This window comes from Pararhodobacter zhoushanensis (genome assembly GCF_025949695.1).
Lineage (GTDB): Bacteria > Pseudomonadota > Alphaproteobacteria > Rhodobacterales > Rhodobacteraceae > Pararhodobacter > Pararhodobacter zhoushanensis_A.
In genome coordinates, this window is record NZ_JAPDFL010000001.1 from 850,001 (window position 1) to 907,134 (window position 57,134).

Sequence of the window (57,134 nt, forward strand, 5' to 3'; positions counted from 1 at the left end):
GGTTCCTGCTTAAAGCTAATCTGAGCAGGGTAAGCCGGCCCCTAAGGCGAGGCCGAAAGGCGTAGTCGATGGGAACCAGGTTAATATTCCTGGGCCGTGAGGTGGTGACGGATCTCGAAGGTTGTTCTTCCTTATCGGATTGGAAGGGCCGCTTAGAGGTTCCTGGAAATAGCCCCTCTATAAGACCGTACCCTAAACCGACACAGGTGGACTGGTAGAGAATACCAAGGCGCTTGAGAGAACCATGTTTAAGGAACTCGGCAAAATACCTCCGTAAGTTCGCGAGAAGGAGGCCCGGTTCGTACGCAAGTATGGGCCGGGGGCACAAACCAGGGGGTGGCGACTGTTTACTAAAAACACAGGGCTGTGCGAAGCCGTAAGGCGACGTATACAGTCTGACGCCTGCCCGGTGCTGGAAGGTTAAAAGGAGAGGTGCAAGCTTTGAATTGAAGCCCCAGTAAACGGCGGCCGTAACTATAACGGTCCTAAGGTAGCGAAATTCCTTGTCGGGTAAGTTCCGACCTGCACGAATGGCGTAACGACTTCCCCGCTGTCTCAAACATGGACTCAGCGAAATTGAATTGTGTGTCAAGATGCACACTACCCGCGGTTAGACGGAAAGACCCCATGCACCTTTACTCCAGCTTTGCACTGGCATCAGGATTGTGATGTGCAGGATAGGTGGTAGGCATCGATACCGGGACGCCAGTTCCGGTGGAGCCTCCCTTGAGATACCACCCTTCGCACTCTTGATGTCTAACCGCGGCCCGTCATCCGGGTCCGGGACCATGCATGGTGGGGAGTTTGACTGGGGCGGTCGCCTCCCAAACAGTAACGGAGGCGCGCGAAGGTTGGCTCAGACCGGTCGGAAATCGGTCGTTGAGTGCAATGGCATAAGCCAGCCTGACTGCAAGTCTGACACGACGAGCAGAGACGAAAGTCGGCCATAGTGATCCGGTGGTCCCACGTGGGTGGGCCATCGCTCAACGGATAAAAGGTACGCTGGGGATAACAGGCTGATGATGCCCAAGAGTCCATATCGACGGCATCGTTTGGCACCTCGATGTCGGCTCATCTCATCCTGGGGCTGAAGTCGGTCCCAAGGGTATGGCTGTTCGCCATTTAAAGAGGTACGTGAGCTGGGTTTAGAACGTCGTGAGACAGTTCGGTCCCTATCTGCCGTGGGTGTAGGAGACTTGAGAAGAGTTGCCCCTAGTACGAGAGGACCGGGGTGAACGGACCACTGGTGGACCAGTTATCGTGCCAACGGTAGTGCTGGGTAGCTATGTTCGGACAGGATAACCGCTGAAGGCATCTAAGCGGGAAGCCCCCTTCAAAACAAGGTCTCCCTTGAGAGCCGTGGTAGACCACCACGTCGATAGGCCGGAGATGTAAGTGCAGCAATGCATTCAGTTGACCGGTACTAATGGCTCGATTGGCTTGATCTGATCCAGTAAAAGCAAGACTGGATCAAAAGCTAAATAGACAAAAGACAGTTGCGTAAGCAGCCGATGGTTCTGTTTCTTCTCTGGTTTGGTGGCAATAGCGATGGCTAAACACCCGATCCCATCCCGAACTCGGCAGTTAAGGGTCGTCACGCCGATGGTACTGCGTCTTAAGACGTGGGAGAGTAGGTCACCGCCAAACCTGAAAAGAAACAGAAAAACAAAACTCTCATCAACGATACAATAAAACCACGAACAGACTTCCCCGGCGCGGGGTGGAGCAGCCCGGTAGCTCGTCAGGCTCATAACCTGAAGGTCGTAGGTTCAAATCCTACCCCCGCAACCAAAAACTTCCTTCAGTTACAGTTGGTTAAGCCCTGCGCTCTCGCGGGGCTTTCGCATGCACAAATCCAGGGGAAGCAAGGGGTCATCAAAACCGAGCTGGAACCAAGCGGCGCGGCGCATGCGCAACCACCAGGCGAACAATCCCCGAGCTCAAACCCAGCCATCCCCGGTCATCCCGTCACGGATGTCGCTGCGCGTGGCCGGTGCTGGCTGCCGGAGGGATACGATCCGGTGGCCGCAAGGCATTCACGAAATGTAAAATGTATTGACCCAAGATCTATCGGATCAACGAGGGACCCATGGACCGTGGACAGGCTCTTGAACACTCCGAACAGCTTTGTGCAGTCGGCTATGGATGGGGCGGCTTCGGGGTCCGTTGCGAACACCGAGGCTGGTGATATGCCGCCCGTGTTCCGGCATATCGTCGGGTGCGGCGACACCGGTGTTGCGTCATGACCGCCCGGCTGAAAATACGCGCGGCGGTGTTGATCTCTTTGGTCGTGGTCATGCTCGCCAGCCTGTATGTCCTGGAACTCAGGGGCAAAGTCGAAACCACGGAAACAGTCACCAGCGAAATCGCGGACGCCTTTCTGGGCCTTGAGCGTGCGATTGGTTATTCAGGGCTGATCCATTACTTCAAGAACGCAGTTCTGCGGCCGAATGAGCCTGTTTACCTTGATCTGGGGGCGCAAGCCTATGCCACCGCTATCGCCGAAATGGCGCGGGTGCAGACGCTTCTTCTACAGGCTGAGCTTACCCTTGATGCATCGGAAATTCGCACGACCATCGACGCCTATGGACACGCGCTTGATGCGATCCGTGCAGCGCATGCGGCCGGGACCGCGATCGCCGATGTTGATCGGCTGGTGCGCATCGATGACACGGGCGCGCAGTCAGCCCTGATCAGTCTGCACCGCGAGATCGACGGCCTTCTCCATCTGCGCCAACGCGCCGCCGCGCAGTTGCTGTCGATCGGACTGACTGCTCTCTTCCTGCTCATCTGTTCCCTGATTACAGCGATCATCTATCTGGGCTGGCAACGGGAACGAAAGCTTCTGCTTACCTACGAACGCCAACGCGTCGAATTGGCGCAAGAAAAGGCGCATGCGGAAGCGATTGGGACACTCTTGACCCGGCTCGAAACGGCGAACAAAGAGCAGGCAGAATTCACCTATGCGATGTCGCATGACCTGAAATCGCCCTCCAATACGATCAGAATGCTGATCGACGAGCTTGCCGAAATGGAAACCCTGACACCTGAGGGGCGGGAGATGCTGGCAGATATGCGGGCAACCAACCAGCGCATGTGCCGTCTGGTTGACGATGTCTTGAGATACTCGCAGATCGTGGATACGCCCATGACAGTGGAGACGGTCGATCTGACCGCCCTGATCAAAGAGGTCAAAGCCGATCTGGCCAGCGAGATTGCCCAGTCACGGGCAACGGTTTCGACCAGTGCGTTGCCAACCCTGATGGGCAACCAGATGCAACTGAGGATGCTGTTTCAGAACCTGATCTCCAACGCTGTCAAGTTTCGCGCGCCTGACCGACGACCGCTGATAGAGATCACATCAGAAAGGGCGCCAGACGGTCTGCAGATCGTCATCGCCGACAACGGTATCGGCATTCCCGAGACGTTTCGCGACCGGGTCTTCGGTCTGTTCCAGCGTCTGAATGCGCAGTCAGCCTATGACGGCACCGGTCTGGGTTTGACGATCTGCCAACGGGTTATGTCTAACCATCAGGGTCGGATCACCATTGGCCCGGGCATTGACGGTGGCACCGCCTTCGCCATGACCTTTCCGGAGACTTTGCTATGAGCGTTGTGATCAAACTTGCCCTTCTTGTCGATGATGAGGAAATCGATCAGCGGCAGTACAAAAGGGTGCTCACCCGGTCAGGTCTGATCGGTGAGATCATCAGCTTCACCTATGCTGATGACGCTCTGGCCTTTCTGAAAGAGAACCCGGACCTTGAGGTCGATGTGATTTTTCTGGACATCAACATGCCCCGCATGAACGGGTTTGAATTCATCGAAGCAGCGGTCAGCGGGATTGGCGAAAGGTTTGTCAAAGGGATTGTGGTGATGCTGACGACATCTCTGAACCCGGCTGACCGTGAGCGCGCTGCGACCTATGGCATCGTGAAGGATTTCATCACCAAACCGCTCACGATTGAGCACGTGCAGCGGGTCGCGCGGTTGATTGCAGACGGAAATTAGCGTTACCCGTCGGCTTATCCCCTGTGTGACTGTCCAAGGCGACGCGGATCTGAGGACCTGCCGCGGTGTTCCTGCCGCCACCCGGCTGGCGACGCTCGACCAGCACGGCGCGACGCCGAGGCGCATACGAAACGGCCCGACCTGGCTGGCATCAGTGGTGACCATGAGCGATCGCCCGTGGTCGCTGTCCCCGCCGCGATGGTTACGCCAGACGCAACCCTTGCAGGTCCATCGCGTCGGTCAGGTTGAACGCACCCATGCCGCCGTCGATGGCGATGTCGGCGCCTTTCAGCCAGTTGGCGGCAGGTGACAGCACAAAGGCGGCGATCTGGGCGATCTCTTCGGGCTTTCCGGCGCGGCCCGCGCGCTTGATGTTGCGATCCACCGCAGCGCCGAACGCACGCTGGAAATCGCCAAAGATGCCCGTCGCCGTGCCGCCCGGGCTGAGCGTGTTCATGCGCAGATCGCGTTGGATCATCGCTTCGGCCTCGGCCATCGTCCACAGGATGATCGCCTCTTTGGTCAGGTTGTAGCAGCGCGTCGCGTCGATCTGCTCGGCGGCGATGAAAGCAGCGAGCCCTTCGCACCCGCCCACCGCCGCAAGCCGTTTGACCTGCGCGACATTCTCGCGCCAGTGCGCGCCTGCTCGACTGGCCATGTTGACCACCGAACCACCGGCCCGCAACCGGGGTAGCAGGGCCTGCGTAAAGGCGCGGGTGCCGAGGAAATTCACCTGCAGGATCGTCTCTTCCAGCCCGGCGCGCGGGGGCAGACCGGCGTTGTTGCAAAGCCCGTCCAGCGGCTCGTCAACCTGCGCCGCAGCGGCGGTGATCGATGCCGCGTCATTCAGGTCCAGCGCGATGAAACGGTCCAGATTGGCCTGCGCTTCATGGATGTCGAACCCGATCACGCGGTGACCCTGTTCTTTAAGGATGCGCGCCAGTTCCGCGCCGATCCCGCTTGCCACGCCGGTAACGGCATACGTTCGCTGTGTCATGTCAACTCCTCCCGCAACAGGGGCGATCCATGGCGCAGGCTGGTGATCACGAACAGTCTTGAAAAAACGTGACGTATAAGTTCTGAGTATCACCATGAAGGTTCAGCACATACAGGTTCTTGTGGCCATCGCCGAGCATGGCAGCCTGCGCGCGGCGGCCAAAGCGCTGGGAAAATCGCAACCCGGTCTGACCCAGGCCCTGCGTCAGGCCGAGGATGAGCTGGGCCTGCCGATCTTCATGCGCACCTCGCGCGGGGTGGTGCTGACGCCGATTGGCGAGCGTGTGCTGCTGCGGGCGCGCACAATCACCTCGGAAATCAACCGGCTGGACGAAGAGGTCAGCCAGCTGCGCGGCGAGCTGACCGGCGCGGTGCATGTCTGCGTCTCGCCCTTCGCCGCCGCGCGGATCATGCCCCGCGCGCTGGCCGCGTTTCGCAAGACCCACCCGACTATCGACGTGCATCTGTCCAGCGGGCTGTTCCCCGGCGCGCTCAAACCCCTGCGCGAGGGCAGCACCGATATCGTCATCGGCCCCGCTCCGCCCGCCGATCTTGCGCGCGAGATCGCGGTGGAGTTCCTGATGGAGGGGCCGATCCACATCATCACCGCGTCGGAGTCGCCGTTGCTCAAGGCGCGTTCGCTGGGCGAGCTGGAGCAGGCGCAATGGATCATGATCGGCGCACCCGGCGGTCCGGGGGACATTTTCAGCAAGCCGTTTCTGGACCACGGCTTTACGCCGCCGCATGCCACGACTACGTCGGAATCCTATTACGGCGCGCTGTCGCTGGTCGAGAGTCTGGGCGCGGTCTGCACCTTTCCCGCGCTGCTGCTCGACGACGTGCAGAAGACATGGCGCATCGCGCCGATCCCGATCCGTGAGACCATCGAGCCGCTGCGCATCTCGCTGATGACCCGCGCCGGTCACCCGCTGACCCCCGCCGCCGACGCGCTGGCGATGTGTATCCGGCGCCGCGTGACCTCGCTGTAAGTGATACATCCTGCCTATCGCGATTTATAAAATAGCGCTGCTCATTATCGCGGCGCGGCGCTAGGAACGGCTCAGTAGCTTGGCTACCGGCCCGTGGGAGGACCTGATGACACTGAAAAAACCATTCGTGGCAACGCTGTTTGCCGCCGCCGCTTTTGCCTCGCCGGTGATCGCGGAAACCGATCTGACCTTTAACCTGTTCATTCCGCAAAACCATTTCGCCTGGCCTGTGTTCGAGGCCTGGGCGGCGGACATTGCCGCCGCAACCGATGGTGAGGTCCGCATCACCTTTCCACCGCAATCCGTCGCCCCGCCGCCGGGCATCGTCGATGCCGTGCGCAATGGTGTGGCCGACGGCGGATTCATCTTTAACGGCTTTCTCGCCCAATCCGCGCCGGGCACCATGCTGACGCAGATGCCCTTCATCGACCTTGGCAATTCCGAGGCGATGTCGGTGGCGTTCTGGGAGAGCTATCAGGAATTCTTCGCCGGGGTCGAACAGATCCGGGGCGTCGAGCTGGTCTCGGGCTTCCATCTGGGGCCGACGTACCTGTGCTCGACCACCGACACGCCGATCACCACGCTTGAGGATCTGCGCAGCCGCCGCATCTGGGCGCTGCCCGGCACGATTGCCGATACCTTCGCCGCGATGGATCTGGCGATCACCGCCTCGCCTGCGGTCAATCTGCAAGAGCTGGTCTCGCGCAATACGGTCGATGCGCATTACGGGCAGACGATGGAAACCACGATTGCTTTCGGGATCGGGCCTTACACCAAATCCTGCGTCGAGATGTCGCCGCATATGCTGTCGGCCAGTTTCTCGATCTTCTTCAACCAGCGCGTCTGGGACCGGCTGCCGGAAGACTACCGCGCAGTGATCACCGAGTACTCCGGCGCGGCGCTTGCCCGCCGTCTGGGCGCCGCGACTGACGTGGCCGATGACGAGGCCCGCGCGCAGCTTGAGGCGATGGGCGTGACCTTTGCGCCGGTCGATCCCGACCTGCTGGCCGCGATGCACGACGCCTCGGATGGGGTGGCCCAGCTTTGGGTCGACCAGATCGACGCGGCCTATGGTCTGGACGGCCGCGCGATCATCGACGCGACCCGCGCCCGCGTGGCGGCAGCCTCGCAGCCGTGACAGCGGACAGGGGCGGCGCGATGGCGCGCCGCCTCGACTGCCACCGGGAGGGACGCATGAGACCTATCCAGAAACTGACGATCCTGCTGGGCGGGGTCTGTCTGACCGCCATGGCGCTGATCACCTGCGCCGAAGTCGTGATGCGCTATGCCTTCAGCCATCCGATCTTTGGCTCGGCCGAGATGGTCCAGATGGTGCTGGGCATTCTGGTCTTTGCCGGGATGTTCACCGTGGCGCGCGAGCGGTCACATGTGACGGTTTCGTTGTTCGAGCCGTTCTTCCTGCGCCACATCCCGCGGCTTTATCGCTTCGTTTTCAACGCGATGAGCCTGCTCGGCGTCAGTGCGATTGCTGTCATTCTGGGCTGGCGCGTGTGGGATCTGCTGTCTTACCCCGAATCGACGGTCGTCCTGCGCCTGCCGATGCTGTGGATCGTCGGCGGCATGACGCTGCTGGCGGCCCTCGCGATCCTTGCCGCGCTGGCGGCGATGCGCGCGCCCCAAGAACCCCGGGAATAGAGCCATGACCCTGACCCTGATCGGTTTCGCGATCCTGCTGTTTCTGGCCTTTGTCGGCGTGCCGCTGGCCTTTGCCACGCTCGCCGTGGGGTTCTTTGGCCTGATGTATCTGCGCGGCTTCGACGCGGCCTTTGCCGCCTCGTCGCAGTGGATCGTGGACACCTCGACCAACTACAATTTCTCGATCATCCCGCTGTTTGTCTTCATGGGCGCGCTGATCCACCGATCCGGCATCAGCAACGACCTGTATGCCGCCTCCTACGCGTGGCTCGGGCGTTTTCGCGGCGGGCTGGCGCTGGCGGGCGTGCTGTCGTGCGCCGGGTTCGCGGCGGTCTGTGGCTCGTCGCTGGCCACGGCGGCCACGATGACCCGCGTAGCCGTGCCGTCGATGCGCAAGTTCAAGTATAATGAGGGCTTCTCGGCCGGGACCATCGCCGCCGGGGGCACGTTGGGGATCATGATCCCGCCCTCGGTTCCCTTGGCGATCTATGGCATCGTGGCGGGTGAAGACATCGGCCAGTTGTTCATCGCGGGCATTTTGCCGGGGCTGATGCTGGTTGTCCTGTTCATGGCGGCTGTGCTGATCGTCACCGCCATCCGCCCCGACTTCGGCCCCAAGGGCCGCGCGATGGGCCTGATCGAGACGCTGCGCGCCTCGTATTCCACATGGCCGGTGATCATCCTTTTTGGCATCGTGCTGCTCGGCATCTACGCGGGCATCTTCACCCCGACCGAGGCCGCCGGTGTCGGCTGCGCCGGGGCCTTCATCATGGGCGTGATGCGCGGGCATTTCAGGGACCGCGCCAGCATCTTCGGCGTGATCGAGGAAACCGTGAGCACCACGGCGATGATCTTCGCGATTGTCTTCGCCGCGCTGATCCTTGCGCAATTCGTCAACCTGACCGGCATGCCGTACGAGCTTCGCGCGCTGGTGCTGGACATGGGGTTGGGGCCGATCGGCCTGGTCCTGATGATCTGCGCGATCTGCGTGCTGCTGGGCACGGTGTTTGAATCCATCGGCATCCTGTTGCTGATCATCCCGGTCTTTCTGCCGTCGCTGGAATCGCTGGGCGTGAACCTGATCTGGTTCGGCATTCTGGTGATCATCGTGATCGAGCTGGGCCTGATCACGCCGCCCATCGGCATGAACGTCTTCACCGTCAAATCCGTCGCCCCCGAGATCCCGCTAAGCGCGATCTTCCTGGGCGTGACCCCCTATATCGTCGCCATGGTTTTGGGCGGCGTGCTGATCCTTCTCATCCCGCAGATCGCCACGCTTCTGCCGGACGCGATGCGCTAAGAAAGAGCCTGACCATGACCGACTGCATCGAAACCCATCTCTACATTGATGGGGCGGCTTGCCCTGCCTCGGATGGTGGCAGCTATGAGATCCATAACCCCGCGCGCCCCTCGGAACTGGTCGGTCGCGCCGCCGCTGGCACGGTTGCAGATGTCGACCGGGCAGTGCGTGCCGCGCATGCCGCCTTTCCGGCATGGGCCGCGCTGAGTTATGACGAGCGTGCCGTGATCCTGCGCAAGGTTGCCGCTGCGCTGACCGAAGACAGCGCCCTTGTCGATGCCCGCGCGCGTCTGTTCACCCGCGAGCACGGCAAGATCCTGCGCGAGACGCATCTGGAGATCAGCCGACTGGGCGAGCGTTTCGTGCAATCGGCGGACTATGCCGAACGGCTGGCACGCGACGAGATCATCCGCGCACCGCGCAACGACACCATCGTCACGCGCCAGCCGCGCGGCGTGGCGGCCCTGGTGGTGCCGTGGAACTGGCCGCTGGCCATTCTGGGCGCGAAGCTGCCGCAGGCGCTGATGGCGGGCAATACCGTGGTGGTCAAACCCTCGGCCAACTCCGCGCTGGCCCCGACGATCAGCCTGCACCGCATCGCCGAACTGCTGCCGCCGGGTGTGGTGAATATCGTGACCGGCTCAGCCGGGCGGATCGGCGACGCGCTGATCGGGCACCCGCTGGTGCGCTACGTGAACTTCACCGGCTCGGTCGATGTGGGCCGTCATGTGATGAAGGTCGCCGCCGAGAATATCACCCCCGTCACACTGGAACTGGGCGGAAATGACGCCGGGCTGATCCTGAGCGACGCGGCGCTGTCACGCGACACGTTCGACAGCCTCTACCGCGCCGCGTTCATGTCGACGGGCCAGATCTGCTATGCGCTCAAGCGGCTCTACGTCCACCGCTCGCGCTTTGACGAGGTGGTCGACGGGCTGCGCGCCGTCGTCGATGCGCAGGTCGTCGGCGACGGGCTGTTGCCCGAAACGACCATGGGTCCGATGAACAACGCCAAGCAGCTCAAGACCGTCACCGACATGATCGGCGAAGCGCGCGCGCGGGGTGCCCGCGTGCTGGAGCTGGGCCAGGTCCCTGACGCTGAGCTTTACGCGCAGGGCTATTTCCAGCGCCCGACGCTGGTGGTAGGGGCCGATCCGACCCTGTCAGTGGTGCGCGAAGAGCAATTCGGCCCGGTGCTGCCGATCCTGACGTTTGACAGTGAAGACGAAGCCGTGGCGCTGGCCAATGATGACCAGTTCGGGCTGGCCTCGTCTGTATGGTCCGCCGATACCGGGCGCGCCATTGCCATGGCCCGGCGGATCGAGGCTGGCTACACCTTCATCAACGCGCATGGCCCGTCGGCCAATGACGGCAACGCGCCCTTCGGCGGGTTCAAGAAATCCGGCATCGGGCGCAATTTCGGTTATGAGGGCGTCACCCAGTTTCAGGGCTTCCACTCGATTGCCGGAGCGTCGGGGTTGCTGGACTGATGCGCCGCCAAGACCACTGACACAGCGGCCCGGCGTGGTCGGGCCGCAAGCCGGTCAGGTCGGTTGCAGGATATCGCCAAAGGCCGCGTAATCGGCGGCGTAATAGGCGTTGAGGCGGTCGATCTGGGCCGGGGTCAGGTCTTTCTTGCGCAGCTTTGGTCCACCGGTCTGCAATCGCGGCAAGGGCACAGTGGTTTCGGTCAGCGCCTGCATATCGGCCTCAAGCTGCTTGAGTTCCGAAAAATCATAAACCCGGTTGAAGTAGCCCGGATCGGTTCCCAGAAACGTCACCATCGGCAGCGTGTGGTGGTCGATGACGGGCACCGTCCGCACGTAGTCTTCCAGCCGGTCAATGAACAGGCCAAGATCAGGATCGGGCGCCAGATCGGCCTTGGCCAGTTTGCCGCCGCATTTTTCCTTAGACAGTTCGCGGTGGTGAACCACGCGGTTGGAATAGGCCGACAGGAAGCGGGTGATCGGATCCCGGATGATGGTGATCTTGTGCAGCGGCGCCAGCTCTTCATGCGGCAGCTCGTCAAAGTGGATCGAGCTGTAAAGGTTGTGCACGAAGACGGTCTTGCCGTTCGGCCGGGTCCACGGCTTGAAAGGCTCGCCGGTCTTCATTTCGTGCAGCATGTTCTTGATCGACGTGCAGGCGACCTTGGGAACCGAGAAATAGGCCAGATTATTGCGGCGGATGATCAACGGCATGGTCGTTTTCCTGCTTTGCAAAGACGGATCGCGCGGGCGATCTGCGTAACCGGACCGACCCGCATGGCAGTCCGGGCGGCGATCATGCGTCGTCTTCTTTCAGATGCGTCAGTTCGCGGCTCATCACAGCGTCGACACGGTCAAGATCAAACGGCTCGCCAAGGAAATCATACATCGGCTTCAGCTTGGTGTGATCGCTGACGTAGTCATTGTAATGGATGTGCAGGCACCGTTCGGGGTGGCGCGTCCGGTATTGTGCAAAGGCAGCTTCGGCCTTGGCCAGCCGGGCCTTGACCTTGTCCGGGTCCATCGTGGCCCACCACCCCGAGCGCGCCACCTCGTCATGGTCGCGTGTGTTGAAGATAAAGCGGCTGTTCTTAAGGAAGCCGGCCAGGAAGTTCAGCGAAATGGGCAGCGGCGTGCCTTCGTTGGCCCAGCGGATTTCCTTGAACCCGGCGACACGGGTGCCCGGCGGCGGCGACAGGATTTCACGCGAAAAAACCTGAGCCAGCGACCGGCCATAGCGCGTCGCATTGATCTTTTCGCCGCCATACCACGGATGCTCGGGCGAGGTTTCGACGCCGTTGCGCGCGAGGTTGTTGAGGATGGTGTTGCCCTGCACTTCGTGCCACGAGCGCGCCATCAGACCCAGCGTGTTGTTGTTTTCGCCCCGGATGCAATAGCCGGGGATAGCGTTGAGCAGGTTCTGCACCAAGGTTGAGCCTGACCGGCCATAGGTGACAACAAAGACGTGCCCCTCGATCCCGGCCGGTTTCGGTTTGGACTCTGTCACGTCGTGGGAACCTTGATCTTTCTACACACTTCGTCACGAATAGCGTGCTACCCAGAAGGGGACAACCAATTCCTGCTCAGGCTCCGCTGTTGTGAAATGCCGCTGAGAGGGCTTTACAGTCGCGTCCGCGCGCGGGAACAAGATGCATGAATGGCACCGCTACTCCTCTGATTTCGGTCATCGTGCCGGTGTTCGACGTCGCGGCGCAGATCGGCGCGGCCATGGCCAGTCTGCTGGGCCAGACGCTGACCGATTTCGAAGTGATCGTGATTGACGACGGCTCGACCGACGGGTCGGGCGCGGTGGCCGAGGCCGCGGTGGCTGGCGATGCGCGGTTTCGCTTCATCCGTCAGGCCAATCGCGGGCTTTCCGGCGCGCGCAACGCCGGGCTGGCGCTGGCGCGTGGGGCGTTTGTCGCGTTTCTGGACGGTGACGACGCGTTTGAGCCGGGTTTTCTGGCCGACCTGCACGCCGCGATCGAGCGTGAGAGCACCGACTGGGCCGCCTGTGCCGTGTTGCTGACCTATCCCGACGAAAGCGAGAGCACGCATCCCGCGATCCACGCCAGCACCGGGCCGGAAGCGGCGCGGACCATCGCGCTGACCGATGCCCGAGAAGTTGCGCGGCAGTTTCCGTCGGCGTGGAACAAGCTCTATCGCCGGGCGCTGTTCGACGGGCTGGCCTATCCCGAGGGCAGCTGGTTCGAAGATCACGAGGTGTTCTGGGCGCTTGCCGCGCGGGCCCCGGCGCTGGCCTATGTGCCCGAGCCGCTGTACCGCCACCGTCGCGAGCGGGCAGGTCAGATCACCGGCGCCGACAGCGACCGGGTGTTCGAGCAACTCAGGGTGCTGGATCGCCTGTATCCGTTGATCATGGCCAGCGGCATGACCAACCCGCACGAGGGCTACGCAAGGCTGGCGACGCGGCTGGTGCATGAACGCGCGCTGGCGCTGCGCGACCGCCGGCGACGCGCGCAGTTTCTGACCGGCGTTGTGGCGTTGTTCGAGCGGCTGGGGGTGCTCTGGTCGCCAGACTGGGATCCTGAGATCAGCCGGGGTCTGGGATTGGCACTGGCCGGAGAGAGGCCGCTGTCGGTGGTCCTGTTGGGGGACGCGCAGGCCGCCCTGCCGGGCGTGCTGGCGCAGACAATGGCGGATTTCGAGCTTGTGGTGGTGGGTCGCACGCTGCCCGCCGGGCTGCCGCCGGACCTGCCGGTGCAGCATCTGCAAGCGCCGGTAACGCTGGCTGCGCTTGCCGACACGCTGCAAGGCCGTTGGGTGCTGCTGCTGGGCGCGGGCGAGACGCTGTTGCCGGACGGCGCGATGCGGCTGGTCAATCTTGGCGAGGCCAGCAAGGCTCGGCTGGCGATGGGCGGGTTTGAGCGCTCAACGCAGGGCTATCACGACGGCTGGACCGACAACACGCGGGCCGGGGCTGATCTGGATGCGCTGCCGGTACACGGCGGTCTGATCCCGATGGGCGCGCGCCCGGCGCTGTTCTTGTATCCGTTGCTGGCCAATCGCGTGATCCGGCGCGATCTTCTGGCCGGCATGCAACCGGATCTGAGTGTCCCGGCGGGCATTGCCGCCGTGCAGGCCGTGGTCCTGTCCAGCGCTCTGGCGGCGCACAAGGCGGGCTATACACGGCTGGCCGTCGCGGGTGCACCGGATCGCCCCGTCGCTGTGCCGGGCTTGCTGCGCGCCCGCCGCCAGATCGCCGCGTTCCCCGACGAGCCTGCGCTGCCGCGCGGCTGGCGGGCGGTGTTGTTTCTGCGGCTGGTGCGTTTGCGCCGGGGCTGGGGTGTCTTGCGCTGGCCGCTGGCGCTGGCCCTTGCCCTGTTCGCACGATGGCTATCCGCTGAGCAGGATGCCCGCGCCGACCCTGAAACGCCCCGCTGGGTGCACGCAGCTCTGCGGCTCTTTCGGCGCGCCCGGTGACGTGCCGTTGCAACGCCGGGGGTGACAGGCGATAAGCAGGCTTTGTGACTCCGATTTGAGCAAGGACTGTTATGTTCCCGTTCCGAACCGCTCAAGGTGCCCGGTTTCAGTGTTTCGCTGATTTTTCGATGGCCGCGGTCCTGAACCTCAACTTCTATGACGAACAGCGCCAGACGATTCCGTTTCACCTGTCGATCCGGGCCACGGAAAAGCTGATCGTGGTCAACCGCCGCGATGCGGCGGGGTGGCGGCGTGAGGTGGCGCTGCCGTGGCGGTTTGCCCCGCGACCCCTGAGCGTGGATCTGCATTTTTCGGCCGGGCGTGTCGAGGTCAAGGTCGACCACACACTGGTGGGCATTTTTGATGCGCTGCCCCGGCCTGACCGGACGGGGCGGCTGTTTTTGCGTCGGGGCTTTCCCGCGCTGAAGCAGATCGCGTGGGTGGAAACCGCTGGTGCGCTGGCCCAGGACAGTGTGCGCCTTGTCGAGCTCAAGCGCAGCGGCGATGCGCAGCCGGGCGTGCATCTGAGCGAGGCGTTCGAGGTTCTTCTGCGCGGCCTGCCCGCTACCCATGCTGCCGCCGGAACCCTGCGCGTTTCCGGTTTCCCCGAGGATATTCCCGCCGTCTTGCGCAGACTGCCCTTTCCGATGCGCAGCGGTCAGCCGGAATACGCGCTGGCGGCTGTCCTGCCCGGCCGCGTCTGGGACGGCGGGGCCGAGGCGCTGGATCTGGTCTTGAGCGATGCCACCGGGCGCGCGCTGGGTACGCTTGCGCTGGACCGCGCGCAGGTCGCCGCCCGGATCGAGGCACTGGCGCAGTCAGGCGGCTTTGCTCTGGACGACCGGGCGGCGTTGCAGGCGATCGAACACGCGCGCCACGCAGGGGTGCTGGCGCAGCTCACGCCAAGTGCGCGCGCGGCGTTGGGCGCTGCTGCGGACCTGTTCGGGCTGAGCCGCTATCTGGCCGAGGGGCGCGCCGAGGGCGCGGCGGAGACGGTGCTGATCCCACCGTCCGAGGAACCGGATGATCCGACGCCCTTGATCGCCGATCGCTTCGGCGCGCAGATGCGTGGCGCGCCTGACAGTGACCCGCTTGCCCTGCTGCGCACCGAGCTTGCGGCCCTGCCACACGCGGGCCCGCTGCGCACTGCGCTGATTACGCGGGTGACCGAATGGTTCTGCCTGCAGGGCCGCGTTCGCGATTTGATGGCCCTGCGCCGTGAACTGGCCGTGCCGCTGCCTACCCGTGCTGCTGACGGGGATTTGTGGACCCTGTCGATTCAGCTGCCGCTCGATTACGCCGAAGGGCAGTTTGACCGGGTGTCTAAAGCGTTATGGCAACTTGCGCCGGTCAAGCCCGCGTGGATCTCGACCCCCGCGATTGGCTGGGTTCTGGAACAGGCGGCCGTCTCGGCGCCCGATCTGGACGGCAACCTGCCGCTGGACGAGGCGCGCGACTACATCATCAGTGCAGCGCTGGATCTGATTGACAGCCGCGCGAGCGACTATTGGGACCGGACTGAGTGCCGGTGCCTGATGCGCGGCACGGTGGCGGTCTTGGTCGCCTTGGATAGCCTGCCCGACTGGCTGGCGGATCGGGCTGTTGCCGCCGCGGCGCGTGTCTATGGTCTTAGCCCGACGTTCTGGGCGCAGATTGCCGCTGCGCAGGCGCTGTCAGCCTGGGTGTTGCCGACCGAATTGCGCACGCTGCAGGACGCCTTCGCGCAGCTCAGTACCCTGATCGAGCAGGGGGCACAGACCAAACCCGAGGGTCGCCGCGCGCTGAGCCTCAGTCTCGCGCTGTTCCGGCAATTCGGCGCGCGCGATTTGGTGCGGTTTCGCCGGGACCTGTTCGGGCCGGGCGGCGTGTCCGGGGACGATCCGGCAGGTGTGCAGGCGGCGCTGGTCGAAGGATTGGATCCTGCCGAGTCTGCGCTGCGGGCGCTGGCCTTTCCCGGCGCTGTCCCGCCCGAAGACCCGGCGGTGCTGATCCACGCCCGAAAGGGGTTGCTGGCGGCCAATCCCGAGCTGGTGCGCGCACCCTTCGGGGCACAGCGTGCCGCGCTGCGTGCGGCAGCACGCCGGTTGCTTGCCGGACCTGCGCAGCCCGTAGTTCTGGCGCAGATCACGACCGGGCTGAGCGCACTGGGCGGGGTGAAGGGCGATTTTCTGGGTCTGACTCTGGGCTTGTCGCTGGCGCGTGGTCTGCTGGCGCAAGAGCGCACAGCCGAGGCGCAGGCGCTGCTTGAGAGGGTCGAGGCGCTGGCGGAAACGCTGGCCAGGCACGAGGAACGGGCGGCTCTGGCGACGCAGGCCGCGCCGCGACAGGCGCTGCAAAGCCTGCTGCACGCGCAGGGTGCGCACCCGGCCGTGGCGCGGATCGCCGCCGTGCTTGACCCACTGCTGGGGCCGGACCTGTCGGTCCCGCGCGACGACCGCACCGCCGATCTTTGGGCGCAGGCGGATCCGGTGCAGGATACGCTTTTGTGCCTGTATACCTGCCAGCCCAACCTGAGCACCCGCGTGCAGACAATCCGCGAAACGTGGTTGCCGCTGCTCGCCGGGATGGGCGTGCCGGCGCTGATCTTTGTCGGTGGCGGCGACGGGCGACGGGACGGGGACGTGGTCTTTCTGGATGCGCCCGACGATTACGAAGGCCTGCCGCAGAAGTCGCTGGCGATGGCGCGCTGGGTGCGTGACCACACGCGCTTTGCGCATCTGGTCAAGGTCGATGACGATTGCTTTCTGGACCCGGCAGCATGGTTCGGGGATCTGGCGCATCGGGGGGTGGACTATTATGGCCGCCGTCTGACGCGTGTGCGCGGTCAGATGGACCGCAGCTGGCACATGCCCAAGTCGCGCAGCGCGCGCGGGCGGCTTGAACTGGACAAGTCACCCGAACCGTCGGTCTATGCCGATGGCGGCTCGGGCTATGCCTTGTCACGGCGCGCCATGGATTGTCTGGTCTCCGCAGCGGCCAGCCCCGGGGGACAAGAGCTGATCCACCTGTCCTTTATGGAGGACAAGCTGGTCGGCGATCTGCTGGCCAAGAGCGATATCTGGGTCGATGGCACCGACTACCGGGTCAGCGTCTTGCGGCGAACGAAGCCGGGCGGGCCCTTGGTCGCGGCGTGGGAGAACGGCTTTCTGCCCTTCGCCGGCGGTGGGGTGAAGCTGGCGCATCTGGACGGGCACGAGCGCATGGCCGAGGTGCTGGCCGGGTTGTCCGACCCCTTGCCGCGACCGTCCAAGATCTGGCCCAGCTTTCAGCCGGTGCGGCTGGGCGGGCGGTCGAACACGCTGGATCTGATCTCGTCTGCTGCGCAGTTGCGCGCGGTGAACGCGGCCCCGGTCGCCGTTGTCGCCTGTCTGCGCAACGAGATGTTCATGTTGCCCCGGTTCTTCGACCACTACCGCGCGCTGGGTGTGCAAGGGTTCCTGATGGCCGACAACGGCTCGGATGACGGGACGTTTGAGTATCTGGCCGAGCAACCCGATGTGGCGCTGTTTTCGGTCGATACCCCCTACAACCAGTCGCATTACGGCGTGGCGTGGCAACAGGCGCTGATGGCCAACTTCCGTTCAGGCCGTTGGTCGCTGATGGCAGATGCCGATGAGTTGTTGCTGTGGAACGCCGATCTGACCGGCAGCCTGCCGGATCTGGTTGAAAGCGAGGATTTCGCCGGGGCCGATGCGGCGCGGATCTTCATGCTGGACATGTATCCCCAAGGCTCTCTGGCGCAGGCCGATTTCGTCAGCGACACGCCCTTTGCGCAGGCCGGTTTCGTGGACCGTGACCCGTTTCTGGCCGCGTCAGCCGCGCGCGGGCCATATTCGGATTCGCCGATCTGGACCAGTGCCCTGCGTCACCGGCTGATGCCCGGCTCTCGCGCCGAGCTGTTCGTTGCGCAAAAGATCGCGTTGCTGAAATACCGGCCGTGGATGCGGCTGTCGGCGGGGCTGCATTTTGTGGCGGACACAAAGCTGGCGCGGCGCGCGCTGATCTTTGCGCATTTCAAATACAACGCGGCGTTCCGCGCCAAGGCGCTGGCTGAAGTTGCCCGCCGCCAGCATTTCAACAACGCCGAGGAATACCGCAAGTATCTGGCGCTGGTGTCCGAAGGACGCGACGTGATCTATGATCCAGACGTCTCGGTGCCGTGGGATCAGGCCGAATTCGTGCGCCGCGTGTGTGCCGGGGGCGGGCTGTCGGGCGATTGACGCGGTCCGAACAGCGTTGCCAGTTCGGGAAAGTAGCGCTGGCGCAGCAGCTCGTTGCTCTCGGCATTCCGGGCGCGGATGCGGGCGCGCTGGGCCTCGCTCAGGCGCACACGTGTGCCGGGCTGCGGCAGGCGACGGCGCATCAGGCGGACCAGCAGAAAGAACAGCGGGTTCGCCGCGCCGTTGCGCAGCATCATCGGCACCCGGCGGTTCAGGTCGCGGTACAGCGCGATCTCTTCGACGCTCAGCGATTCATTCTTGCGCGGCGGGGTTTGAAGCGGCGCGCGGTTCACGCCGGTCTGGGCGCAGAAGTCATCAAGCAGGTCGCGGTTCGGCATCAGCGCCGGATCGAACAGACGCACCGTCAGGTTTTCGCGCCCGACAGCATCGCTCCACATCTGCACCCGGCGGTTGAAGTTCATCTTGCCGATCATGTCGTCGATATGCTCATCGAGCGTCAGCATCTCACCGCGGCGGATGTTCTCGGAATAGGTCGAGAGCATGAAATCTTCCTGACTGCGGTAATAGACGACATAGCGGACGTCGCCGAAAATGCCGCGCAGAAACGTGTGCAGCGCCGTGATCCGCGCCGGGTTATAGCACCACGCGTGGATCTGTTCGCTCGAGGCCAGAAAGGTATGCTCGGGCCATTCCGCAACGCCCGCACGCAGCCGCGCCTCAAGACGGTCGACAAAGGCAGTCTGACTTTCCCGGCCCCGCACCCCGATCGCGTAGCGCTTGCCCTTCACGTCCAATATGTCCCCGGCGCGCACGATGGCGGCAAGGCCCAGCTCCATCTGCGCGATGTTGCGCGGCGTGAACGGCTCGAACCGGATCCCCTGCGAGGACAGGGCGGACCGGTTCAGGTTCAGAAAAGACTGGATCGTGGTCGTGCCGGTCTTCTGCGTGCCGATGTGGATAATGGCTTTCATGGCGTCTCGCGGTAGATCTTGACCAGCGCCTCGATATGCTCGGGCAGGCTGACCGGTGCCATGGCATTGGCCCAGTACTGCGCCGGCAATGTGCTGCCGTCCAGAATTCGCTCAAGGACGTGACGGAACGAGTCGCTGTCATCGGCGCGGAACACCAGATCATTGCAGCGCCCCAGCTCCTGCGCGCCGCCCCGATCCGAGGTGATCAGCGGGATATGGCGGGCGTGCATTTCGATGGCGACCTGCGGCAGGTTATCTTCCCACACGGGTGGCACCACGCCCAGATCGACATCGGCCAGCAGCGTCGGCAGCGTGTCGTGGGTATAGCCGTTCTGATGGTGCACAGCGCCCAGATGACCGCGCAGGGCACTCAGCAGCGCCATGGCTTCGGCATCGCCGGATTTGGCGGCGACGGTCAGATGAACCCGCTTGGCCAGCGCCTCGGGCAGCGAGGCGAGCGCGCGCATCAGGAAATGATAGCCCTTGTCGCGCCGCATATAGCCCAGATAGGCCAGCCGGATCGTGCCATCGGTGCGCAGAAAGGCCGGGCGCGGTTTGCTGTAGTGCCATTCGCCCGCCTCGGCCGAGCCGATGTAGAGCGTGCTCAGCCGCGAGGTATGCACGCCGTGCTTCAGGGCGATCTGGCGCACCCGGTCAGACACCGCCAGCACCGAGTCGCAATGCGCGTTGATCAACGCCACCATCCGCGCGCGGCGGCGGGCAAAGGCCGCGGCCAAGGGGGCGGCGGCCGCAGGCGGCTGCGGGCGCGGTTCTGCGGGGGCGTGATGTGTCCCGGCAGCGGCGATCGGGGGCACATTGGCAGAGGCGGGCGACAGGGCGGCGGGTTCGGCCATTGTGACCAGTGCCGTCTCAAGCGCGGCATTGCGGCGCATATGGCGCGCGCGCAACACGCGGCGCAGGCCACGCCATGCTGCGCCCATCACCGGGCGAAAGAAGCGTTCATAAAAACCGGTTCCCGGCCCCAGCCGCCAGCGCGACAAGGACCAGGCCATGGCATAGGCGGCCCGGATCGAGCGCGGTTCGGGCTGGGCGGGCAGGCATCGGGTGCAATTGGTCCCGCCGTGAAAATCGGTGCAGGTCTCCCGCTCGGCGAACCACAGGTTCACTTGCGGACAGAACGGATAATAGTTGTGCAGCGACAGCACGAAGCGGGTGCCGGGCCAGCGCTTTTTCAGGCTGAGCACATTGGCGGGCAGCCCTTCGAGGTTGTTGAAATGGATCACATCCCACGGGCCGGTCCGCTCGACGAATTCGGCAAAGGCGGCCTCGGTTTCGGCATGGTCAAGCTGCGCCGCGCCCGCGAAATCGGCGTGCGAGGGCGCGACCAGACCCGAATTTACCAGCGCATAGCGCGGGCTTTCCCCGCGCGCCAGCGTGATGACATGCGGCTTTCGCCGCAGCAGCGTGTGCGCCAGACCCGATGACAGGAACGCGGTTTCCACGCCGTCGACCTTGGACAAGCCCTTGATGATGTTGCGCTGATAGACGCTGACGCCGCCGCCGCGCTGCTCTGGGTCGCGGTGATCGGCCCAGTTGTAAAAAAGAACTCTCACGCCTCGTCGTCCGGCTTCGCAGGGGCACCGGTGCCGGCGGCCTCTGCCTTGTCCAAGCGCTTTTCCAGCAGGTTGAGTCGCAACGCCTGCCGCAACTGGATTGTCCGCATCTGCGCCAGTTCGAAGCTCAGCACAGCGACCGTCTGTTCCAGCTGGCGTTCCGTTGCGTCCTGCGGTGCGGGCAGGGCGGCGCGCAGCGCCTGCGTATCCAACCCTTCCGCCCCCGGCAGGGCGGCCAGCGCATCAATAGCGGCCTCGGCGCGCTGGCGGATGCTGTCGAAACCGGGCGCATCGGTCAGGGCGTCGGTCGCGGCCTCGGCGTCCAGACTGGCTTGGGCGCGGTCAATCACCTGCCGGGCCATGTCCGCCGACAGGCCGGAGCGGTTGAGCGCCCGGCGAATGCCCAGAAGGCGGTCATCCATGCGCGGATTGGGATCGCGAGAGCCAGTAACCGCCGCCAGCGGCAGGCCATGACCCAGACCGGCGAGGAAATCCTCAAACAGCCCGTCGCCGACGCGCAGCGATGTCTCGAAGCTTCGCAGCACAATGGCCTCGGGGCCGAAGATCTCGATCCACGGTTTGAGCGCCAGTGCGTAATCCCAGTGCACCGCCTCCATCCGCGCGCGCACGGCGGCGTCAAAGCTGCCGACATCGACGCCCATCTTGACCAGTTGGTTGTACCAGCTTTTCAGGTGCTCTTGCGGGGGGCGAAGATAGACGACAACCCGAAAGCGCAGATCGCGCGCGGTGTCGATCTGTGCACGCAACAGCGCGGTAGCGGCCGGATGGGCGCCCAGACGGATGAATTCTTCCGAGGAGACCAGCATCGACGCGCCTTCGGGCAGGGCACGGGTGGCAGTGAACAGCTCTTGCCACAACTCCTGCGCCGAGTGCTTGTTGCGGAAGTCATGCATCAGCTCGGTAACGCCCGCCGCCCGCAGCAATGAAAACGCCAGCGCCGAATGCTTGGAAAACTTGACCGGCGCTTCGGCGTAGTTCAGCCCCTGCTGCGCCAGCAGCACACGGTTGCTTTCCAGAAAAATCTGCAGCGCCGTGGTCCCGGTCTTGTAGTGGCCGATATGCAGGATCAGTTCGCGTGCGGTGCTCATCGGTCCCGTTGCTTTGCTCCGGTCAGGCATTGTTCAAGGGTGCGGCCATGTTCCGCTTGTGATGCTCTATCGCCTCGTCGAGGTCGGTAAAATAGGCAAGCGAGCCGTTCTCAAGCACGATGGCGGCATCGCAGAACGAGCGCAGCTCTTCGAGGTTGTGGTTCACCAATATAGCACTGGATCGCTTCATCCGGTCGCGAAACAGCGCCTGACTTTTGCTGCGGAACCGTTGGTCGCCGACGGCGGTCACTTCGTCGACAAGATAGGTGTCGAACGGGATGCCCATCGAGATGCCAAAGGTCAGGCGCGATCGCATGCCCGAGGAATACGTGCGCAGCGGCATGTGAAAGTGTCGCCCGATTTCAGCGAAATCCTGCACAAAGTCCATCAGCTCGTCGGTGTCAACGCCATACACCCGGGCCAGAAACCGGGTGTTCTGTGCGCCGGTCAGGTCGCGGTGAAAGCTGCCGCCAAAGCCGACCGGCCACGAGATGCTGCCGTCGCTCCAGACATCGCCACGGTCGGGCTGCATGGTGCCGGCGATCAGCTCGAGCAAGGTGGACTTGCCCGCGCCGTTGCCGCCCAGCAGCGCCAGCGACTTGCCGGTCGGCAATGTCAGGTTGAGGTTTCGGATCACGGGCGAATACTCGCCGCGGACCCAAAATCCCTTTGTCAGGTGGTCGAACTGGATCATCGGGACGCCGCCTCGTTAACCCCGGTCGCGAAGGCTGTAGTAGATCAGCGCCAGGGCCGACCAGATCAGCCCGGCAAAGATCAGGGTCAGCAACACCAGCAGCGACCGCTGCGGATACTCTGCCCGTTGCGCCAGCGTCGGTTGCACATAGGTTGCCAGATACAGGCTCTGGCGCTGGGCGGTCGACCGTGCGGCATCAAGCGCGGTCAGAGCGGCGGTATAGGTACGCTCGGCGAATTCCTGATTGACCGTCAGGCTTTCAAACTGGGCGATCAGACGCGGATAATCGGTATCAAAGACAGTCACGTCCTGTGTGGCAAAGTTGCGCCGTTCTTCGCCGATGCGCTGGCGGATCACTTCGATGCGGCGCTCGGCCTGACGCACGCGCGGGTCGCTTTCGGCGGTGGTCTGCAACAGCAGGTCATAGTCAACGAGCGCCGTCGCCAGCGACTCCTGCAGCCCGTTGATCACGCCCATCCGTCCAGCGATATCGGCCTGCGGGTCGACAATCTGCGTGCGGGCGCGAAAACTGGCGATGTCTTCACGCGCGCTGCGCAGGCGCGCCAGCGCGGCCTCAAGATCGGCCTCGGCGTTGGACATCGCGTCCGAGCGCGCCTGTTCGTTCAGCGCGTTGATCATCTGTTCGCTCTCGCTGACGATGATCCGCGCGATACGCTGCGCCATTTCGGCGGTATGCGCTTTGACCTGAACATCCATCAGGCCCGAGTTCATGTCATACGAGATGACAACCATCCGTTGCCAGAACCACAGCAGATCCTCGATCGTGGCATCGGGCCACAGGGAAAACAGCGGGTCCGAGTCCCAGTTTTGCGAATAGAGCGACCGAATATCGACCTGTTCCTGCACGCGTTCGACCAGTTGCTGGCTCTGGATATAGGCGTACAGGACATGGGTATTCGACGACGAGCCGCCGCCGACGATCGCGCTCAATCCCCCCAGCATTTCCGTTGCCGACGCGGATTCGTCGCTGCGCACGGTAAAGCCGGTGGTCGAGGCGTATTGGTCCTGCGCCAGAACGTACAGATAGGCCGTTGCCAGCGTGACCGGCAGCACGACCATCATGACGAACGACAAAAAGAGCCCCCGATGGCGCCGCCGGATCCGAGCGGGCGCGGCGACGGGGCGCACCCGTATTTCGCCGGTGGGCTCGCTCTGGTCCGTGTCATTGTCCCCCGACAGCGCCGAGGCAGCGCGGGCCTTGCGCGCCGCCTGTCGTTCCGCTTGTCGCGCCTGCTGGGGGGTGCCGGGGTTCAGTTGCCGCTTGCCCCTTGCGGGTGTGTCGTCGTTCACGCGGCTCTCCAAAGGTTATTTGCCTTGTCGGCGTGATTTCTACATAGTCCCCGCGCCAAAGGCCAGAAAAAGGACGTACAGGTGGCGAGCGACATTTCAGGGCCACGTCTGCCAACCGGGCGCATTCCGGACGTGGCGTTGTCACGCAATTTCCGGTCGGTGCGCACGATTACGGCGCTGGTCCTGCGCGAGATGACGACGCGCTTTGGTCGCACACCCGGTGGCTTTGCGTGGGCCATCATGCAGCCGCTGGCGACGATCATCATTCTGGGTATGGCGTTTTCCCTGATCGCCCGGTCGCCTTCCCTGGGGACCAGCTTCATCTTCTTCAAGGCGACGGGGATCATGCCCTTCACCATGTTCAGGAGCAACTCAGGCATGATCGCGAAGAGCCTGAGCTATTCCAAGGCCTTGCTCTCTTATCCCGGTGTGACGTGGATGGATGCCGTGCTGGCGCGCCTGATCCTGAACACGCTGGTTACCGTTGCGGTTACGGTTCTGATCCTGACCGGCATCATCCTCTATGAAGGCCTGACGCTGATCATTGACTGGCCGATGGCCATCCTGTCGATGGCGCTGTCAGCGCTGCTTGGGTTCGGCATCGGTGTGCTGAACTGCTACCTGTTCGAACGCGTCGTGATCTGGTCGAATATCTGGGGCATCATGTCAGCGCCCCTGATGATCATTTCGGGCGTCATTCTGCTGTACGAGGATCTGCCCAGCGAAGCGCAGACCTATATGTGGTACAATCCGCTCATTCACATCACCGGCATGATGCGCGAGGCGTTCTATTCCACGTATCAGCCCAACTACATTTCGGTCACCTATGTGGTGCTCTTTTCGCTGATTCCGCTGGTCGTGGGTCTGCTGCTGCTGCGCAAGCATCACCTCTATCTGCTCAACCGCTGACGCGGCTCTCAGCGCCGGCCCTCGGCGATCCGCAAGACCTCGGCCCGCGCGCGGTCGGTGCGGCGGCGCAGGCCGTCGATCAGTGCCAGCCCGAACAGCCGCAGGAAGCGCCCGCGTTCGCCCCGGTGGTGGCGCAGGCGCAGCAGCCAACGGGGCAGGTACAGGCACAGCACCGGCACAAAGAAGAGGCCGGTGGCGATGCGGTACAGGATCAGCAGATTGCGGTGGTAGTAATACACCTTCCACAGCGGCTTGATCCGGGGGTCGGCGGCGGAATAGGTGCTGCTGTCATGCTCGAACCGCACCGAGGGGTCAAAGCCCAGCCGGTGCCCGGCCTTGGTCAGCCCCATCGTATAAATCGCGTCGTCGCCATATAAAAACAGCGCGGGGTCAGGATAGCCGCGCCTTTGCACGGCGGCTGCGCGCACGAAAAATCCCACAAAGGACGCGCCGTCGATCGCGCGCAGGCCGGGGGTGGCGAAATCCTCGGGCCCCAGATGGAACGCGCCACGCCCGCCGCCCAGCAGGGTGCGCAGCAAAATGCCTTTGTGCCAGAACGGGTTATAGGTCGGGCGGTTCATCTCACACAGCGCACCGTTCGGGTGCCGCACGGCGGCGGCGAAACCATCATAGCCGCTCAGATCGAGTGCCTGAAACGCGGCCATCGCGCCCGGTTCGGGCCGCGCGTCATCGTCCATCACCACGATCCAGTCGGGCGACAGATCGCGCATCGCGCGGCGCATGCCCGCGTCAAACCCACCCGCGCCGCCGCGGTTCTCATCGAGACGCAGCACGCTCAGGCGGGGATCGGATTGCGCTGCCAGCCACTCAGGCGTGCCGTCGTCCGACGCGTTATCGACCACCAGCACGGCTGCCAGCGCCTGCGGGTCACTGGCCAGCAGGGCGGGCAGCGTGACGCGCAGCTGGGCCAGCCGCTGATGGGTCACAACCACCGCCACGACCCGCCCGTTTCCGGCCCCTGTTGAGTTGTGCATCCTGTTCCCCTTCGCCGCAGCCCAGCTAGGCCGCCGGGCTGATGCTGTCAAATCCTGCCGTACAGGCTGCGCAAAGTCCCGGCGCAAATCGAGTCGAATGCAAGGTGAACGCCATGATTTCGCCATAATCTCGGGCGCCGGGCGCCATGCGGTTGCGGCAGACTGGTCCCTGGTGGATTAAGGGTGTCATCATGCGGCTACAGTTGCAGGGCGTGATCGGGTCAGGGACGGAAATGCTCGATGCGGGCATCACCGATCTCGAAGCGGTGCTCGTTGGCGGGCAGGTGCATCTGTATTCCAGCACAGGCCGCAACGGCGGACTGGTCGATTACGTCATCGGCAGCGACGGTCAGGCGCATCTGAATACGCAGGTGATCTTTCCCGACAATATCACCGGCACCGTCAACGACGAAATCATCCTTGCCGAAACCGGCGGCGGTTTCACGCTGTTGATTGGCACCCGCGCGCAGGGCTTGATCGGTTACGACCTGCGCGCCGATGGCAGCATCGGTGGACAGACAACGACCGGCTGGTGGCATGCGGATAATGCCGCCGAACACGGCAGCACGGGTCATCTTGAAGCCCTGCTCACCATGACCAACGGCACCAGCGCACTGTTCCCGCAAAGCTTTGACGGGGCGCAGTTGGTGGACCTTGTCGGCGTCACGGTCGGGGGCCACAGCTATGTGCTGACGGCGCTGGGCGGGGATACGGACGGGGTTACGGCCTTCCGGGTCGATCAATCCAATGGCCGGATGACCGAAACCGGCACCATCGGCGTCGAGCAGGGTCTTGGCATCGACGCACCGACCGCGATGGAGGTCGTGCAGATCGGCGGGATGACCTATGTCATCCTCGCCTGCGCCGGAACCTCGTCGCTGTCGGTGATGCAACTGACCGAAAGCGGCGCTCTGGTACCGGTCGACCATGTTGTCGACACCGGCAACACCCGGTTCGAGGGTGTGCAGGCGATGGATGTGCTGCAGGTGGGCGACCATGTCTTTGTCGTCGCGGGCGGTGCGGATAACGGGGTGACGCTGTTCCAGATGCTGCCGGACGGCTCGCTGGTGGCGATCCAGACCGTCGGCGACACCAGCGATACCTCGATGCACAAGGTCAGCGCGATCTCGATGGCGGTCGAAGGATCGACGCTGCACATCTTCGTCGGCGCGCAGAATGAAAGCGGCGTGACGCAGTTCACGTTGGACCTGTCGTCGCTGGGCACAGTGCAGGGCGGCACGGCCGCCGCCGAAAGGCTGACGGGCACCGGCGGCGACGATATTCTGATGGCGCTGGGCGGGAACGACACGCTGGTGGGCGGTGCGGGATCGGATATTCTGGTTAGCGGCGACAGCGGGACGAAGATGTCGGGCGGCGGCGGACAGGATGTGTTCGTGATCCGCAATGGCAGTGGCACGACCGAAATCACCGATTTTCAGCGCGGTATGGACCGGCTGGACCTGTCCGATCTGCCGATGCTGCGCGATCCGTCGCAACTGACGGTGACCACGACGTCGCATGGCATGATCCTGGAGTATCGCGGTCATTTCATCGTGCTGACGGCCGCGGACGGGCGGCCGCTGTCGCTTCGCGATCTGTTCCCCGAAGGCTTCGATTGGGGCGATCATTTCGCCTATGTCGAGCCTGAGGAACCCCAGGAAGTCCCACCGCCCAATGACGGTGTGCATCTGATCGGCGGCGATTTGCGCGATGTGCTGACGGGCACCGAGCGCGACGACACCATCGAGGGTGGCCATGGCAATGACAGTCTGTCGGGCGGCGACGGCAATGACCAGATCGACGGCGGGGGCGGCAAGGATTCGATCCAGGTCACCGGTGGTAATAATACGCTGACCGGCGGCGGCGGCAAAGACACCATCCTTGGCGGCGTGGGCAATGACTGGATCGACGGCGGGGATGGCAAGGATCTCGATCGAGGTCAGCGATGGCGAGAACACGCTGATCGGCGGCGGCGGCAAAGACACCGTCCTTGGCGGCGTGGGCAATGACTGGATCGACGGCGGGGGTGGCAAGGATTTGCTCATGGCCGGGGCCGGGAATGACACCATCTTCGGGGGCGGCGGGGCCGATACCCTGGGGGGGGCCGATGGCGACGACTATCTTTCCGACACAGGCGGACGCAACTGGATGTTCGGCGGCAACGGCGATGACACCGCGATGGGGGGCGTCGACACCGACCTTATCTTTGGCGGCTGGGGGAATGACCTGATTGATGCCGAGGACGGCGATGATGCCGCCGGCGGCGGCCGGGGCGACGACACCGTCCGCGGCGGGGGCGGCAATGACGTGCTTTTTGGCGCCGGTGGCAATGATGTTCTGGATGGCGGCACCGGTCGCGACACCCTCTGGGGCGGAGTTGGTGACGATACACTGCTGGGCGGCGACGGTGACGATCAGATCATGGCGGGCAAAGGCGACGATCTGGTCGCTGGCGACGACGGGAACGACCTGCTGTATGGCAAGGAAGGTAACGACAGTATTGATGCGGGCAGTGGCAATGATCGCGTCTGGGGGGATGAGGGTAACGACACGATCCAGGGCGGTGCGGGCGATGACTGGCTTGTGGGTGGTGAGGGCGACGACGAGATCAGTGGCGGCGCCGGTAACGACACGGTGCGCGGTGGGTCGGGCTATGACGTGTTTTGGGGCGGGGCCGGGGCGGATGTGTTCGAGTTTTTCCGCGATCACGACACCGGCAGGCTGATGGACTTCAACCCCGATGAGGGCGATCTGATCCGTCTGGATGACTGGATCTGGTTCCCGCTTGGCGATCTGACGGCAGAACAGGTCGTCGAGCGGTTCGGCTCGCTGGATGATCAGGGCAATGTGGTGCTCGATTTCAGCGATGTCGGGGGCAATGTGGTCATCCTGAACGGGTTCGCTGACCTGGACAACCTGCCCGACTACATCGAAATCATGTAAGGATGGCCGCGGTCACAGGTCGCCGGTGGCAACGCCGGGGGCGGTGTTGGCGACCAGATCCCGCTTGACCCAACGCATCATTTCCTCGACCGCGGCATTCGCGTCGCCTTTGTCCACCGCGCTGCGCAGCCCTTGCAGGGCGCGCGCAATCTCGAATTCGGACAAGGCAACCTCGCGCGCACGCGACAGTTTCGGATGGGCTGTGGGGGCCAGTTTTTGATGAATCGACAGCTCTTCGTGCAGCTTTTCGCCGTCGCGCAGGCCCGTGGTGATGATTTCGATATCCCCGTCAGGGTTGCTTGCATTTCGAACGGAATAGCCCGAGCCTTCGATGACCTGACGCGCCAGTTCGACGATGCGGACCGGTTTGCCCATATCCAGCACAAAGATTTCACCGCTGCCCTGCGCCAGAGTTCCGGCCCACAGCACAAGGCGACAGGCTTCCTGGATGGTCATGAAATATCGCGTGACGTCGGGATCGGTGACGGTGACTGGCCCGCCCCGGCTGACCTGCTCGTAAAAGATCGGCACGACCGAGCCAGAAGAACCCAGCACATTGCCAAACCGCACCATGGCAAAGATCGTCGTGCTGTTGCGCCGCGCCAGATCGCCGACGACGATTTCCGACAGACGCTTGGTCGCGCCCATCACGCCAATCGGGCGCACGGCCTTGTCGGTCGAGACCAGAACGAAACGCTCGATCTCATTGTCGGCAGCCGCCTGCGCCATGGTCAGCGTGCCAAAGATGTTGTTGCTGATCCCGGCGATGGGATTGCGTTCGACCATCGGCACATGTTTATAGGCCGCTGCGTGCAGGATGACGTTGACGCCATGCGTGCGGATCGTCGCAGTCACCGCGCGGGCATCGCAGACCGAGGCCAGCACGGGGACAATCTGGCACAGGGTCTCTTCGGCCAGTGCGCGCAGTTCGCGCTCGATCGAGAACAGCGTGAATTCGGTGACTTCCAGCAAAACCAGCTTGGTGGGATTGCAGTGCAGGATCTGGCGGCACAGCTCGGACCCGATTGAGCCCCCAGCGCCTGAGATCATCACCACGCGCCCCTCATACGCCCCGCAGCCGCCGTCCAGCGCATCCGCGAAATGTTCGCGCCCCAGCACCGACTGCGGCAAGACCGGCGCCAGTTTGTCGACGATGGCTTCTTCACCGATCAGCTGCGCAAAGGACGGCAGGGTCTGCACTTCGACCTTCAGTCTGGACACGCGGCGGGCGATCTGCGCCAGACGCGGCTGACTGAGAGAGGGCATCGCCAGCAAGACCTTGTCGATCTTGTGCGCCTCAAGCAGCATTTCGATGCGCTGTGCGGGGTAAACCGTCTGCCCGGCAACGGTCATCCCATGCAGGACCGTGTTGTCATCCAGAAAGCCCAGCAACCGCACATCCTGCGAGGATTTCAGCGCCATCGCCAGCTGAACCCCGGTCAGGCCCGCGCCATAGATCATCACGCGGGTTTCGGCCCCGGTCTGACGATAGACCGAGATCAGGATCTGCAGCAAAAACAGCCGCGACGCTGCGCTGAATACCGTGTAGATCAGCGCCAGAACCACGGGCGCGCCGACTTCGACAGCGGACAGCCCGGCCATCACCATGATGCCCAGAATCCCGGCCAGCACAGCCGCCAATGCGGCCGAGCGCCCCAGTGCCGAAAGCTCATACGATTTCAGCTGAACGCGCGGCAGACCCAACGCGATCGACAAAAACGCCGAGGCCGTGGTGAGCAGGATCAGCGCAGGAACCTCTGCGGCGATGGCCGCCGCGCTCGGCAGATAGCCCGACAAGATCGCCATCGACACCAACAGCGACGCCGGAACCAGGACAATATCCAGGATCAACAGAATCGTCTGTTTGGCCGACCGCGAAAGTGTGGTGAGGCGTTCGAGCATGCGTGTACCAATGCAACTGCAGTATTCAATCAAGACGATCAAATGGAGCCGTGGGATTCAAATGAACATCCCCAAGCCCAGAATGGGCGATTTTCCGCCAAATAGCACCAAGATTTACCGCTAAAATCGTCTGAATGGCGGTTTGCTGCCAGTCTTTGCCCGTTCGAGTGGCAGCGCGTCCGGCGCTGCAGCTTTATGCTGCAGTGCCGCAAATCAGGTCGGCTGACTGAAAAATGCGGGAATCTTCGTGTCTTGGCTGAGGCATGTCAGCACACCGCGCGCCGCGTCCAGCGCTTCGCGGATGGTCACATCCATGTCGAGATAGCGATACGTGCCCAGCCGCCCCATGAAGGTAACTCCGCGTTCAGCGCGCGCGCGCGCCGTATACTGGCCCAGCAAGGCTTTCTCTTCGACCATCCGAATCGGGTAGAACGGCGTGTCCCCCGGCTCGGCGGCGCGGGAAAATTCGCGGTACAGGACCGAGCCTTCATGCGTCTCCCACGGCGCGAAATGCTTGTGCTCAGTGATCCGCGTCCACGGCACATCCGCATCGCAATAGTTCATCACGGCACAGCCCTGCCAGTCGCCCGGCGCGGTGAAACGCTCGAAATCCAGCGTGCGGTAGCCCAGCCGCCCGATGTCATAGCCGAACCAGCCGTCCAGCGGGCCGGACCAGAAGACATGGTCGACCGTGTCGGCCATCGCCGGATCATAGGGCGTGTTAAGCGCCACGGTGATCCCCGGATGGTCCAGCATGCGCGCGACCATGGCGGTGTAGCCGGCTTCGGGGATGCCCTGAAACCGGTGGGCGAAATAGTCGTCGTTGTAGTTGAAGCGAACCGGCAGGCGCTTGAGGATCGAGGCGGGCAGTTCGCGCGGGTGGCAGCCCCATTGCTTTTGCGTGTAGCCCTTGAAGAAGGCCTCATACAGCGCCGGTCCGACAAAGCGCAGCGCCTGATCTTCAAAGCTTTGCGGATCGGTAATGCTGAGATCCGCCTGCGTTTCGATAAAGGCGCGGGCGTCGTCGGGGCGCAGGGTCTTGCCGAAGAACTGGTTGATGGTCAGCAGGTTCATCGGCAGCGAGAACACCCGCCCGCCGGTCTGCGCCTTGACGCGGTTCTTGTAGGGGCGGAACTGCTCGAACCGCGACACGTATTCCCACACCTCGGTATCGTTGGTGTGAAAGATATGCGGGCCATAGACATGGACCAGAACGCCGGTTTCGGCATCGCGTTCGGTATGGCAATTTCCGGCGATGTGGTTGCGGGCCTCGACGATGCGCACCCGGTGCCCGGCCTCTGCCAGCTCGCGGCCCAGAACCGCGCCTGAAAGCCCCGCTCCGACAACAAGATACTCACGCTGTTGAGCCAATCCGCGCCCCATCATCTTGTCTGAAATACTCTGGCGGCCAAAGAGAGGGGCAACGCCCCCCGTTACCCGTTATTCCATGCCCATCCGGTGCAGGTAGTCTTCGATCAACGGCACGTCCGAGGGGTTGTTCAGCTCCCAGAAGGATGCGCCCGGCGCGCTGACTTCGACGGCGGCGATCTTGTGGCCGTGCTCGATGAAACGCAGCTGCTCCAGCCCTTCGAGCTGTTCCAGCTCACCGGGCGTCAGGCTGGCATAGAGCCGCAGCGCTTGCGGCGTATAGGCGTAAAGGCCGACATGGTGGAACACCGGGATCGGACCGTCAGCCTTCAGCGTGCCGGTGAAGGGGATCACCTCTTTCGAGAAATAGATCGCGTTGCCCTGCAGGTCGCGCACCACCGTGGTGGCGCCGACGCGGTCGAGCCGCCGGTCGTTGCGGAAATTGTCCAGCGACTCGCGGTCGCAGCGCAGAACGGGCGTTGCGACCATGCGCGTCTCGTCCTCGCGCATGGCGTTGATCAGGGTCGAGACGAAATGCGGCGGGGTCAGCGGCGCATCGCCCTGCAGGTTGACGATGATCGGCTGGCCCAGTCCGGCGCGCTCGACGGCTTGTGCGACGCGCTCGGTGCCATTGGCGCAGGCGGGGTCGGTCATGATGACATCGGCACCCACGCGCTTGGCCTCGGCCGCGATGCGCTCGTCGTCAGTCGCGACGAACAGGCCGGTCACGCCGCGTGTGGACACGGCGGCGGCGCGGGCGGCCATCACCGAGCGTTCCAGCAACGTGCGCTCGATGCCCGAAACGCCTTTGAGCGTGGCCAGCGGTTTCGCGGGATAGCGGGTCGACGCATAGCGCGCCGGGATAACGATCACAGCATCACGCATCGAAGTTCTCCTTGGTCAGCGCGTCATAGGCGCGCAACCGGCCGATCAGGGCCTCCATCTGGTCCAGCGGCACCATGTTGGGGCCGTCCGAGGGGGCGTTGTCGGGGTCTTCATGCGTCTCGATGAACAGCGCCGAGATGCCCACGGCGCAGGCGGCACGGGCCAGCACCGGCACGAATTCGCGCTGCCCGCCCGAAGTTGCGCCCTGTCCGCCGGGCTGCTGCACCGAATGGGTGGCGTCAAACACCACCGGATAGCCGGTCTGCGCCATGGTCGGCAGGCCCCGGAAATCCGTCACCAGCGTGTTGTACCCGAACGAGGTGCCCCGGTCGCACAGCATGATGTTGCGGTTGCCGGTGCTTTCGATCTTGGCGGCGACGTGGCGCATGTCCCAGGGGGCCAGAAACTGACCCTTCTTGACGTTGATCGCCTTGCCCGTCTCACCGGCGGCCAGCAACAGGTCGGTCTGACGGCACAGGAAGGCGGGGATTTGCAGCACGTCGACGGCCTGCGCGGCTTTCTCGCACTGCCAGGGCTCATGCACGTCGGTGACAACCGGCACGCCGAATTCGTCGCGGATCTTGGCCAGAATTTCCAGCCCCGCGTCCATCCCCAGCCCGCGCTCGGTGCCGATGGACGAGCGGTTCGCCTTGTCGTAGCTGGCCTTGAAGATCAGCTTGGTGCCACTGGGGGCGCAGGCTTCAAGGATGCCCGCGCACATCGCCCGCGCGTGATCCAGACTTTGCAATTGGCAGGGTCCGGCGAGCAGCGCGAAAGGGTTCGATCCGCCGATGGCGATGTCGCCGATGGTGACGATATGGGACATGGATTTCCTCTGTTCAGCGCAGGGTCAGACGGTGCCTTGATGCAGCGCGGACCTGCTGAGGGCCAATCGGTCAGAACCATGACAACGCAGGCAGCGGGTCGGCATGGTCGTATATGTGCGGTGCATAGGCTTTGGCGGGTCTCAGGTCAACTCGGCGGCGAGGGGGGCAGGGCGGCCCAGTCTCTTGCGCGCCAGTGTGACACCCTCTTGTACGGTGCCCGCAATCTCGACCATGGGCGGCTGCAACCCGTGTGCGGCGAATTGTGTCAGGGTTTCCTGCGACGCCCCGGTCAGGATCACGGCGACGTTGCGGCGGCTGGCGGTGGTGACCAGCCCCTCGACCGTGTGCAGCGCGGTGGAATCCACCAGCGCCGCGTCGGCAAAGTCGATGATCATCACCCGGTGCGTATCGGCGATCCGCTCCAGCACCGCCCCGACCGAAGCCGCCGCGCCAAAGAAGAACGCGCCGCGGATGCGGTAGATCAGGATTTCATCGCTGCGGGTGACGTCGGGGGCTTCGTCGTCGGTGTCGTCGTCCGGCATCAGGGTCGAGACTTCGGCCGCCTTGGACATGCGGTGGATAAACAGCACCGCGCCCAGCGAAAAACCGACGACAATCGCTTCGGTCAGATCACGGAAGATGGTCAGCAGCAGCGTGACCAGCACCACCGCCGCATCCCCGCGCGACGAGCGGAACAGCGTGGCGATGGCGTGACGCTCGATCATGTTCCACGCAACGGTTGCCAGCACCCCGGCCAGCGCGGCCAGCGGCACCATGCCGACCAAGGGGGCGGCAACCATCATGAAGAGCAGGATGAACGCCGCATGCAGCATCCCGGCCACCGGGCTATGGGCATTCGCGCGCACGTTCGTGGCGGTGCGGGCGATGGTGCCCGTGGCGACCATCCCACCCATGATCGCCGAGGCGATATTGGCCACGCCCTGCGCCAGCAGTTCCATGTTGGAATTGTGCCGTTTGCCGCTCATCCCGTCGGCGACGACGGCGGACAGCAGCGCCTCGATCGAGCCAAGCAGCGTGAACCCGATGGCATTGGGCAGCACGGCCAGCGCCAGGGCGGTGTCGAAGGGCGGCAGGCTGGGCAGCGGCAGCATCGCGGGCACGGCACCGAAGGTCGATACAATGGTCGGCGTGTTCAGCCCCAGCGCCCAGACGGCAACCGTCGTTCCGGCGACGGCGATCAACAGGTTGGGCAGACGCGGCGCAAACCGCTTGAGCCCGACAATCAGCGCAATCGTCACCGCTGCCAGCGCAATCGTCTCAGGGTTGGCGCTGGGCAGGCTGTCCCAGATCACCGGCAGCTTTTCCAACAGCGGTCCGGGTTCTGGCCCGGTCAGGGTCAGGCCCAGCAGATCTTTGATCTGGCTGGAGAAAATGATCACAGCGATGCCGCTGGTGAAGCCCACGGTCACCGGATAGGGAATGAACCGGATGTACGAGCCAAGCCGGAACAACCCCAGCGCCCCCATCATCACACCCGCCATCATCGTGGCCAGCATCATGCCCGCGATGCCGTAATCATGCACCGTCGCGGCGACCAGCACGATGAACGCCCCCGCCGGGCCACCGATCTGGAACCGGCTGCCACCAAGGGCCGAGATGAAAAATCCGCCGACGATCGCCGTATAAAGCCCCATTGCGGGCGTCCCGCCCGAGGCAATGGCAATCGCCATTGACAAGGGAAGCGCGACAATCGCGACCGTCAGCCCAGCGAGGGCGTCGCGCTTGAGGTGATTGAACGTGTAGCCCTCACGCAGAACGCGCGCCAAGGCGGGAACCAGCCGGTCGGACGATGGCATGAAAGGACCCTGCTCACAGTGAATGGCGCGACCCTAGCGCGCCATTCTTCACAGGTGCAACGCCTTTCGCCGGGCCCTTGTGTCGGCCGGGTCAGGCTACCGGTTCGAAACGGTCGGTATCCGAATCATAAACCGACAATCCGCCTTCGCCAATATCGTGCCACAATCCGTGCAAAGTCAGGCGCTCGGCTTCGACCGCTTCCTTGATGAACGGGAAGGTCATCAGGTTCGAAAGCGAGATGCGCACGGCTTCCAGCTCCATCGCTTTGATGCGGGCTTCCGCGTCGGCAATGTCGGCGGTGCGTTCATAGCCGGGGCGCAGGATTTCCATCCAGTTGCCAACAAAGCTGGAGCCCGAGCTGAGTTCGGGCGCCTTGCCCGCACACATGTCGTGACAGCCCCGGACACCCCCGCAGTTGGAATGCCCGACCACCAGCAAATGCGCGACTTTCAACGCGGTTACGGCGTATTCCACCGCTGCCGAGGTGCCGTGATGGTCGCCATCGGGTGTGTAGGGCGGCACCAGATTGGCGATGTTGCGGTGAATGAAGAACTCACCCTGATCGGCGTTGAAGATCGCCGTCACATGGACGCGAGAGTCACAACAGGCGATCAGCATCGACCGCGGATGCTGTCCTTCCTGTGCCAGATGGCGGAACCAGCTCTTGTTTTCGGTGTAGTGCGTGGCGCGCCAGCCACGAAATCGATTTATCAGGTAGCCTGGAAGCTTTCGTGCGTAGGTCATCGCTAATTTGCCTTAATTCGGACCAAACTCAGTGCTAGTCTGAATTTATCGAAAAATCGAGCGTGAACCCGCGCCCGGGGCAACACTTTGTTAGCCCGGATCCAACATCCTGATGACGGGTGCAAGGGTTTCCATGTGAGGCAGAAAAGGGTGCTGGTATGTCACGGGTTCTTGAGATCAGACCCAGTGAGCGGATCGTTATCGATACCGCAACACTGGATGCGCTGTTTCAGCGTTTAGGGTATCGCGGGGCTGAGGCCCATGTGATGCAAACAGTCGAAGCGATTTCCGATTGTCTCGTTGAAGTGGACGCGCGCGTTCGCAAGGGACAGATGACCGGCGTCGCACCCCATCTGCAACGCGTGTCGCGGCTGAGTGCCGAAATCGGGCTGTCATCGCTCGCTCGGGTCTCACGCGATATGGGTGTCACCGCGCAACGCAAGGACGTGGTCGCCTATCGCGCGGTCTGGGAACGTCTGGTCCGCATTGGCGACCGCTCGTTGGCGCAGGTCTGGGAAGTGCCTGAGCTGTCACTCTGACTTCAGGGCGGCGGTGTCCGGCGCGCAAACAGTGCGTTGAGCGGTAAACAGCGGCAACCCCCTTCCGTTTTCGGCGCGATGCGCTTTAGGGTGGGGCGACCCAGCCGTGAGATTGACCATGCGCCAAAGCCATGCCGCCTTCGCCGCGCCCGACAGCGCCTCGATACCCCTTCATGTCGTCGGCAGTGAGGGGCTGACAGCCTGGCTCGATACCCAACCCGAACGGGTGCGCACCTGGCTGGAAGCCGTCGGCTTTGCCGCCAAAACCGGACAGACGGTCTGCGTGCCTGACGCGGCGGGCGGCCTGGCGCTGGCGGTCTTTGGTCTGGGCGATGCGCAGGCGCGCGTCCGTGGGCGGATGGCGTTGGGTGCCGCGCGCGGCAAACTGCCACGCGGGATCTACCATCTGGCCTCGGGGTTCGAGGATGACGAACTGCCCGAACAGTTGCTTGGCTGGCTGCTGGCTGGGTATCGCTTTGACCGCTTCCGCCACCGCACCGGCGGTGATGCCGATATCCCGGCGCTCAAGGCCCCACCCCGGGCCGAGGCGCGCCGCATCGAGGTGCTTGCCGCCGCCGAATGGCTGACCCGCGACCTGATCAACACCCCAGCCTCGCAGATGGGGCCGGAAGAGCTGGAAACCAGCGTGCTGGCGCTGGCCGATGAATTCGACGCGCAGGTCTCGGTCACCTATGGCGACGATCTGCTGCATGAAAACCTGCCCCTGATCCACGCGGTTGGCCGCGCCTCGGACCGGATCCCGCGCCTGCTGGATCTGCGCTGGGGCCACGAAGGCCCGCGCATCACGCTGGTCGGCAAGGGCGTGTGTTTTGACACCGGCGGGCTGAACATCAAGCCCGGCGCGTCGATGGGCCTGATGAAAAAGGACATGGGCGGCGCGGCCACGGTGATCGGGCTGGCGATGATGATCATGGCGCTGGACTGGAAGGTCCGGCTGCGCGTGCTGATCCCGGCGGTTGAGAATTCGATTTCCGGCAGCGCCATGCGCCCCGGCGACATCCTGACCGCGCGCAACGGGTTGACGGTCGAGGTGAACAACACCGACGCCGAGGGGCGTCTGGTTCTGGCCGACGCGCTGGCTCTGGCGGATGAGGAAAACCCGGACGCGCTGATCTGCATGGCCACGTTGACGGGGGCGGCGCGCGTCGCGCTGGGCCCCGATCTGCCGCCGTTCTACACCGACGACGAAGACCTTGCGCTGGCCCTGTCTGATGGCGCCATGGTCGAGGCTGACCCGCTCTGGCGTCTGCCCTTCCACGCGCCCTATGAGCCGCTGATCGAGCCGGGTATCGCCGATCTGGACAACGCGCCATCAGGCGGGATGGCCGGGTCTATCACCGCCGCCTTGTTCCTGCGCCGGTTCGTGCAGAAAACCCGCCGCTTCGCGCATTTCGACATCTATGGCTGGCAGCCGAGCGCCATGCCCGGCCGCCCCAAGGGCGGGCAGGGGCAGGGCGCGCGCGCCGTGCTCTGGGCGCTGCCCGAAGTGCTGGGGCCCGACATCGAGAATCGCGAATGACCGACCGCCGCTATCTGCGCGCCGCCGGGGGCGTGGCGCATGAAAGCCTGCGCGGCGCGCTGGACGGGGTGCTGTTTGTGCCCGGCCGCTGGTACCGCGTGACGGATGCGCTGGCGGATCTTTGCGCCACGCCGGGCGGCGCGCGCGACCGGCAGATGCTGATGGGCACGCGGTTCTCTGTGATCACCGAATGCGATGGCTACGCCTTTGGCTTCGACGAGGATGAGGGGTATTGCGGCTGGATCCTTGAGAGTGCGCTGGGCGACGATACCGCCGTCACCCATTGGGTGACAGCACCGGCCACGCATCTCTACGCCGCACCCGACATCAAGCAACGCGAGCGCGCCGCGCTGTCGATGGGCGCGCGACTGTGCGTCACGGGCGAGGTCGGGCGCTTCGCCGTGACACCTGCAGGCTATATTCCGGCCCGTCACATGCGCCTGTTGGGCGACTGGAGCGCCGATCCGGTCAGCGTCGCCCGCAGCTATCTGGGCACGCCCTATCTGTGGGGCGGCAACTCCAGAGCAGGGATCGACTGTTCGGGGCTGGTGCAGGCGGTGTTGCGCGCGCAGGGCCGCGACTGCCCGGGCGACAGCGATCTGCAAAGCACGATGGCCGGGGTCGAGGTGGTGCCGGGCAACGAGGCTGCCGGCGATCTGATTTTCTGGGGCGGGCATGTGGGGCTGATCACTGGGCCGGGCCGTCTGATTCACGCCAATGCGCATCATATGGCGGTGACCGAAGAAGATCTGGCCATTGTGGAAGCGCGCGCGGCGGAGCCGGTGATCCGGCGGCTGCGTCCGGCAAGCTGACGGCGGGTGGCGAGGGGCTGCGCGCCCCTCGCGCTCCCTCGCCCAAGGGGGAAGCACGCTCCCCCTTGGGGAACCCCCGTGGATACTTTCAGACAGAAAATGAAACAGGGTTAACGAAACCTTATCATCTGTCCTTAAATATCCTGGGGGGTGAATTGGCCGTCAGGCCAAGAGGGGGCAAGGCCCCCCTGGCTTGCGTCCCGAGCTCAGTTCGACGCGCCGTGCGACATGGCGTGGCCGCCCGTCTGCATCTGGCCCTGCATCGGCGTCCGTTCGTTGTCGGCCACCACGGTGACCGGCAGTTCCGAGCCATCCGCGAAGATCAGCGTAACCTCGACGTTGTCGCCTTGCTCGGGCACATGGGTGAGCCCCATGAACATCACATGATCCGCGCCGCGCTCGAGCGCGTGGCTGCTGTGGGCCGGGATGAGAAAGCCCTCTTCGACTTCGCGCATCTGCATGATGCCATCACCGATCTGGATATGCGTGTGCAGTTCCAGCCGTGACGAGAGGTCCGAGCGCGCCCCGACCAGCTGGCAGTCGCTGTCGCCGGCATTGTTGAGCACCATAAAGGCAGCGCCGCTGCGGGCCATGGCGCCCGAGGTGCGGAAGTATGCGTCGGAAACGGTGACCCCCTCGCAGGCGAGGGCGGGCATGGCGAAGAGTGCTGCGGCGGCAGCAAGAGAGAGAGTGCGGAACATAGGGTATCCTGTCTGTGAAAGGTCTGAAAAATGATTGGCTTTCAGGCCGTGACAGGGGGCGCCCGTGACCAGCTGTGCACGGGGGCCGGGGGCGGCGGGGCCGCGATCTCACGCGATGCAAAGCGGATCGGGTTCAGCGTTCCGGCGCGCTCGGCGATGGGCAAAGCAGGGTCAGTCAGCGCGGCAAAGGCCGGGACGCAATCGGGGCACAGGATGCGTGGACCGGTCGGGTTGCCCTCTGCATCGACACTGATCGAGGTCAGGCCGTAGCCCGAGCAGATCACCACCTCACCCACCGTGCGCAGCTGGTGGCGCGCCGTGGCCATCGCCACCGAGCCGGTGACAAGCACCAGCACCAGTCCGAACAGGGTCAGGGCGCGCGAGAGGTTCATGACGGTCAATCTAGGGCCTGGCCGCGTCGGGCGCTAGTGCGACCAATCGCGCGGGATGAGCGCCTTGATCCGTCCCGCATGCCCGGCAGGTGCCGCGCAAGCATCTGCGGTCAGGGTGCGGGCGTCTTCGAGCAGGGTCTCGGGAGCGGACAGGCGGTCGATCAGGCCCCAGTTCAGCGCCTCGGTCGCCTCGATCTTGGCCCCGCCCATCAGGATCATCCGGGCGCGTCCGGGTCCGATCAGCGCCGCCATCCGGGCCGAGTCCGAGGGTTGCGGCAGAAAGCCCAGCTTCATCACCGGGTAGAAGAACTTGGCCCCCGGCACCCCCAGCCGGATGTCGCAGGCCAATGCCATTCCGAACGCGCCACCCGCCAGCGTGCCGTTGAGCGCGGCAATCGTCAGGCAGGGCAGCGCGGCGAGGGTGCCGCTCAATTCTTCCCAGATGCCATCGGTGGCGAGGCCCGCGCGGGCCTCGTCCAGATCCGCGCCCGCCGAGAACACCGTGCCCGCGCCCGTCAGGATCACCGCCTGCTGCCGCGTGCCTGCGTCCTTCAGTTCGGCCACCAGCTGCCCCATCATCGCACGGGTGAGCGCGTTGGCCTTGTCCGGGCGGTCCAGCGTCAGAAGGGTCAGCGGGCCGACATCCTCACGGCGGATCATGCGATCAGGCCCAGCCGTCTGCGGATACCCTCGTCGCGCAGCGATACCTCGGCCCCGCGATAGGTGTCGGAATCGCTGGTGCACATCCACAGCAGCGCCTCGGCGGGCCATTCGGCCGGGATATGCGCCTCCCAGTCCAACTGGCTGACAGCATTGACGCCCGAGGTCTTGATCGCGCGCTGCATGTCGGTGGCCACGGTGCCGGGCGACAGCGACAGCACGCGCACCTTCGCCCCCGCCTCCAGATGCGCCGCCTTGGTCAGCATGATCGCCCCGGCCTTGGACGCGCAATAGCCGCTCCAGCCTTCCAGCGCGTTATAGGCAGCCCCCGACCCGACAGTCAGGATCGTCCCGCCGCCCTGCTTTTGCATCACCGGCAGGGCGGCGTGCAGGCCATAGAACACGCCCTTGAGGTTCACGTCGATCTGGCGGCCCCAGGCGTCGGGGTCGGCTTGGGCAATAAGCGCGATCGGGTCGATCAGGCCGGCGTTGTTGATCAGCACATCCAGACGACCGTGCGCCGTGACCATCGCCTGAACGGCAGAGGAAACCTGCGCGGCGTCGGCGACATCGCAGGGAATCAGCGTAGCACCCGTTTCATCCGCGACCGCCTGCAACTCGGCCGACGGGCGTCCGGCCAGACCCAGTTTGGCCCCGGCGGCGGCGAAGCGGCGGGCGGTGGCGGCGCCGATGCCGCGGCTGGCACCGGTGATGAGCACGGATTTGCCACGCACGGCGGCATCGCGGTCGGTTTTGCTGGTCATGCGGATCTCCTGATTTTGCCACTTTGGTAGCGCGCTGATTTCCGCGTGACCATCCCTGAATCGGGCCCTGAATCGAGAGCTGGATCGGGCCCTGAATCGGACGGCGTGTCTGTGACCCGGCGTGCGCCCCGGCCATGTTACACCCGGGTAACGCGCTGTTTTACGCAAGAGCCCGCCGAGCCACGGCTTTTCACTTGACGGTTGCGGGCACACCGCCAGAATCCAGCCCTGTTTTGCCGCGAGGCTCAAAGGGAGTTTTCATCATGCTCGATTACACTGGCCGCCCCCGGGTCGCCGCAACCGCCATTCTGCTGGCGCTGACCGTAACCGCCCCGGCTGGCGCCCAGACCATGTCCGCAGCCGAGGCCTGGGCCGGGTTGAACTCGCTGGCGTTGGGGGCCGGGCTGTCGATTACCTCGGGCTCGGTCGCCAACAACGGCAACGCTGTGACCGCATCGGGTGTGCGGATTTTCCCGACCAATGACCCCAACGGTGTGGTCGTCAGCATGGACACGCTGACGTTGCAGCCGCGTGGCGAACTGATGGCGCTGATCCCCTCGCCGATGTTTCAGGTGACCACCCAGACCGGTCGTAACCAGACCCGCACCGTCGAGATCACGCATGACGGCGAGATTCTGGGCATGCTGACCGAGCAGAACGCCGCGCTGGATCTGAACTTTCCCACGTTGACGGCGCATCTGGTGCCGTCGGCAGCGCCGCCGGCGACCATCAAGGGCACGCCGCAGGCCTCGGCCGACCCCATGCGGGTTGATGTGACGATCAACGCGCTGGACGCGTCGCTGCGTGCCGCGCGCGAGGGTACGGCAGAGCTGACGATTGATGCGGCAAGCGTGAGCTATGATCTGGTCTACCCCGATCCGGCCAACGAGACCGGCGGCATGATCACGCAATCGGGCGTGCAGACCGCGCCGCATCTGGCCTTCAGCGGGACCGAGCTGGATATGCTGTCGGGCGATGACGGCATGCTGCGCGCGGCCTTTGACGCGGGCATGGCGATGTCGCTGAACTTTACCGTGCAGGCGTCGCGGCAAACGTCGAGCCAGTCGATGGGGACCACCCCGCTGGCGATGAACACCGAAGGCGGCGCCAGCGACTTCACCATCACCGTGGCCGACGGACGCGCGGACATCACCGGCTCGGCGGGTGCGTTTGCGCTGTCGGGCAACTTTGGCCCGATGCAGGGCGCGGCGCAGCTGGCCGGGATGACCATGGCCTTTGGCGCGCCGCTGGTGGTGACCTCCGACGACCAGCTGTTCCGTTACATGGTTTCGCTGGACGGCTTGCAACCCTCGCCTGAGCTGCTGGCGATGGTGGGTGCAAGCCAGTTTGCCGGGGATGCGGTGACGATGACGGTGGATGTCACCGCAGACGGCCATCTGACCCGCGAAATCGGCCCCGATTTCGGCGAGGGTGACACGCCGCCGCTGGATATCTCGCGCGTGCGTCTGGACGATCTGCGGCTTGCTGTCGGGGATTCCGAATTCACCGGCGGCGGTGCGGTGACGCTGCTGGGCGGGTTGATGGGTCAGATCGGTCGCGACCGCCCCAATGCCGAGGGTGATTTCACCTTCGATCTGGTTGGTGGCGAGCGCCTGCTGAACCGCTTGCAGTCGATGGGTCTGGTGCCCGCCGATCAGCTGTTCTTTGTTCGGATGATGATCAACGGTCTGGGCCGCTCGATCGGCGAGGATCACCTGCAATCCGAAGTGGCGATCCGTCCGGGCGGCGCGATCACCGTGAACGGCGCACCGCTGCCGTTCTGAGCGAAAACAGGGCCATGGCGGGGCACCCCGCCGTGGCCGCGCTTATTCTGGCTGATCCCAGCCTTCGATGGCGGCGCGCATCGTCGGTGAAATTTCATCGACGATGTCGCTGGCTAATAGCTCTGCCCGCTGAAGCTGGTACATCGGCTGCCGATCCTTTTTCAACATCGGTGCGTGCAGTTTGCCCAGCAAGACCAGCGGATGCGCAATGAGGAAGTACTTCCCCATTTTTTCCTGATCAATCAGTCCCAGGATTGTGTCACGCCAGCCCGGAGCATCAGGGTCGGCGTCGCGATAGCGACCGAGCCGGGCGCTGTTCTTGGTATCGACCTGCATCTGATAGGCCACTACCTGCTTCAGTTCAGCGTTCGATAGGGATTTCAGCGCAGTCTTGAGGTCGGCGATGTCATGGCAATAGCCGATGCTGTGGCCCTTGGCCTGAAATGCTGCGGTCAGGCGCATCTCACCGCGCCGGATCACCAGGTTCTTGTTGCTGGTGACAAAGAGTTTCCGCCAATACTCGGCAAAATCCGTGTGGCTCACGAGCCGTGGTCCGAAGCAATAGAAGTAACTTTGCAGATGGGCGCGCTGATCAACCTCCGATTGCTTGTTGTAGTAATAGCCAAAGAGATCCTTGTCGGCAGCCCGTGCGTGGTCCAGGAGCGTGCAGTCATTGCTCAACGGGAACCAGATGCTGTCGTTGATCACCACCAGAAACCGCATCGGGATCTTTTGCTCGAGCAGATGCAGGATCGCATCGCGGTAGCCGCCAAAATCGTAGCCATAATTCGGGCGCTGCATGACCAGGTACGCGTGATCCTTGAGCCGGTTCAGGTCCTGAGACGTGATCGGCGCATTCGACACGACCAGTGGCGCAAATCCCTTGGCATAGAGATGGTCCAGCATGTGCAGCGTCGACTCTTGCAGCCCGCGCGGCTGGAAGATGAGGACCACCGCGACATCTTTCTGCAAGGCGCGCATCCCTTGCGTCAGCGTGAGGGTCTTGTGCTTTCGCGCGTCATGAGCGCTGCGCAGGGGGGCTGCGACGAAGAACCAGGGGAATTGGATAGCTTGCATCCAGAGGCGCCGGAGCTCTCGTTTGATTTTCCATAGGGGAAGCATGAGGACTAAGGGCTCTTGGTAATGGGCGGAAAAAATGCACGTGAGACGACGTGCATGCGTAGGTCATCAGGGCGATTCACTCAACCCAGAGGTTTGTCGTGAGTCGTAAAGCAGAGGCCCCGGAAACTGCTGCCGGGGCCTCGTGTCCGATCAGACGTAACCAATCACTCGGCGCTGTCGCCTTTGGTCTCGGCGACTTCTTCGCCGGTTTCCTGGTCGATCATCTTCATCGCCAGACGGACCTTGCCGCGATCGTCGAAGCCCAAGAGCTTGACCTTCACTTCCTGGCCTTCCTTGAGCAGGTCGGACGGGTGGTTCAGGCGCTTGTTGGCGATCTGCGACACGTGGACGAGGCCGTCACGCTTGCCGAAGAAGTTCACGAAGGCGCCGAAATCAACGATCTTCACCACGGTGCCGGTGTAGATCTTGCCGATTTCCGGCTCTGCCACGATCGAATAGATCATGTCGTAAGCCTTCTTGATCGCATCCGCGTCCGAGGACGCGATCTTGATCACGCCGTCGTCGTTGATGTCGACCTTGGCACCCGAGACTTCGACGATCTCGCGGATGACCTTGCCGCCCGAGCCGATCACTTCACGGATCTTGTCGGTGGGGATGGTCATGGTTTCGATCTTCGGCGCGTACTGGCTGAAGCCCTGCGGCGCGGTCAGCGCCTTGGACATTTCACCCAGGATGTGCAGGCGGCCGTCCTTGGCTTGCGCCAGGGCTTTCTCCATGATTTCGAAGGTGATCCCCGAAATCTTGATGTCCATCTGCAGCGAGGTGATGCCGTTCTCGGTACCCGCGACCTTGAAGTCCATGTCGCCGAGGTGATCCTCGTCGCCCAGAATGTCGGTCAGAACGGCGAATTTGCCGCCCTCTTCCAGGATCAGGCCCATGGCCACACCGGCGACCGGTGCTTTCAGCGGAACGCCCGCATCCATCATCGACAGCGAGCTGCCGCAGACGGTGGCCATCGAGGACGAGCCGTTCGACTCGGTGATCTCGGACACGATGCGGATGGTGTAGGGGAAGTCGGTCGCGGCGGGCAAAACGGCCTGCAGGGCGCGCCATGCCAGTTTGCCATGACCGATTTCGCGACGACCCGGCGAACCCATACGGCCCACTTCACCGACCGAATACGGCGGGAAGTTGTAGTGCAGCATGAAGTTGGCTTTGTAGGTGCCGGTCAGCGCGTCGACGAACTGCTCGTCATCGCCGGTGCCCAGGGTTGCCACGCAGAGCGACTGCGTTTCACCACGGGTGAACAGCGCCGAACCGTGGGTCCGCGGCAGCACCGAGGTCTCGGTGAAGATCGGGCGCACGGTGGTGGTGTCACGGCCATCGATGCGCGGGGCACCGTTGATCACGTCGCCACGCAGGATCGAGGCTTCGAGCTTTTTCATCGCCGAATCCAGCGTCGGATCGGCCAGCTCGGCTTCGTTCAGCTGCGCTTTGATACCAGCGCGGGCTTCCGAGATCGCGTTGACGCGGGTCTGTTTGTCCTTGATGGCAAACGCGGCGCGCATCTGGGTCTCGCCCAGTTCCTTGATCCGGGCCAGAATCGGGCCGTAGTTCGGAGCGGCGAAATCGAACGGCTCTTTGGCGCATTCTTCGGCGAAGTCGATGATCAGGTCGATGACCGGCTGATAGCTTTCGTGGGCGAATTTCACCGCACCCAGCATCTCGGCCTCGGTCAGCTCATAGGCTTCCGATTCGACCATCATCACGGCGTCGGCGGTGCCGGCCACGACCAGATCGAGGCGCTGCTCGGCGTTGTCGCGCAGCTTGACCATATCGTCGCATTCGGGGTTCAGAACGTAGTCACCGTTCACAAAGCCCACACGCGCGGCGGCGATCGGACCCATGAAGGGCACGCCCGAGATGGTCAGCGCAGCCGAAGCGGCGATCATCGCGACGACGTCGGGCTCGTTCACCAGATCATGCGACAGCACGGTGGTGACAACCAGCACTTCGTGCTTGAAGCCTTCGACGAACAGCGGGCGGATCGGACGGTCGATCAGGCGCGAGGTCAGCGTTTCTTTTTCGCTGGGACGACCTTCGCGTTTGAAGAAGCCACCGGGGATCTTGCCTGCGGAATAGGTGCGTTCCTGATAGTGGACGGTCAGCGGGAAGAAATCCTGACCCGGCTTGGGCGACTTGGCGAACGTCACGTTGGCCATGACCGAGGTCTCGCCCAGCGTGGCGATGACCGAGCCGTCAGCCTGACGGGCCACTCGGCCCGATTCCAGCGTGAGGGTTTCCTGGCCCCACTGGATCGACTTCTTAGAAATATTGAACATTCAGTTTCCTCAAGGGAGCACTCCCGGCCCTCCGGGTCTCCCGTTCTATGGCGGCCCCATTGCCGCCGACCCCTATCCTTCGCATCACGCCGGGGTCGAAGCGTCACGTCTCAGATGGCCGGGCCATACAGGAAAATCAGGCTTGTGGGAAGGGGGCGTATCAAAGGCCCCTTGCCGCGTGCTCAGCGTTGCAGCGTAGCCAGCGGGATCTGGATCGTGCGCGCCAGCGTGCCCTCGGTCCAGACGGTGTTCAGCTTGCCACCCAGTTGCCCTTCGACGGTCAGCCCCAGCAGGCGCGACCCAAAGCCGCTGCCGGTCTCGCCCTCTGAGCTGTGGTGCAGGCCGCTTTCTTCCCACTGGATCGTCAGGCGTTCGCCATCATCCACCCAGCCGATGGTCAGACGCGCATCGGCATCGGCCAGCGCGCCGTATTTGGCGGCGTTGGTGACCATCTCATACAGCGCCAGCGTCAGCGGCGTGGCGGCGGTCGGTCCCACCTGCTGCTCGGGGCCGCGCAGGGTTGCGCGCGCTTGCGTCGCCACATGCGGCAAGAGCAGCGTTTCGATCAGCGTTTGCAGATCGGTGCCCAGTTCCTTCGGTCGATTGGCGTGGATTGCGGGCGCGATCAGGGCATGCGCGCTCGACAGCGCCTTGAGGCGATTTTGCAGCGTTGCGGGGGTTTCCCCGGCTGACTGACTCATCCGTACGATGCCGCTGACCACGGTGAACAGGTTCTTGACCCGGTGGTGCAGCTCTTCGACCAGTAGCTGCCCGTCGGCCAGCGCCTGACGCAGTGCCAGCTCGGTCTCGACCCCGGCGGCAAGATCGCGCAGGTCGCTGAGCTGCTCGGCGGTCCAGTCGTGCGGCTTCCCGTCAATCGCGCAGAACGAGCCCAGCACGGCCCCATCGTTCCCGCGCACCGGCACGCCCAGATACGCGATCACGTCAAGATCGTGCACCGCGCCATTGTCGCGCAGCAGCGGATGCTCGCGCGCATCCGGCACCGCCAGCGGGGTTTCAGCGGTGACGACATACTGGCAAAAGCTGTGGGTGAGTGGGGTCTGGTTCAGCCCCTCCGCCAGCCCGGTCGCCGCCTTGAAATACTGGCGGTTGTCGTCGACCAGCGAAAACAGCACCACCGGCACGCCCAGAATACGGCTGCCCAGCCGGGCGGCGCGGTCGAACACGGCCTCGGGCATGCTGTCCATCAGCTCGCTGCGGGCCAGGGCGGTCAGGCGCGACAACGCGTTCAGCCGTTCGCGATGCCCCTCAGGAGTCGCGGACGGGAAGGACAGGTCGGACGAAGGCGTATCATTGTGTGGCATTTTATCGAGTCGCTACCATGAGAGCCGCAGCGCCAGAAGTCCTAATCAGCGTTCAAGCGATGCTTGCGCAGCAGCATGCCTAACCCAGATGCACCTGCGACTCGGGATAGCGAACCCGAGGCAGCGTGCGCGTGGCCAGAAAGAAACCCAGCGTCAGCGGTCCGACCCGGCCAAGGAACATGATCACCACGATCACCGCCCGGCCGAACTCGTTCAGCTCACCGGTAAAGCCGCGCGACAGGCCCACCGTGCCAAAGGCCGAGGCCACCTCGAACGCGATGTCGACGAAATGCCCGTCATGCGAGACCGTCATCAGGAACACGCCGCAGAACACCACGATCACACTGATCGCGGTCAGCGCCATGACCTTGAGCACCTGATCCAGCCCGATTGACCGGCCAAAGGCATGCAGCTGTGTCTGGCGGCGAAAGAAGGCGACCGTGGCGAGGATCATCACCACAAACGTGGTCACCTTGATCCCCCCGGCGGTCGAGGCCGGGCCACCACCGATCAGCATCAGCGAAATGAACAACAGCGTCGTGCTGTCATGGATCGCGGCGATATCGGTGGTGTTGAACCCGGCGGTGCGGGTGGTCACGCCCTGAAACCAGCTGACCACCAGCCGCGCCGGGATGCTGTCGTATTGGCCCAGAGTGCCGGGGTTGTTCCATTCCAGCGCGGCAAAAGCCCCCATCGACCACGGGATCAGGATCGCCGTGCCCAGCAGCATGATCTTGGTGTGCAGCGACCACGCGCGCGGGGATTTGCCGCTTAGCACGTCGTGCAGCACCACATAGCCAATACCGCCGATGATAAAGAGCGCGGGGATCACCGTATTGACCAGCGGGTCGATGGCATAGCCGATCAGCCCGTCAGGAAAGGTGGAAAACCCGGCGTTGTTGAAGGCCGAGACCGAGTGAAACGCCGCCGTCCACAGCCCGTCCAGCAACCCCAGTCGCGGCACGAAGGTCAGCGACAGCAGCAGCGCGCCGGCGACCTCGCAGATCAGCACGGCTTTCAGGATCGTGGTGACCAGCTTCATCAGCTGATCCATCGAATTGTGGTTCAGATCTTCGCGCAGATAGACCTGTCCGGTCAGCCCCATCGGCATGCCCAGCGCAGCCAGTACCAGCACGGCAAAGGTCATCAGCCCCAACCCGCCCAGCTGGATCAGGAAGGCCACGACGAATTCACCAAACCACGTCAGCGTGGTGCCGATGTCGAACACCACCAGCCCGGTCACCGTGACAGCCGAGGTGGCGGTAAAGATCGCATCGCTCCAGCTGATCGGCACGTGGTGCGAGATCGGCAGTTTCAGCGCCAGCGCGCCCAGCGAAATCAGCGTGGCATAAAGCGCCGCCAGAATCAGCGGCGGCGGCACACGCGAAATACGCCGCGACAGACGACGCAGCGGTCCTGAAAAGGGCCCGCGCCGCGGTTTGCGGGGTTTCACAGGCTGTCCCCGAACAGGCGCAGCTCGGCGCGTTTGCCTAGCAGGATCAGCTTGTCCTCAGGCGCGAGCCGCATGTCGTCGGTGGGATGTCGGAACTCGCTGCCGCGCATCAGGCCCAGCAGGCGCAGATCATGCGTGGTGCCGATGCCCAGCGATGCCAGCTCGCGCCCGTCCATGCGCTGTGGGATCACCACGTTCACCACGCTGAACCCGTTGCCCAGGCTCACATAATCCTGCAAGACTGGATTGTTGAGCATCTGCGCGATATGGCGGCCCATCTCCTGTTCCGGCAGGATCACCCGGTCGACGCCCAGCTTGACCAGAATGCGGTGATGCGTCTTGTTCGACGCCTTGGCCCAGAGCGTTTCCATGCCCAACAGCTTGAGGTTCATCACCGTCAGGATGCTGGCCTGAATGTCGCGCCCAACGGCGACCAGCGCCACGTCATAGCGGTCGATTCCGGCCTCGCGCAAAGCGCCTTCGTCGGTGGTGTCCACGATCAGCGCGCTCGACAGCGTGTTGGACATCTGCGCCACGCGCTTTTCGTCCAGATCGAGGCCGATCACCCGGTTGCCGAACCGCGCCAGCTCGGCAGCAACGGTGCTGCCAAACGCCCCCAGGCCGACAACGGCAAAACTACGCGAACTCTTGGTCATGAGGTTTCTCCCCCGTTTTCGGCGTGACGCTGCGCTGCGGCGCTGCGTTAGTCAAGAGCCGGAAAGGGGTACGCAAAACGCCCGCTGTTGCCAGCGGGCGCTCTCGGACGCAGGGTCGGATCAAGTCAGCGGCGGATGCCGAGACGCTGGATCAGCGACTGATAGCGCGCCTCGTCCTTGCCCTTCACGTAGTCCAGCAGCTTGCGGCGCTGGGCCACCATCATCAGAAGGCCACGACGGCTGTGGTTGTCCTTCTTGTGCATTTTGAAGTGCTCGGTCAGGGTGGTGATACGCGAGGTCAGGATCGCAACCTGGACTTCGGGCGAACCGGTGTCGCCTTCTTTGGTCGCGAATTCTTTCAGCAGGCGTTGTTTTTCTTCGACGGTGATCGACATCGGGATCTCCTGTGTAAAAGGGTTAAGGCGCAGGCCGGGATGTCGTCCAGCACAAGCCCATGGAGGCTCCTTGCCCAGAACGGCCAAGGATGCGCGCGTATAGGCGATCCCATGCGCCAGAGCAAATGGATTCAAAGCCCGCGGTTCCTGCGGTGTTAACCACAGTTGCAGAATCTGGCTTTCCCAAAGGCAATGGTCGCTGTTTGTTCAGGATATCCGGGTTCAATGGGGCCCGGATAGGGGAACGGCCGCCGGTGCGGCAGGGGGTCTCGATGTGGCTGCTCTTGGGGTTGATCGGCGTCGCTGTCGCGGCGGGCGCAACCGATCTGTATACGCAGGCTGATGACGACACTGGCCCGCCCGACGATCTGCCGCAAGAGGGGGCGGATGACACCGCTCAGGCGCAACATGGCAACCTGCTGGATGATGCCCCGGAGGATGCCGCGCCTGTGGCTGACAGTGACCTTGGTCCTGCCGCTGATGACACCCCCGCTGAGGACGTCGCCGTCGATACTGACCCCATGCAGATCTCGCGAGGGATATGAAGGCGTTGACGCCGATGACCGCGAGTATATCAGCACTGATACCCCGCCTGTGCCCCCCAAGGACATGGTGATCGACGGCGGCGGGGGTGTGCCTGTAGAAGGCGGTGCTGGCGATGACACGCTGAACGGGGACTGGCGCGACGACTGGCTGGAAGGGTTCGCGGGCGCTGACCAGCTTGATGGCGCAGGGGGCGACGACACGCTCCTCGGCGGTGCGGGCGACGATATGCTGTTGGGCGATGACGGCGATGATCACCTGATCGCGGGCTCGGGCGATGACATTCTTGACGGCGGTTCGGGCCGCGACTCGCTCACTGCAGGCGACGGCGCGGATCGTCTCAATGGTGGTGAGGGTGACGATACGCTCGAAGGCGGCGCGGGCGGTGACCATCTCGACGGCGGCGAGGGTGGCGATCTGCTGATGGGCGGCGACGGCGACGATACGCTCACCGGCGGCAATGACCACGGTGAAACGGATTTTCTGAACGGCGGCGACGGCGACGATGTGCTGAGTCTGGGCGCGGGCGATATCGCCAGCGGGGGTGCCGGGGCGGACAGGTTTGTTCTGGGCGAATGGATGGATGCGGCTGCGCCCGCGATCATCAGCGATTTCGACACCGGTGCGGATCATCTCGCCGTAGCCTATGACGCCGACGGCCCCGCCCCGGTGATCGACACCGCGTATGACGCTCAGGCGGGAGGGTTGCGTGTGTTCATCGACGGCGCACCGGTCGCGCTGCTGCAAGGCATCGAAACCCTCGACCCCGCACAGATCGTTGTCGTCCCGGCCGGTGCCGCTGATCCGACGGTATCCACCGAGCCTGGCCCGGCTCACGACGGAACACCATACTGATTGGTGACCCCGGCAGGATTCGAACCTGCAACCTGCCCCTTAGGAGGGGGCTGCTCTATCCAGTTGAGCCACGGGACCACCGTATCTTCTCTTTGGCGACTTGCGCCGGGCATGGCAAGCCTTGGCGCGAGCAAAGGGATATGTTCGCGATATCAGGGAAACTTTGACACTTGCACAAGCGGCGCTTTAGAAGTGAAGCATTCGTCATCTGTTAGTGCCGCCGCGGGCCCTCTCGCCACGCGCCCCGGGGAGGGAGGCCCCCGATTTATGATCCCACCGCGCAATGCCGACCATCGGCGCCCCCTGACGCTGCGAGACGTCTCAGAAGCGTGCGGCGTCAGTGAGATGACCGTCAGCCGCGTGCTGCGCAACCGCGAAGATGTCTCACCGGCGACGCGCGAAAAGGTGCTCGCCTCGGCCCGGGCGCTTGGCTACGTGCCCAACAAGATCGCGGGCGGGCTGGCCTCGCAGCAGGTCAATCTGGTGGCGGTGATCGTGCCCTCGCTGTCGAACATGGTGTTCCCCGAAGTTCTGGGCGGTATCTCGGCCGCGCTTGAGGACAGCGGGCTGCAGCCGGTGTTCGGCGTGACGCAATACTCGGTCGAGAAAGAGGAGAACGTCCTTTACGAGATGCTCTCGTGGCGGCCCACGGGCGTGATCCTTGCCGGGCTGGAACACACCGACGCGGCGCGCGCCATGCTGGAGAACGCCGGAATCCCGATCATCGAGATCATGGACAGCGACGGCGAGCCGATCGACTCGGTGGTTGGCATCTCGCATCGCGGGGCCGGGCGGCAGATGGCCGAGGCGATCGTCAAGGCGGGTTATCGCAAGATCGGTTTTCTGGGCACCAAGATGACCGACGATCACCGCGCCCGCAAACGGCTGGAGGGGCTGACCGAAGGTCTGGCCGAGCATGGCATCGAGCTGGTGGATACCGAGTTCTATTCGGGCGGTTCGGCGCTGAAAAAGGGCCGTGAGCTGACCGAAGCGATCCTGACGCGCAACCCGGATCTGGATTTCCTTTATTACTCGAACGACATGATCGGCGCAGGCGGGCTGCTCTATTGCCTTGAGAAAGGCTATGACATCCCCGGCAAGCTGGGTCTGGCAGGCTTTAACGGCACCGATTTCCTCGACGGGCTGCCGATGAAGCTGGCGACCATCGACGCCTGCCGCCGCGAGATTGGCGAGAAGGCGGCGAATATCATCGCGGGCAAGGGCTATGATGACGGGGTGATCGGCGGTCACCGGATCGAGCTGACGCCGCGGCTTGATCCGGGCGACACGATCCGCCGCTGATCGCCAGCCGCCAGGACAGGAACAACGCGCCCCGCAACGGGCGCGTTTTTGCATGAGCGCAGAAGGTCAACGAAAAACCCCGGGCGCTGGGCCCGGGGTTTCACCGTCATGCGGATGAGGAGAGATCAGCCGCGGTAGAACTCAGGATAGGCTTCCATGCCCAGTTCGGCTTTGTCGAGACCGAGGATCTCGTCTTCTTCCGAGACACGCAGGCCCATGGTCAGCTTCAGGATGTACCAGACAACCGCAGCCACCACGAAGGTGAAGACACCCACGATGATGATCGGAACGACCTGACCGGTGACGGTCGCATCGGGGTTGGTGATCAGCACAGCCAGCGTACCCCAGATGCCGCAGACCAGGTGAACCGGGATCGCGCCGACGACGTCGTCGATCTTCAGTTTGTCGAGCAGCGGCACCGCCAGAACGACCAGGATACCACCGAAGGCACCGATCAGCGTTGCAGCGCCCAGACCGGGGGTCAGCGGCTCGGCGGTGATCGACACCAGACCAGCCAGCGCGCCGTTCAGCACCATGGTGAGGTCAGGCTTCTTGTACATCAGCTGGGTCATGATCAGCGCGGCCAGCGCGCCACCGGCAGCAGCCGTGTTGGTGTTCGCAAAGATGCGCGAGATGTCAGCAACGTTGCCGGCGGTGTCCATGTACAGCTGCGAGCCGCCGTTGAAACCGAACCAGCCGAGCCACAGGATGAACGTACCCAAGGTGGCGAGCGTCAGGTTCGAACCGGGCATCGGGTTGACGCGGCCGTCCTTGTATTTGCCCAGACGCGGCCCGAGGATCAGCGCACCGGCCAGAGCCGACCAGCCACCGACCGAGTGAACGACGGTCGAGCCGGCGAAGTCGAGGAAGCCGTAATCCGCATCCAGGAAGCCACCGCCCCATTTCCACGACGCCTGGATCGGGTAGATGAAGCCGGTCAGCACGACCGTGAAGATCAGGAACGGCCACAGTTTGATGCGCTCGGCCAGGGTGCCCGACACGATCGAGGCGGTCGTGGCGCAGAACATCAGCTGGAAGAAGAAGTCCGAGCCAACCGACGCATAGGTCAGGTCGGTATCGGCGCTGCCGCCGACGGGTTCCATCACGGCCATCGAGAAGGCGCCGAGCATGTTGGGGATGGTCCAGCCGTCGCCCGGGTACATCAGGTTATAGCCGACGAGGTAGTACATGATCGCGGCAATCGCGAAGAGCGCGACGTTCTTGAGCGACTGCATGGTGACGTTCTTGGAACGCACCAGACCCGCTTCCAGCATCGAGAAGCCAGCGGCCATCCACATGACCAGAAAGCCGGTCACAAGGAACATGAAGGTGGTGAAAATATAGCCGATTTCTTCGTTCGGCGGAGTCACGTCGACTTCGGCAACCGCAGCGTCCTGGGCATACAGCGCCAGCGGCACAACCGCCACCAGAGCCGCCAGGGGAAGGATTTTCTTCAGGTTCATCTCAGGTTGTTCCCTATTTCCCTAGCCACTCAGAGCGCGTCGTCGCCGGCTTCGCCGGTACGCACACGAGTTGCTTGTTCCAGATCCAGCACGAAGACCTTGCCGTCACCGATCTTGCCGGTGCGCGCGGTCCGCGAGAGCGTCTCGACGACTTGCTCGGCCAGGCTGTCAGGCACGGCGATTTCGAGCTTAACTTTCGGAACAAAATTCACGGCGTATTCAGCGCCGCGATAGATTTCCGTGTGACCCGACTGAGTGCCGAAGCCTTTGATCTCGGTAACCATCAACCCGCGAACGCCGATGGCGGTGAGCGCCTCGCGCACCTCCTCCAGCTTGAACGGCTTGATTGCTGCAATGATGTACTTCACGTGTGCCCCCTTATAACGGTCCCAGGGGCGCCCCGATGAGGGCGCGTCCTGCGCCCATACGGGGTTCTGCGGGTTCAAATCGCAATGTTGCGGTGGGCAAGGACTCACCATGAAACCGAGACTTCTGCTGAAAAATTCACCAAATAGGCATGTCTGGTTAAAAAATAAGCGCATCACGAAGGCGAATCGGCTGTCTTCTGACCCTCCACAACGGCCAGCGCTGACTGTATGTTAACCCACCAACCAGAAACGATACGGCAGCAGGCAGATCCAGGCATGGCAGGCAACGGCACTCGACGTCCCCCTCTGGTGGCGGATCAGCGGACCCCGGCACCCCGGGCGCAAAGCGGCGGTCAACGTCGCTCGGGCGGGGGTGGTGGCGGTGGCGGAAAACGCCGCCCGCCGCGCCGGGCGCCTAAACGCGGGGGCAACTGGTTCACACGGGTGTTCGGCGGTTTGCTGCGTCTGATCTGGCGCGTCCTTTGGGGGTTCACCTGGCGTGTTACCGCGCTGGGCGTGCTGGTGATGGCCGCCGCGACCTTCTATTTCTACACCACCATGCCGAATGATGTCGTCGCGATGATGGACGGTCGCGCGCGCGGATCGGTGACGATGCTGGATGCCGACGGTCAAGTCTTTGCGTGGCGCGGTGAAAATTTCGGCGGCTTTACCCCGTCGACCGAGGTGTCACCGAACCTGCGCAATGCCATCGTTGCAACCGAGGACCGGCGCTTCTGGTGGCACTTCGGCGTCAGCCCGCGCGGGATCGCCGGGGCCATCGCCGGCAACATCGCCGCCGGGCGCGGGCCGTTTCAGGGGGCCGGTGGGTCGACCATCACGCAGCAGGTCGCCAAGCTGCTGTGTCTGGGCCGCGCCTATGACCCCGACATCTGGCCGACCGAGGCTGAATACGAATCCGACTGCCGCGAAGGTACGGTCTGGCGCAAGATTCAGGAGCTGCCCTACGCCTTTGCGCTGGAGCTGCGCTATACCAAGGACGAAATCCTCTCGATCTATATCAACCGCGCCTTCCTTGGCGCCGGGTCGCGCGGGTTCGAAGCGGCTTCCGAGCGGTACTTTGGCCATTCCGCCAGCGAAATGCGCCCGGCTGAGGGGGCGATGCTTGCCGGTCTGCTGGTCGCACCCAGCTATTACGCGCCGACGCGCAACCTTGAGCGTGCGCAGGCCCGCGCCGGTATCGTGCTGGGGCTGATGCATGAACAAGGCTACATCACCGACGCGCAACTTGCCGACGCCCGTGCCAATCCGGCGACCCTGCACGATGCGGCGGAAAGCCCGACGGGCGGGTTCTTTGCCGATTGGGTGATGCAATCCGGTCCCGCCTGGCTGACCCGCGACACGACCGAGGATGTGACGATCCAGACGACGCTGGACCAGCGCATTCAGCAAGCCGCCGAAGAGGCGGTCAGGCAGGTCTTCGCCGACCGCGTGCGCGACGGGTCCGAGGCCGAGGCGGCCGTGCTCGTCATGTCCGCCGATGGCGCCGTACGCGGCATGGTGGGCGGGCGCAGCTATATCACCGGGGGCTTCAACCGCGCCACGCAAGCGCAGCGTCAGACCGGCTCGGCGTTCAAACCCTTTGTCTATGCGCTGGCGATGGATGACGGCTATCAGCCCTATGACATGGTTGAGGATGCGCCGCTGACGATCACCGTGCCCGGGTCCGGTCCGTGGTCACCGCGCAACTATTCCAACCAGTTTCTGGGAATGATGACGCTGGCCGAGGCGCTGGCGCGGTCCGAGAACATCCCCGCCGTGCGGATTTCCGAAGCGATGGGCCGCGAGCGGGTGCGACAGGCAGCGAACGCCTTTGGCCTGCACTCGGATCTGGCCGAAGGCCCGGCGCTGGCACTGGGTGCCAGTGAAGCGACGCTGCTCGACATGACCTCGGCCTTTGCCGGTATTCTGAACGGGGGCAGTTCGGTCAGGCCGTATGGCTTCACCTCGCTCACACTGGCCGGAGAGCGTGCGCCGCTGATGACGATCGGCTCGGGCATCGGTGAGCGGGTGATCAGCGAAGAC

The 57,134-nt window shown here is 63.9% G+C and carries 47 protein-coding genes, 2 tRNA genes and 2 rRNA genes (2 of these 51 running past the window's edge); 23 read left to right on the forward strand and 28 right to left on the reverse strand.

Features of this window, described 5'->3' with window-relative positions:
- From OKW52_RS04240 to OKW52_RS04260, 5 genes are all read left to right on the forward strand, one after another.
- A 23S ribosomal RNA gene (locus tag OKW52_RS04240) occupies positions 1-1,448 on the forward strand; it begins 1,383 nt to the left of the window's first position.
- 84 nt (positions 1,449-1,532) lie between these two features.
- Positions 1,533-1,647: ribosomal RNA gene (gene rrf / locus OKW52_RS04245) — 5S ribosomal RNA — on the forward strand.
- Positions 1,648-1,714: 67 nt separating this feature from the next.
- A tRNA-Met gene (locus tag OKW52_RS04250) sits at positions 1,715-1,791 on the forward strand.
- 451 nt (positions 1,792-2,242) lie between these two features.
- On the forward strand, positions 2,243-3,610 hold the full coding sequence (locus OKW52_RS04255; protein ID WP_264504600.1) for a sensor histidine kinase: 1,368 nt from the start codon (positions 2,243-2,245) through the stop codon (positions 3,608-3,610).
- The gene (locus tag OKW52_RS04260; protein ID WP_264504601.1) at positions 3,607-4,011 is read left to right on the forward strand and encodes a response regulator; all 405 of its coding nucleotides are present in this window, start codon (positions 3,607-3,609) and stop codon (positions 4,009-4,011) included. Before OKW52_RS04255 ends, OKW52_RS04260 begins: the two co-directional genes overlap by 4 nt.
- Positions 4,012-4,213: 202 nt before the next feature.
- Here the strand turns inward: OKW52_RS04260 and OKW52_RS04265 are convergent, their stop codons facing one another.
- Positions 4,214-5,008: a coniferyl-alcohol dehydrogenase gene (locus OKW52_RS04265; protein ID WP_264504602.1), complete on the reverse strand. Its 795-nt coding sequence runs from the start codon at positions 5,006-5,008 to the stop codon at positions 4,214-4,216.
- A gap of 94 nt (positions 5,009-5,102) precedes the next feature.
- On the opposite strand from OKW52_RS04265, the gene OKW52_RS04270 reads away from it, so the two are divergent.
- From OKW52_RS04270 to OKW52_RS04290, 5 genes are all read left to right on the forward strand, one after another.
- Entirely contained in the window at positions 5,103-5,996 is an 894-nt protein-coding gene (locus tag OKW52_RS04270; RefSeq protein WP_264504603.1) for a LysR family transcriptional regulator, read from the forward strand.
- 106 nt (positions 5,997-6,102) lie between these two features.
- Positions 6,103-7,134 carry a TRAP transporter substrate-binding protein DctP gene (gene dctP / locus OKW52_RS04275; RefSeq protein WP_264504604.1) on the forward strand — a complete coding sequence of 344 codons (1,032 nt, stop codon included), beginning with the start codon at positions 6,103-6,105 and terminating at the stop codon, positions 7,132-7,134.
- Positions 7,135-7,190: 56 nt separating this feature from the next.
- Positions 7,191-7,652 carry a TRAP transporter small permease gene (locus tag OKW52_RS04280; RefSeq protein ID WP_264504605.1) on the forward strand — a complete coding sequence of 154 codons (462 nt, stop codon included), beginning with the start codon at positions 7,191-7,193 and terminating at the stop codon, positions 7,650-7,652.
- A 4-nt stretch (positions 7,653-7,656) separates the two neighbouring features.
- A complete protein-coding gene (locus OKW52_RS04285) occupies positions 7,657-8,952 on the forward strand; it encodes a TRAP transporter large permease (RefSeq protein ID WP_264504606.1) in 1,296 nt (431 codons plus the stop codon).
- A 14-nt stretch (positions 8,953-8,966) separates the two neighbouring features.
- Positions 8,967-10,442 (forward strand): aldehyde dehydrogenase family protein, encoded by a 1,476-nt coding sequence (locus OKW52_RS04290; RefSeq protein ID WP_264504607.1) that lies wholly within the window; start codon positions 8,967-8,969, stop codon positions 10,440-10,442.
- Positions 10,443-10,496: 54 nt separating this feature from the next.
- On the opposite strand, the gene OKW52_RS04295 is transcribed toward OKW52_RS04290, so the two are convergent.
- Positions 10,497-11,153 carry a sulfotransferase family protein gene (locus tag OKW52_RS04295; protein ID WP_264504608.1) on the reverse strand — a complete coding sequence of 219 codons (657 nt, stop codon included), beginning with the start codon at positions 11,151-11,153 and terminating at the stop codon, positions 10,497-10,499.
- 82 nt (positions 11,154-11,235) lie between these two features.
- Positions 11,236-11,946, reverse strand: a complete 711-nt coding sequence (locus tag OKW52_RS04300; RefSeq protein ID WP_264504609.1) for a sulfotransferase — start codon at positions 11,944-11,946, stop codon at positions 11,236-11,238.
- A gap of 146 nt (positions 11,947-12,092) precedes the next feature.
- Between OKW52_RS04300 and OKW52_RS04305 the strand changes: the two genes are divergently transcribed.
- Both OKW52_RS04305 and OKW52_RS04310 read left to right on the forward strand, forming a co-directional pair.
- Entirely contained in the window at positions 12,093-13,883 is a 1,791-nt protein-coding gene (locus OKW52_RS04305) for a glycosyltransferase family 2 protein (protein ID WP_264504610.1), read from the forward strand.
- Between the two features lie 128 nt (positions 13,884-14,011).
- The gene (locus tag OKW52_RS04310; protein WP_264504611.1) at positions 14,012-18,103 is read left to right on the forward strand and encodes a glycosyltransferase family 2 protein; all 4,092 of its coding nucleotides are present in this window, start codon (positions 14,012-14,014) and stop codon (positions 18,101-18,103) included.
- Here the strand turns inward: OKW52_RS04310 and OKW52_RS04315 are convergent.
- Genes OKW52_RS04315 through OKW52_RS04335 form a run of 5 tightly spaced genes read right to left on the reverse strand, consistent with a single transcriptional unit; the run spans position 18,049 to position 23,723 of the window.
- Positions 18,049-19,035: a hypothetical protein gene (locus OKW52_RS04315; RefSeq protein WP_264504612.1), complete on the reverse strand. Its 987-nt coding sequence runs from the start codon at positions 19,033-19,035 to the stop codon at positions 18,049-18,051. The genes OKW52_RS04310 and OKW52_RS04315 overlap by 55 nt on opposite strands.
- Entirely contained in the window at positions 19,032-20,609 is a 1,578-nt protein-coding gene (locus OKW52_RS04320) for a glycosyltransferase (RefSeq protein ID WP_264504613.1), read from the reverse strand. Before OKW52_RS04320 ends, OKW52_RS04315 begins: the two co-directional genes overlap by 4 nt.
- The gene (locus tag OKW52_RS04325) at positions 20,606-21,718 is read right to left on the reverse strand and encodes a hypothetical protein (RefSeq protein WP_264504614.1); all 1,113 of its coding nucleotides are present in this window, start codon (positions 21,716-21,718) and stop codon (positions 20,606-20,608) included. Before OKW52_RS04325 ends, OKW52_RS04320 begins: the two co-directional genes overlap by 4 nt.
- A gap of 22 nt (positions 21,719-21,740) precedes the next feature.
- Positions 21,741-22,412, reverse strand: coding sequence for an ABC transporter ATP-binding protein (locus OKW52_RS04330; RefSeq protein ID WP_264504615.1), 672 nt, complete (start codon positions 22,410-22,412; stop codon positions 21,741-21,743).
- A gap of 15 nt (positions 22,413-22,427) precedes the next feature.
- The gene (locus OKW52_RS04335; RefSeq protein WP_264504616.1) at positions 22,428-23,723 is read right to left on the reverse strand and encodes a sugar transporter; all 1,296 of its coding nucleotides are present in this window, start codon (positions 23,721-23,723) and stop codon (positions 22,428-22,430) included.
- An 81-nt stretch (positions 23,724-23,804) separates the two neighbouring features.
- Between OKW52_RS04335 and OKW52_RS04340 the strand changes: the two genes are divergently transcribed.
- Complete coding sequence (locus OKW52_RS04340) at positions 23,805-24,632, forward strand: ABC transporter permease (protein WP_264504617.1); 828 nt, start codon at positions 23,805-23,807, stop codon at positions 24,630-24,632.
- An 8-nt stretch (positions 24,633-24,640) separates the two neighbouring features.
- On the opposite strand, the gene OKW52_RS04345 is transcribed toward OKW52_RS04340, so the two are convergent.
- Positions 24,641-25,627 carry a glycosyltransferase gene (locus OKW52_RS04345; RefSeq protein WP_264504618.1) on the reverse strand — a complete coding sequence of 329 codons (987 nt, stop codon included), beginning with the start codon at positions 25,625-25,627 and terminating at the stop codon, positions 24,641-24,643.
- 191 nt (positions 25,628-25,818) lie between these two features.
- Between OKW52_RS04345 and OKW52_RS04350 the strand changes: the two genes are divergently transcribed.
- Both OKW52_RS04350 and OKW52_RS04355 read left to right on the forward strand, forming a co-directional pair.
- Entirely contained in the window at positions 25,819-27,636 is a 1,818-nt protein-coding gene (locus OKW52_RS04350; protein WP_264504619.1) for a M10 family metallopeptidase C-terminal domain-containing protein, read from the forward strand.
- Positions 27,545-28,570: a calcium-binding protein gene (locus OKW52_RS04355; RefSeq protein ID WP_264504620.1), complete on the forward strand. Its 1,026-nt coding sequence runs from the start codon at positions 27,545-27,547 to the stop codon at positions 28,568-28,570. The genes OKW52_RS04350 and OKW52_RS04355 overlap by 92 nt, the downstream gene beginning before the upstream one ends.
- 12 nt (positions 28,571-28,582) lie before the next feature.
- Here OKW52_RS04355 and OKW52_RS04360 read toward each other — a convergent pair whose 3' ends face one another.
- The 6 genes from OKW52_RS04360 to OKW52_RS04385 form a co-directional block, all read right to left on the reverse strand.
- Positions 28,583-30,472, reverse strand: a complete 1,890-nt coding sequence (locus OKW52_RS04360) for a polysaccharide biosynthesis protein (RefSeq protein ID WP_264504621.1) — start codon at positions 30,470-30,472, stop codon at positions 28,583-28,585.
- A gap of 213 nt (positions 30,473-30,685) precedes the next feature.
- Positions 30,686-31,843: a UDP-galactopyranose mutase gene (gene glf / locus OKW52_RS04365; RefSeq protein WP_264504622.1), complete on the reverse strand. Its 1,158-nt coding sequence runs from the start codon at positions 31,841-31,843 to the stop codon at positions 30,686-30,688.
- Positions 31,844-31,912: 69 nt separating this feature from the next.
- Positions 31,913-32,725: a 3-deoxy-manno-octulosonate cytidylyltransferase gene (locus OKW52_RS04370; protein WP_264504623.1), complete on the reverse strand. Its 813-nt coding sequence runs from the start codon at positions 32,723-32,725 to the stop codon at positions 31,913-31,915.
- Positions 32,718-33,551, reverse strand: a complete 834-nt coding sequence (kdsA, locus tag OKW52_RS04375; RefSeq protein WP_264504624.1) for a 3-deoxy-8-phosphooctulonate synthase — start codon at positions 33,549-33,551, stop codon at positions 32,718-32,720. The genes OKW52_RS04370 and kdsA overlap by 8 nt, the downstream gene beginning before the upstream one ends.
- A gap of 141 nt (positions 33,552-33,692) precedes the next feature.
- Positions 33,693-35,369, reverse strand: coding sequence for a SulP family inorganic anion transporter (locus tag OKW52_RS04380; protein ID WP_264504625.1), 1,677 nt, complete (start codon positions 35,367-35,369; stop codon positions 33,693-33,695).
- A 91-nt stretch (positions 35,370-35,460) separates the two neighbouring features.
- A complete protein-coding gene (locus OKW52_RS04385) occupies positions 35,461-36,114 on the reverse strand; it encodes a carbonic anhydrase (protein ID WP_264504626.1) in 654 nt (217 codons plus the stop codon).
- A 158-nt stretch (positions 36,115-36,272) separates the two neighbouring features.
- On the opposite strand from OKW52_RS04385, the gene OKW52_RS04390 reads away from it, so the two are divergent.
- The 3 genes from OKW52_RS04390 (at position 36,273) to OKW52_RS04400 (ending at position 39,005) form a co-directional block, all read left to right on the forward strand.
- A complete protein-coding gene (locus OKW52_RS04390) occupies positions 36,273-36,653 on the forward strand; it encodes a hypothetical protein (RefSeq protein ID WP_264504627.1) in 381 nt (126 codons plus the stop codon).
- 118 nt (positions 36,654-36,771) lie between these two features.
- The gene (locus tag OKW52_RS04395; RefSeq protein WP_264504628.1) at positions 36,772-38,193 is read left to right on the forward strand and encodes a leucyl aminopeptidase family protein; all 1,422 of its coding nucleotides are present in this window, start codon (positions 36,772-36,774) and stop codon (positions 38,191-38,193) included.
- Positions 38,190-39,005 carry a C40 family peptidase gene (locus tag OKW52_RS04400; RefSeq protein WP_264504629.1) on the forward strand — a complete coding sequence of 272 codons (816 nt, stop codon included), beginning with the start codon at positions 38,190-38,192 and terminating at the stop codon, positions 39,003-39,005. The genes OKW52_RS04395 and OKW52_RS04400 overlap by 4 nt, the downstream gene beginning before the upstream one ends.
- A 206-nt stretch (positions 39,006-39,211) precedes the next feature.
- Here OKW52_RS04400 and OKW52_RS04405 read toward each other — a convergent pair whose 3' ends face one another.
- From OKW52_RS04405 to OKW52_RS04420, 4 genes are read right to left on the reverse strand one after another with little or no spacing between them, the layout of a single operon-like run.
- Positions 39,212-39,706 carry a copper chaperone PCu(A)C gene (locus OKW52_RS04405; RefSeq protein ID WP_264504630.1) on the reverse strand — a complete coding sequence of 165 codons (495 nt, stop codon included), beginning with the start codon at positions 39,704-39,706 and terminating at the stop codon, positions 39,212-39,214.
- Positions 39,707-39,747: 41 nt separating this feature from the next.
- The gene (locus tag OKW52_RS04410) at positions 39,748-40,098 is read right to left on the reverse strand and encodes a hypothetical protein (RefSeq protein ID WP_264504631.1); all 351 of its coding nucleotides are present in this window, start codon (positions 40,096-40,098) and stop codon (positions 39,748-39,750) included.
- 33 nt (positions 40,099-40,131) lie between these two features.
- The gene (locus OKW52_RS04415) at positions 40,132-40,758 is read right to left on the reverse strand and encodes an enoyl-CoA hydratase/isomerase family protein (RefSeq protein WP_264504632.1); all 627 of its coding nucleotides are present in this window, start codon (positions 40,756-40,758) and stop codon (positions 40,132-40,134) included.
- Positions 40,755-41,522 carry an SDR family oxidoreductase gene (locus tag OKW52_RS04420; RefSeq protein ID WP_264504633.1) on the reverse strand — a complete coding sequence of 256 codons (768 nt, stop codon included), beginning with the start codon at positions 41,520-41,522 and terminating at the stop codon, positions 40,755-40,757. The genes OKW52_RS04415 and OKW52_RS04420 overlap by 4 nt, the downstream gene beginning before the upstream one ends.
- Before the next feature lie 263 nt (positions 41,523-41,785).
- On the opposite strand from OKW52_RS04420, the gene OKW52_RS04425 reads away from it, so the two are divergent.
- Positions 41,786-43,306 (forward strand): hypothetical protein, encoded by a 1,521-nt coding sequence (locus tag OKW52_RS04425; protein WP_264504634.1) that lies wholly within the window; start codon positions 41,786-41,788, stop codon positions 43,304-43,306.
- Positions 43,307-43,348: 42 nt separating this feature from the next.
- Here OKW52_RS04425 and OKW52_RS04430 read toward each other — a convergent pair whose 3' ends face one another.
- The 6 genes from OKW52_RS04430 to rpsO form a co-directional block, all read right to left on the reverse strand.
- Positions 43,349-44,383 carry a rhamnan synthesis F family protein gene (locus tag OKW52_RS04430; RefSeq protein WP_264504635.1) on the reverse strand — a complete coding sequence of 345 codons (1,035 nt, stop codon included), beginning with the start codon at positions 44,381-44,383 and terminating at the stop codon, positions 43,349-43,351.
- Positions 44,384-44,592: 209 nt separating this feature from the next.
- Entirely contained in the window at positions 44,593-46,731 is a 2,139-nt protein-coding gene (pnp, locus tag OKW52_RS04435) for a polyribonucleotide nucleotidyltransferase (protein ID WP_264504636.1), read from the reverse strand.
- Positions 46,732-46,913: 182 nt separating this feature from the next.
- Entirely contained in the window at positions 46,914-48,056 is a 1,143-nt protein-coding gene (locus OKW52_RS04440; RefSeq protein WP_264504637.1) for a sensor histidine kinase, read from the reverse strand.
- A gap of 79 nt (positions 48,057-48,135) precedes the next feature.
- Positions 48,136-49,437: a TrkH family potassium uptake protein gene (locus OKW52_RS04445; protein WP_264504638.1), complete on the reverse strand. Its 1,302-nt coding sequence runs from the start codon at positions 49,435-49,437 to the stop codon at positions 48,136-48,138.
- Positions 49,438-49,505: 68 nt separating this feature from the next.
- A complete protein-coding gene (locus OKW52_RS04450; protein WP_264504639.1) occupies positions 49,506-50,165 on the reverse strand; it encodes a potassium channel family protein in 660 nt (219 codons plus the stop codon).
- A 125-nt stretch (positions 50,166-50,290) separates the two neighbouring features.
- Complete coding sequence (gene rpsO, locus OKW52_RS04455; protein WP_127109025.1) at positions 50,291-50,560, reverse strand: 30S ribosomal protein S15; 270 nt, start codon at positions 50,558-50,560, stop codon at positions 50,291-50,293.
- A 272-nt stretch (positions 50,561-50,832) separates the two neighbouring features.
- Between rpsO and OKW52_RS04460 the strand changes: the two genes are divergently transcribed.
- Entirely contained in the window at positions 50,833-51,105 is a 273-nt protein-coding gene (locus OKW52_RS04460) for a hypothetical protein (protein WP_264504640.1), read from the forward strand.
- Between the two features lie 49 nt (positions 51,106-51,154).
- Positions 51,155-51,958 (forward strand): calcium-binding protein, encoded by an 804-nt coding sequence (locus OKW52_RS04465; protein WP_264504641.1) that lies wholly within the window; start codon positions 51,155-51,157, stop codon positions 51,956-51,958.
- 1 nt (position 51,959) lies between these two features.
- Here OKW52_RS04465 and OKW52_RS04470 read toward each other — a convergent pair.
- Positions 51,960-52,036, reverse strand: a tRNA-Arg gene (locus OKW52_RS04470).
- Positions 52,037-52,225: 189 nt separating this feature from the next.
- Here OKW52_RS04470 and OKW52_RS04475 point away from each other — a divergent pair.
- Entirely contained in the window at positions 52,226-53,260 is a 1,035-nt protein-coding gene (locus tag OKW52_RS04475; RefSeq protein WP_264504642.1) for a LacI family DNA-binding transcriptional regulator, read from the forward strand.
- Positions 53,261-53,385: 125 nt separating this feature from the next.
- Here the strand turns inward: OKW52_RS04475 and OKW52_RS04480 are convergent, their stop codons facing one another.
- Positions 53,386-54,723: an ammonium transporter gene (locus tag OKW52_RS04480; RefSeq protein WP_264504643.1), complete on the reverse strand. Its 1,338-nt coding sequence runs from the start codon at positions 54,721-54,723 to the stop codon at positions 53,386-53,388.
- Positions 54,724-54,752: 29 nt separating this feature from the next.
- Positions 54,753-55,091 carry a P-II family nitrogen regulator gene (locus tag OKW52_RS04485; protein WP_127109017.1) on the reverse strand — a complete coding sequence of 113 codons (339 nt, stop codon included), beginning with the start codon at positions 55,089-55,091 and terminating at the stop codon, positions 54,753-54,755.
- 276 nt (positions 55,092-55,367) lie between these two features.
- Here OKW52_RS04485 and OKW52_RS04490 point away from each other — a divergent pair, with 276 nt between their 5' ends.
- Positions 55,368-57,134, forward strand: the 5' portion of a protein-coding gene (locus OKW52_RS04490) for a transglycosylase domain-containing protein (protein WP_264504644.1). It continues 423 nt past the right edge of the window; only the first 1,767 of its 2,190 coding nucleotides appear in the window; the start codon lies at positions 55,368-55,370; the stop codon falls past the right edge of the window.

What these genes read in the sequence shown, in the direction of transcription:
- OKW52_RS04255 (WP_264504600.1), top strand. Translation starts at nt 2,243, where the DNA reads ATGACCGCCCGGCTGAAAATACGCGCGGCGGTGTTGATCTCTTTGGTC.
- OKW52_RS04260 (WP_264504601.1), top strand. Translation starts at nt 3,607, where the DNA reads ATGAGCGTTGTGATCAAACTTGCCCTTCTTGTCGATGATGAGGAAATC.
- OKW52_RS04265 (WP_264504602.1), bottom strand. Translation starts at nt 5,008, where the DNA reads ATGACACAGCGAACGTATGCCGTTACCGGCGTGGCAAGCGGGATCGGC.
- OKW52_RS04270 (WP_264504603.1), top strand. Translation starts at nt 5,103, where the DNA reads ATGAAGGTTCAGCACATACAGGTTCTTGTGGCCATCGCCGAGCATGGC.
- dctP (WP_264504604.1), top strand. Translation starts at nt 6,103, where the DNA reads ATGACACTGAAAAAACCATTCGTGGCAACGCTGTTTGCCGCCGCCGCT.
- OKW52_RS04280 (WP_264504605.1), top strand. Translation starts at nt 7,191, where the DNA reads ATGAGACCTATCCAGAAACTGACGATCCTGCTGGGCGGGGTCTGTCTG.
- OKW52_RS04285 (WP_264504606.1), top strand. Translation starts at nt 7,657, where the DNA reads ATGACCCTGACCCTGATCGGTTTCGCGATCCTGCTGTTTCTGGCCTTT.
- OKW52_RS04290 (WP_264504607.1), top strand. Translation starts at nt 8,967, where the DNA reads ATGACCGACTGCATCGAAACCCATCTCTACATTGATGGGGCGGCTTGC.
- OKW52_RS04295 (WP_264504608.1), bottom strand. Translation starts at nt 11,153, where the DNA reads ATGCCGTTGATCATCCGCCGCAATAATCTGGCCTATTTCTCGGTTCCC.
- OKW52_RS04305 (WP_264504610.1), top strand. Translation starts at nt 12,093, where the DNA reads ATGAATGGCACCGCTACTCCTCTGATTTCGGTCATCGTGCCGGTGTTC.
- OKW52_RS04310 (WP_264504611.1), top strand. Translation starts at nt 14,012, where the DNA reads ATGGCCGCGGTCCTGAACCTCAACTTCTATGACGAACAGCGCCAGACG.
- OKW52_RS04315 (WP_264504612.1), bottom strand. Translation starts at nt 19,035, where the DNA reads ATGAAAGCCATTATCCACATCGGCACGCAGAAGACCGGCACGACCACG.
- OKW52_RS04325 (WP_264504614.1), bottom strand. Translation starts at nt 21,718, where the DNA reads ATGAGCACCGCACGCGAACTGATCCTGCATATCGGCCACTACAAGACC.
- OKW52_RS04330 (WP_264504615.1), bottom strand. Translation starts at nt 22,412, where the DNA reads ATGATCCAGTTCGACCACCTGACAAAGGGATTTTGGGTCCGCGGCGAG.
- OKW52_RS04345 (WP_264504618.1), bottom strand. Translation starts at nt 25,627, where the DNA reads ATGCACAACTCAACAGGGGCCGGAAACGGGCGGGTCGTGGCGGTGGTT.
- OKW52_RS04350 (WP_264504619.1), top strand. Translation starts at nt 25,819, where the DNA reads ATGCGGCTACAGTTGCAGGGCGTGATCGGGTCAGGGACGGAAATGCTC.
- OKW52_RS04355 (WP_264504620.1), top strand. Translation starts at nt 27,545, where the DNA reads ATGGCAAGGATCTCGATCGAGGTCAGCGATGGCGAGAACACGCTGATC.
- OKW52_RS04360 (WP_264504621.1), bottom strand. Translation starts at nt 30,472, where the DNA reads ATGCTCGAACGCCTCACCACACTTTCGCGGTCGGCCAAACAGACGATT.
- OKW52_RS04370 (WP_264504623.1), bottom strand. Translation starts at nt 32,725, where the DNA reads ATGCGTGATGCTGTGATCGTTATCCCGGCGCGCTATGCGTCGACCCGC.
- kdsA (WP_264504624.1), bottom strand. Translation starts at nt 33,551, where the DNA reads ATGTCCCATATCGTCACCATCGGCGACATCGCCATCGGCGGATCGAAC.
- OKW52_RS04380 (WP_264504625.1), bottom strand. Translation starts at nt 35,369, where the DNA reads ATGCCATCGTCCGACCGGCTGGTTCCCGCCTTGGCGCGCGTTCTGCGT.
- OKW52_RS04385 (WP_264504626.1), bottom strand. Translation starts at nt 36,114, where the DNA reads ATGACCTACGCACGAAAGCTTCCAGGCTACCTGATAAATCGATTTCGT.
- OKW52_RS04390 (WP_264504627.1), top strand. Translation starts at nt 36,273, where the DNA reads ATGTCACGGGTTCTTGAGATCAGACCCAGTGAGCGGATCGTTATCGAT.
- OKW52_RS04395 (WP_264504628.1), top strand. Translation starts at nt 36,772, where the DNA reads ATGCGCCAAAGCCATGCCGCCTTCGCCGCGCCCGACAGCGCCTCGATA.
- OKW52_RS04400 (WP_264504629.1), top strand. Translation starts at nt 38,190, where the DNA reads ATGACCGACCGCCGCTATCTGCGCGCCGCCGGGGGCGTGGCGCATGAA.
- OKW52_RS04405 (WP_264504630.1), bottom strand. Translation starts at nt 39,706, where the DNA reads ATGTTCCGCACTCTCTCTCTTGCTGCCGCCGCAGCACTCTTCGCCATG.
- OKW52_RS04410 (WP_264504631.1), bottom strand. Translation starts at nt 40,098, where the DNA reads ATGAACCTCTCGCGCGCCCTGACCCTGTTCGGACTGGTGCTGGTGCTT.
- OKW52_RS04415 (WP_264504632.1), bottom strand. Translation starts at nt 40,758, where the DNA reads ATGATCCGCCGTGAGGATGTCGGCCCGCTGACCCTTCTGACGCTGGAC.
- OKW52_RS04420 (WP_264504633.1), bottom strand. Translation starts at nt 41,522, where the DNA reads ATGACCAGCAAAACCGACCGCGATGCCGCCGTGCGTGGCAAATCCGTG.
- OKW52_RS04425 (WP_264504634.1), top strand. Translation starts at nt 41,786, where the DNA reads ATGCTCGATTACACTGGCCGCCCCCGGGTCGCCGCAACCGCCATTCTG.
- OKW52_RS04430 (WP_264504635.1), bottom strand. Translation starts at nt 44,383, where the DNA reads ATGCAAGCTATCCAATTCCCCTGGTTCTTCGTCGCAGCCCCCCTGCGC.
- pnp (WP_264504636.1), bottom strand. Translation starts at nt 46,731, where the DNA reads ATGTTCAATATTTCTAAGAAGTCGATCCAGTGGGGCCAGGAAACCCTC.
- OKW52_RS04440 (WP_264504637.1), bottom strand. Translation starts at nt 48,056, where the DNA reads ATGCCACACAATGATACGCCTTCGTCCGACCTGTCCTTCCCGTCCGCG.
- OKW52_RS04450 (WP_264504639.1), bottom strand. Translation starts at nt 50,165, where the DNA reads ATGACCAAGAGTTCGCGTAGTTTTGCCGTTGTCGGCCTGGGGGCGTTT.
- rpsO (WP_127109025.1), bottom strand. Translation starts at nt 50,560, where the DNA reads ATGTCGATCACCGTCGAAGAAAAACAACGCCTGCTGAAAGAATTCGCG.
- OKW52_RS04460 (WP_264504640.1), top strand. Translation starts at nt 50,833, where the DNA reads ATGTGGCTGCTCTTGGGGTTGATCGGCGTCGCTGTCGCGGCGGGCGCA.
- OKW52_RS04475 (WP_264504642.1), top strand. Translation starts at nt 52,226, where the DNA reads ATGATCCCACCGCGCAATGCCGACCATCGGCGCCCCCTGACGCTGCGA.
- OKW52_RS04480 (WP_264504643.1), bottom strand. Translation starts at nt 54,723, where the DNA reads ATGAACCTGAAGAAAATCCTTCCCCTGGCGGCTCTGGTGGCGGTTGTG.